At 71.7% G+C, this 56444-nt stretch carries 53 protein-coding genes and 1 riboswitch (1 of these 54 running past the window's edge); of the genes, 26 read left to right on the forward strand and 27 right to left on the reverse strand.

The window, feature by feature from the left end; translation table 11 throughout:
• Positions 1-2074, reverse strand: a 2074-nt coding sequence (locus ABZ193_RS04815; RefSeq protein ID WP_354708960.1) for a nitrate- and nitrite sensing domain-containing protein, incomplete at its 3' end; no start/stop codon positions are given.
• 674 nt (positions 2075-2748) lie between these two features.
• Here ABZ193_RS04815 and ABZ193_RS04820 point away from each other — a divergent pair.
• Positions 2749-4050 (forward strand): amidase family protein, encoded by a 1302-nt coding sequence (locus tag ABZ193_RS04820; protein WP_237336101.1) that lies wholly within the window; start codon positions 2749-2751, stop codon positions 4048-4050.
• Between the two features lie 209 nt (positions 4051-4259).
• Here ABZ193_RS04820 and ABZ193_RS04825 read toward each other — a convergent pair whose 3' ends face one another.
• Both ABZ193_RS04825 and ABZ193_RS04830 read right to left on the reverse strand, forming a co-directional pair.
• Entirely contained in the window at positions 4260-5804 is a 1545-nt protein-coding gene (locus tag ABZ193_RS04825) for a cell division protein DivIVA (RefSeq protein WP_354708961.1), read from the reverse strand.
• A gap of 59 nt (positions 5805-5863) precedes the next feature.
• Positions 5864-7858 carry an SDR family oxidoreductase gene (locus ABZ193_RS04830; protein ID WP_237336099.1) on the reverse strand — a complete coding sequence of 665 codons (1995 nt, stop codon included), beginning with the start codon at positions 7856-7858 and terminating at the stop codon, positions 5864-5866.
• A gap of 191 nt (positions 7859-8049) precedes the next feature.
• Between ABZ193_RS04830 and ABZ193_RS04835 the strand changes: the two genes are divergently transcribed.
• Positions 8050-8886: a Bax inhibitor-1/YccA family protein gene (locus ABZ193_RS04835; RefSeq protein WP_027936367.1), complete on the forward strand. Its 837-nt coding sequence runs from the start codon at positions 8050-8052 to the stop codon at positions 8884-8886.
• A 150-nt stretch (positions 8887-9036) separates the two neighbouring features.
• Positions 9037-9867 carry a hypothetical protein gene (locus tag ABZ193_RS04840; RefSeq protein ID WP_354708963.1) on the forward strand — a complete coding sequence of 277 codons (831 nt, stop codon included), beginning with the start codon at positions 9037-9039 and terminating at the stop codon, positions 9865-9867.
• Positions 9868-9924: 57 nt separating this feature from the next.
• On the opposite strand, the gene ABZ193_RS04845 is transcribed toward ABZ193_RS04840, so the two are convergent.
• A complete protein-coding gene (locus ABZ193_RS04845; RefSeq protein ID WP_020421497.1) occupies positions 9925-11145 on the reverse strand; it encodes an acetyl-CoA C-acetyltransferase in 1221 nt (406 codons plus the stop codon).
• Between the two features lie 109 nt (positions 11146-11254).
• Here ABZ193_RS04845 and ABZ193_RS04850 point away from each other — a divergent pair, with 109 nt between their 5' ends.
• The 5 genes from ABZ193_RS04850 to ABZ193_RS04870 all read left to right on the forward strand — a co-directional run bounded on the left by ABZ193_RS04850 (position 11255) and on the right by ABZ193_RS04870 (position 16320).
• Positions 11255-12625: a cystathionine beta-synthase gene (locus tag ABZ193_RS04850; RefSeq protein WP_020421496.1), complete on the forward strand. Its 1371-nt coding sequence runs from the start codon at positions 11255-11257 to the stop codon at positions 12623-12625.
• A gap of 127 nt (positions 12626-12752) precedes the next feature.
• Entirely contained in the window at positions 12753-14108 is a 1356-nt protein-coding gene (locus ABZ193_RS04855; protein WP_272882380.1) for a hypothetical protein, read from the forward strand.
• Between the two features lie 125 nt (positions 14109-14233).
• Positions 14234-14698, forward strand: coding sequence for a hypothetical protein (locus ABZ193_RS04860; RefSeq protein WP_237336097.1), 465 nt, complete (start codon positions 14234-14236; stop codon positions 14696-14698).
• Positions 14699-14700: 2 nt separating this feature from the next.
• Positions 14701-15153, forward strand: a complete 453-nt coding sequence (locus ABZ193_RS04865) for a hypothetical protein (protein ID WP_235716252.1) — start codon at positions 14701-14703, stop codon at positions 15151-15153.
• 9 nt (positions 15154-15162) lie between these two features.
• Positions 15163-16320 (forward strand): cystathionine gamma-synthase, encoded by a 1158-nt coding sequence (locus tag ABZ193_RS04870; RefSeq protein ID WP_020421492.1) that lies wholly within the window; start codon positions 15163-15165, stop codon positions 16318-16320.
• Positions 16321-16377: 57 nt separating this feature from the next.
• Here the strand turns inward: ABZ193_RS04870 and ABZ193_RS04875 are convergent, their stop codons facing one another.
• Positions 16378-16659 (reverse strand): hypothetical protein, encoded by a 282-nt coding sequence (locus ABZ193_RS04875; protein WP_020421491.1) that lies wholly within the window; start codon positions 16657-16659, stop codon positions 16378-16380.
• A 77-nt stretch (positions 16660-16736) separates the two neighbouring features.
• Here ABZ193_RS04875 and ilvA point away from each other — a divergent pair, with 77 nt between their 5' ends.
• Positions 16737-17942 carry a threonine ammonia-lyase gene (gene ilvA / locus ABZ193_RS04880; RefSeq protein WP_237336156.1) on the forward strand — a complete coding sequence of 402 codons (1206 nt, stop codon included), beginning with the start codon at positions 16737-16739 and terminating at the stop codon, positions 17940-17942.
• On the opposite strand, the gene hppD is transcribed toward ilvA, so the two are convergent.
• The gene (gene hppD, locus ABZ193_RS04885) at positions 17939-19102 is read right to left on the reverse strand and encodes a 4-hydroxyphenylpyruvate dioxygenase (protein WP_237336096.1); all 1164 of its coding nucleotides are present in this window, start codon (positions 19100-19102) and stop codon (positions 17939-17941) included. The two genes, ilvA and hppD, sit on opposite strands and share 4 nt — an antisense overlap.
• A 119-nt stretch (positions 19103-19221) precedes the next feature.
• On the opposite strand from hppD, the gene ABZ193_RS04890 reads away from it, so the two are divergent.
• Positions 19222-19695: an Lrp/AsnC family transcriptional regulator gene (locus ABZ193_RS04890; RefSeq protein ID WP_020421488.1), complete on the forward strand. Its 474-nt coding sequence runs from the start codon at positions 19222-19224 to the stop codon at positions 19693-19695.
• Here the strand turns inward: ABZ193_RS04890 and ABZ193_RS04895 are convergent.
• The 3 genes from ABZ193_RS04895 to ABZ193_RS04905 all read right to left on the reverse strand — a co-directional run bounded on the left by ABZ193_RS04895 (position 19674) and on the right by ABZ193_RS04905 (position 21716).
• On the reverse strand, positions 19674-20465 hold the full coding sequence (locus tag ABZ193_RS04895; RefSeq protein ID WP_237336095.1) for an MBL fold metallo-hydrolase: 792 nt from the start codon (positions 20463-20465) through the stop codon (positions 19674-19676). The genes ABZ193_RS04890 and ABZ193_RS04895 overlap by 22 nt on opposite strands.
• A 138-nt stretch (positions 20466-20603) precedes the next feature.
• Positions 20604-21101 (reverse strand): transcription elongation factor GreA, encoded by a 498-nt coding sequence (gene greA / locus ABZ193_RS04900; protein ID WP_027936366.1) that lies wholly within the window; start codon positions 21099-21101, stop codon positions 20604-20606.
• 189 nt (positions 21102-21290) lie between these two features.
• Positions 21291-21716 (reverse strand): DUF4307 domain-containing protein, encoded by a 426-nt coding sequence (locus ABZ193_RS04905; protein WP_027936365.1) that lies wholly within the window; start codon positions 21714-21716, stop codon positions 21291-21293.
• 103 nt (positions 21717-21819) lie between these two features.
• On the opposite strand from ABZ193_RS04905, the gene mca reads away from it, so the two are divergent.
• The 5 genes from mca to ABZ193_RS04930 are packed head-to-tail and all read left to right on the forward strand — an operon-like array spanning position 21820 to position 27676.
• On the forward strand, positions 21820-22731 hold the full coding sequence (mca, locus tag ABZ193_RS04910) for a mycothiol conjugate amidase Mca (RefSeq protein WP_017984807.1): 912 nt from the start codon (positions 21820-21822) through the stop codon (positions 22729-22731).
• Positions 22728-23048, forward strand: coding sequence for a hypothetical protein (locus ABZ193_RS04915; RefSeq protein ID WP_354708965.1), 321 nt, complete (start codon positions 22728-22730; stop codon positions 23046-23048). The genes mca and ABZ193_RS04915 overlap by 4 nt, the downstream gene beginning before the upstream one ends.
• A 37-nt stretch (positions 23049-23085) precedes the next feature.
• Positions 23086-25116 (forward strand): thioredoxin domain-containing protein, encoded by a 2031-nt coding sequence (locus tag ABZ193_RS04920; protein ID WP_354708966.1) that lies wholly within the window; start codon positions 23086-23088, stop codon positions 25114-25116.
• Between the two features lie 55 nt (positions 25117-25171).
• Positions 25172-25744 carry a hypothetical protein gene (locus ABZ193_RS04925; RefSeq protein WP_354708967.1) on the forward strand — a complete coding sequence of 191 codons (573 nt, stop codon included), beginning with the start codon at positions 25172-25174 and terminating at the stop codon, positions 25742-25744.
• A 42-nt stretch (positions 25745-25786) separates the two neighbouring features.
• On the forward strand, positions 25787-27676 hold the full coding sequence (locus ABZ193_RS04930) for an acyl-CoA dehydrogenase (RefSeq protein WP_354708968.1): 1890 nt from the start codon (positions 25787-25789) through the stop codon (positions 27674-27676).
• Positions 27677-27961: 285 nt separating this feature from the next.
• On the opposite strand, the gene ABZ193_RS04935 is transcribed toward ABZ193_RS04930, so the two are convergent.
• Positions 27962-28207 (reverse strand): hypothetical protein, encoded by a 246-nt coding sequence (locus ABZ193_RS04935; RefSeq protein ID WP_354708969.1) that lies wholly within the window; start codon positions 28205-28207, stop codon positions 27962-27964.
• An 85-nt stretch (positions 28208-28292) separates the two neighbouring features.
• Here ABZ193_RS04935 and ABZ193_RS04940 point away from each other — a divergent pair, with 85 nt between their 5' ends.
• Positions 28293-28871, forward strand: coding sequence for a TetR family transcriptional regulator C-terminal domain-containing protein (locus ABZ193_RS04940; RefSeq protein ID WP_354708970.1), 579 nt, complete (start codon positions 28293-28295; stop codon positions 28869-28871).
• A gap of 106 nt (positions 28872-28977) precedes the next feature.
• Here ABZ193_RS04940 and ABZ193_RS04945 read toward each other — a convergent pair whose 3' ends face one another.
• Positions 28978-29658, reverse strand: coding sequence for a TetR/AcrR family transcriptional regulator (locus ABZ193_RS04945; protein WP_237336092.1), 681 nt, complete (start codon positions 29656-29658; stop codon positions 28978-28980).
• A gap of 68 nt (positions 29659-29726) precedes the next feature.
• On the opposite strand from ABZ193_RS04945, the gene ABZ193_RS04950 reads away from it, so the two are divergent.
• Positions 29727-30839 carry an FAD-dependent monooxygenase gene (locus ABZ193_RS04950; protein ID WP_354708972.1) on the forward strand — a complete coding sequence of 371 codons (1113 nt, stop codon included), beginning with the start codon at positions 29727-29729 and terminating at the stop codon, positions 30837-30839.
• Between the two features lie 7 nt (positions 30840-30846).
• On the opposite strand, the gene ABZ193_RS04955 is transcribed toward ABZ193_RS04950, so the two are convergent.
• Positions 30847-31512, reverse strand: coding sequence for a hemolysin III family protein (locus ABZ193_RS04955; RefSeq protein WP_020421475.1), 666 nt, complete (start codon positions 31510-31512; stop codon positions 30847-30849).
• Positions 31513-31601: 89 nt separating this feature from the next.
• On the opposite strand from ABZ193_RS04955, the gene ABZ193_RS04960 reads away from it, so the two are divergent.
• Positions 31602-32378 carry an isoprenyl transferase gene (locus ABZ193_RS04960; protein WP_020421474.1) on the forward strand — a complete coding sequence of 259 codons (777 nt, stop codon included), beginning with the start codon at positions 31602-31604 and terminating at the stop codon, positions 32376-32378.
• A gap of 418 nt (positions 32379-32796) precedes the next feature.
• Positions 32797-34110, forward strand: coding sequence for a PhoH family protein (locus ABZ193_RS04965; protein ID WP_020421473.1), 1314 nt, complete (start codon positions 32797-32799; stop codon positions 34108-34110).
• Between the two features lie 39 nt (positions 34111-34149).
• On the opposite strand, the gene ABZ193_RS04970 is transcribed toward ABZ193_RS04965, so the two are convergent.
• Positions 34150-35589 carry a GuaB1 family IMP dehydrogenase-related protein gene (locus ABZ193_RS04970; RefSeq protein WP_237336090.1) on the reverse strand — a complete coding sequence of 480 codons (1440 nt, stop codon included), beginning with the start codon at positions 35587-35589 and terminating at the stop codon, positions 34150-34152.
• A gap of 30 nt (positions 35590-35619) precedes the next feature.
• Here ABZ193_RS04970 and ABZ193_RS04975 point away from each other — a divergent pair, with 30 nt between their 5' ends.
• The gene (locus ABZ193_RS04975; protein WP_237336089.1) at positions 35620-36069 is read left to right on the forward strand and encodes a DUF309 domain-containing protein; all 450 of its coding nucleotides are present in this window, start codon (positions 35620-35622) and stop codon (positions 36067-36069) included.
• 269 nt (positions 36070-36338) lie between these two features.
• Here the strand turns inward: ABZ193_RS04975 and ABZ193_RS04980 are convergent, their stop codons facing one another.
• The 3 genes from ABZ193_RS04980 to ABZ193_RS04990 form a co-directional block, all read right to left on the reverse strand.
• A complete protein-coding gene (locus tag ABZ193_RS04980) occupies positions 36339-37322 on the reverse strand; it encodes an ABC transporter substrate-binding protein (RefSeq protein WP_354708974.1) in 984 nt (327 codons plus the stop codon).
• Between the two features lie 20 nt (positions 37323-37342).
• Positions 37343-38362 carry an iron ABC transporter permease gene (locus tag ABZ193_RS04985; protein WP_354708975.1) on the reverse strand — a complete coding sequence of 340 codons (1020 nt, stop codon included), beginning with the start codon at positions 38360-38362 and terminating at the stop codon, positions 37343-37345.
• 549 nt (positions 38363-38911) lie between these two features.
• Positions 38912-39937 carry an iron ABC transporter permease gene (locus tag ABZ193_RS04990; RefSeq protein ID WP_020421468.1) on the reverse strand — a complete coding sequence of 342 codons (1026 nt, stop codon included), beginning with the start codon at positions 39935-39937 and terminating at the stop codon, positions 38912-38914.
• A 183-nt stretch (positions 39938-40120) separates the two neighbouring features.
• On the opposite strand from ABZ193_RS04990, the gene ABZ193_RS04995 reads away from it, so the two are divergent.
• Complete coding sequence (locus tag ABZ193_RS04995; protein WP_157358753.1) at positions 40121-41590, forward strand: CehA/McbA family metallohydrolase; 1470 nt, start codon at positions 40121-40123, stop codon at positions 41588-41590.
• Positions 41591-41901: 311 nt separating this feature from the next.
• Here ABZ193_RS04995 and ABZ193_RS05000 read toward each other — a convergent pair whose 3' ends face one another.
• Together ABZ193_RS05000 and ABZ193_RS05005 are read right to left on the reverse strand one after the other, a co-directional pair.
• Positions 41902-43413, reverse strand: a complete 1512-nt coding sequence (locus ABZ193_RS05000) for an ATP-dependent DNA ligase (RefSeq protein ID WP_020421466.1) — start codon at positions 43411-43413, stop codon at positions 41902-41904.
• A complete protein-coding gene (locus ABZ193_RS05005) occupies positions 43374-44300 on the reverse strand; it encodes a DMT family transporter (RefSeq protein WP_020421465.1) in 927 nt (308 codons plus the stop codon). The genes ABZ193_RS05000 and ABZ193_RS05005 overlap by 40 nt, the downstream gene beginning before the upstream one ends.
• Positions 44301-44371: 71 nt before the next feature.
• On the opposite strand from ABZ193_RS05005, the gene ABZ193_RS05010 reads away from it, so the two are divergent.
• Both ABZ193_RS05010 and ABZ193_RS05015 read left to right on the forward strand, forming a co-directional pair.
• A complete protein-coding gene (locus tag ABZ193_RS05010; protein ID WP_020421464.1) occupies positions 44372-44974 on the forward strand; it encodes a TetR/AcrR family transcriptional regulator in 603 nt (200 codons plus the stop codon).
• 46 nt (positions 44975-45020) lie between these two features.
• A riboswitch (cobalamin riboswitch) is annotated at positions 45021-45191 on the forward strand.
• 43 nt (positions 45192-45234) lie between these two features.
• Positions 45235-46287, forward strand: coding sequence for a HoxN/HupN/NixA family nickel/cobalt transporter (locus ABZ193_RS05015; protein WP_020421463.1), 1053 nt, complete (start codon positions 45235-45237; stop codon positions 46285-46287).
• Here the strand turns inward: ABZ193_RS05015 and ABZ193_RS05020 are convergent.
• Positions 46276-46830, reverse strand: coding sequence for a sigma-70 family RNA polymerase sigma factor (locus ABZ193_RS05020; protein ID WP_020421462.1), 555 nt, complete (start codon positions 46828-46830; stop codon positions 46276-46278). The genes ABZ193_RS05015 and ABZ193_RS05020 overlap by 12 nt on opposite strands.
• Before the next feature lie 170 nt (positions 46831-47000).
• Here ABZ193_RS05020 and ABZ193_RS05025 point away from each other — a divergent pair, with 170 nt between their 5' ends.
• Entirely contained in the window at positions 47001-47729 is a 729-nt protein-coding gene (locus ABZ193_RS05025; RefSeq protein WP_020421461.1) for a zf-HC2 domain-containing protein, read from the forward strand.
• Here ABZ193_RS05025 and ABZ193_RS05030 read toward each other — a convergent pair.
• Complete coding sequence (locus ABZ193_RS05030; RefSeq protein WP_020421460.1) at positions 47696-48568, reverse strand: helix-turn-helix transcriptional regulator; 873 nt, start codon at positions 48566-48568, stop codon at positions 47696-47698. The two genes, ABZ193_RS05025 and ABZ193_RS05030, sit on opposite strands and share 34 nt — an antisense overlap.
• A 123-nt stretch (positions 48569-48691) precedes the next feature.
• Here ABZ193_RS05030 and ABZ193_RS05035 point away from each other — a divergent pair, with 123 nt between their 5' ends.
• The gene (locus tag ABZ193_RS05035; RefSeq protein WP_020421459.1) at positions 48692-49711 is read left to right on the forward strand and encodes an aldo/keto reductase; all 1020 of its coding nucleotides are present in this window, start codon (positions 48692-48694) and stop codon (positions 49709-49711) included.
• A 43-nt stretch (positions 49712-49754) separates the two neighbouring features.
• On the opposite strand, the gene ABZ193_RS05040 is transcribed toward ABZ193_RS05035, so the two are convergent.
• Positions 49755-51152, reverse strand: coding sequence for a class II fumarate hydratase (locus tag ABZ193_RS05040; protein ID WP_020421458.1), 1398 nt, complete (start codon positions 51150-51152; stop codon positions 49755-49757).
• Positions 51153-51255: 103 nt separating this feature from the next.
• Here ABZ193_RS05040 and ABZ193_RS05045 point away from each other — a divergent pair, with 103 nt between their 5' ends.
• The gene (locus tag ABZ193_RS05045) at positions 51256-52230 is read left to right on the forward strand and encodes an NAD(P)/FAD-dependent oxidoreductase (RefSeq protein ID WP_039791853.1); all 975 of its coding nucleotides are present in this window, start codon (positions 51256-51258) and stop codon (positions 52228-52230) included.
• A 1-nt stretch (position 52231) separates the two neighbouring features.
• On the opposite strand, the gene ABZ193_RS05050 is transcribed toward ABZ193_RS05045, so the two are convergent.
• From ABZ193_RS05050 to ABZ193_RS05075, 6 genes are all read right to left on the reverse strand, one after another.
• A complete protein-coding gene (locus ABZ193_RS05050) occupies positions 52232-53101 on the reverse strand; it encodes a serine protease (RefSeq protein ID WP_354708976.1) in 870 nt (289 codons plus the stop codon).
• Positions 53098-54168, reverse strand: coding sequence for a class II fructose-bisphosphatase (gene glpX, locus ABZ193_RS05055; RefSeq protein WP_027934110.1), 1071 nt, complete (start codon positions 54166-54168; stop codon positions 53098-53100). The genes ABZ193_RS05050 and glpX overlap by 4 nt, the downstream gene beginning before the upstream one ends.
• Positions 54169-54253: 85 nt before the next feature.
• Positions 54254-54469 carry an exodeoxyribonuclease VII small subunit gene (locus ABZ193_RS05060; RefSeq protein WP_020421454.1) on the reverse strand — a complete coding sequence of 72 codons (216 nt, stop codon included), beginning with the start codon at positions 54467-54469 and terminating at the stop codon, positions 54254-54256.
• Positions 54466-54864, reverse strand: coding sequence for a hypothetical protein (locus tag ABZ193_RS05065; RefSeq protein WP_020421453.1), 399 nt, complete (start codon positions 54862-54864; stop codon positions 54466-54468). Before ABZ193_RS05065 ends, ABZ193_RS05060 begins: the two co-directional genes overlap by 4 nt.
• Positions 54865-54867: 3 nt before the next feature.
• Complete coding sequence (gene xseA / locus ABZ193_RS05070) at positions 54868-56106, reverse strand: exodeoxyribonuclease VII large subunit (protein ID WP_237336078.1); 1239 nt, start codon at positions 56104-56106, stop codon at positions 54868-54870.
• Positions 56103-56444, reverse strand: the 3' portion of a protein-coding gene (locus tag ABZ193_RS05075; RefSeq protein ID WP_020421451.1) for a lipid droplet-associated protein. 267 nt of this gene lie beyond the right edge of the window; 342 of the gene's 609 nt are visible here — the last part of the coding sequence; its start codon lies beyond the right edge, outside the window; the stop codon is at positions 56103-56105. Before ABZ193_RS05075 ends, xseA begins: the two co-directional genes overlap by 4 nt.

Here is a 56444-nt window from a genome sequence, read left to right on the forward strand (position 1 = left end):
GCGACGGCGCGGGCTGCTGCGGCGGGGCGGGCGGCGGTTCCGGCGGGGCGGCCGGAACGTTGGCGCGGAACAGATCCACCCGCGCCGGAGGCTCCTCGCGGTGCCCGTTGGTGCCGGCCGGCTCGGGTGCGGTGTCGGCCTCCTCCGGCCAGCGGTGCGACGGCACGCTCTGCGCCGGGACCAGCGCCTCCTCGGGCTGCTGCCCGTCCTCCGGCTGCGGCACCGGAGCCAGCAGCTCGGACCGCACGAGCACGATTGCCCGCGTGCCACCGTAGGCGGATTCGCGCAGGGTCACCGAAATCCCGTGCCGGGACGCCAGCCGCGCGACCACGAACAAGCCGAGGCGCGGTTCCGCGGACAGCGCCATGACGCTGAAGTCCGGCGGTTCCCGCAGCATCGCGTTCAGTTCCTCGGCCTGCTCCGGCTCGATGCCCAGACCCTGGTCCTCGATCTCGATGACCACGCCCTTGCCGACGACGTCGCCGAACACCTCGACCCGCGAGTTCGGCGGCGAGAACGAGGTGGCGTTGTCGAGCAGCTCGGCGAGCAGGTGCACGAGGTCGGCGACGACCGGGCCGGCGACCGCGACGTTCGGCAGCTTGCCGACGGTGACGCGCGCGTAGTCCTCGGTCTCGCCGGTGGCGCCGCGGATCAGGTCGGCCAGCGCGACGGGGTTGCGCCACTGCCGTCCCGGCCGCTCGCCGCCGAGGATGATCAGGTTCTCCGCGTTGCGGCGGGCGCGGGTGGACAGGTGGTCCAGGCGGAACAGCATGTCCAGCTGGTCCGGGTCCTCCTGCTTGCGCTCGGCCTCGTCGAGCGCCTTGAGCTGCCGGTGCACCAGCACCTGGCTGCGGTGCGCGATGTTGAGGAAGACCTTCTTGGTGCCCTCACGGGTCTTGGCCTCGTCGACCGCGGCCGCGATGGCGGTCTGCTGCGCCTTGTTGAACGCGTCGGCGACCTGGCCGATCTCGTCGTCGCCGTGGTCCAGCAGCGCGACCTCGGTGTCGAGGTCGACGGCCTCGCCGGTGCGGACCCGCTCGACCAGCTGCGGCAGCTGCGTCTCGGCGGCCTCCAGGGTCTCCTCGCGGAGCCGGCCGAGGCGCTGGATCAGGCGGTTGGACAGGCGCCAGGCGAAGAAGAACACCGCGAAGGAGACGATCAGCGCGGCGGCGCCGGCGATGATCGAGGTGACCAGCGTCCGGTCACCGCTTTCCAGGCCGACGTTCGTGGCGTTGGAGCTCTGCTCGATGTAGAGGCCCATCAGCGCGTTCCCGACCTGGGTCGCGGCGTCGCGCCACTGCGCCTCGGGCACCGGGAGCGAGTCCTGGTTGCCGCGGAGGAAAGCGTTTTCAACGATGCTCAGCGTGTCCCACGCCGGGCTCGCCAGCAGCGCCTCGTACTTGGCGCGCACCGACGGGATCATCTGCGGCGCGGCGACCTCCAGCTCGGCGTGGTAGGCGCCGACCTGGCTGATGTAGGTGCGGAACTCCTCCTCGGACAGACCGCGGCCGGCGATGCCGGCGGCCGCCAGCGCGTCACCGCGGGACATCGCGTCGGCCGCGGTGAACAGCGGCATCGCGGTGACGCGGAGGAACGCGGTCTGCGCGTCCGGCGCGCCCTCGGCGACGCCGTTCAGACCGGTGGCGAACTCGTCGATGATGCGGTTGTAGAAGGCGTAGGCCTCCAGCGGCGACGCCTGCCTGCTGTCGACGCGCTGGCGCAGCTCCGGCAGCTGGGCGAAGTTCGCGCTGGTCTTGGCGATGCTCTGGCGCACCGAGTCCGGCGCGTCGTCGACCATGTCCTGCAGCACGGTGGCCATCCGCGCGGCCGTGGTGTCCAGCTTCGCGCGGGCCTGGATCAGATCCGCGCCGGGCGCGCCGTTGCTCGCCAGCGTGCGCAGGGTCAGCACGCGCTCCGCGCGCACCGCGCCGAAGAAGAGGGCGCCGGGCTCGGCCGAGTCGTGGACCTTCGTCGCGAATTCGCGGGCGTTCACCGCCTGCACGACCAGGTAGCCCGCGAGCGCCACGCCGGCGAGCAGCAGGGCGACACTGGGCACGATCGCGATCGCGAGCACCCTCGACCGGATCGAAGCACGCCGCCTACGTGTTCCGAATACCTTTTTCAACGCTCTGAAGAGCCTTCCCGCAACTCGATGTGATGGCCTCGGCCCCCGGACCCGAGTTGACGCTGCGCACAGGAACCGCGGTGGGTTCTGCGACCGGGAGAGTGAACCAGCCCGGACAAGTATGAGTCAACTTCACGTTCCGTCCGCGCTCGCCGCCTCTCCGGTGAGGGGTCGGGGGCATTGTCAGCCGCGCGGATATTGTCGTCCCGCTATATGATCTCGTTACGTCCCGACCGACGGGCCGCGCAGATCCTTGGCGAGTCCGGGGAATGCCGAAGCGTTCCGCGGGTTCTATTCCGCTGGATGGTCTCGCCGGCTACTCCGGATGGTCGTAGCGGGCGCTGTCGCGCTTGTTCCTTCTGTGATCTCTCACACCTTTATCGATGAGGTACCGGGGTTCCGAACGCGATTCTAACTGTGGCGCAAGGGGTCCTGGCCACCTCGGCCGTCGCGGGTCCTTTTCGGAGGATGGCGCTGATCAGGTCGTCTCACGGTGGGTGCACGCGCCGATCACGTTTCGTGCGCCGGTAACCGTGACGAATCCGACATTACCCGGATCGCTGCGTGATCGGCCGCTCACGCGACCGGCAATTGGGTCGCGAATTGTTCTATAGGGTTTTCGCATGGTGACGGCGAAGGAGCTGGCCGACGCGGTGCGGGCCGGAACGGTGGACCCGGTGCGGGAGACCGAACGGGTGATCGCGGGCATCGAGGCCGCGGACCGGGTGGTGGGCGCGTTCCGCCGGGTGCGGGCGGACGAGGCGGTGGCGGAGGCCGGAGCGCTGCGCTCGCGCCCGGACCTGGCGGAGCTGCCGCTGGCCGGGGTGCCGGTCGCGGTCAAGGACGTCGCCGGGATCGCGGGCGAGACCGTGACGCGCGGGACCGCCACGGCCCGGCCGGCTGGTTCGGACCACTTGGTGGTGCGGCGGCTGCGGGAGGCCGGCGCGGTGGTCGTCGGGATCACGCGCGTGCCGGAGCTGTGCATCTGGCCGATGACCGACTCGCCCGAGGCCGTGACGCGCAACCCGTGGGCGCCGGAGTACACGGCGGGCGGTTCGTCGGGCGGCAGCGCGGCGGCGGTGGCGGCGGGACTGGTGCCGGTCGCGCACGGCACCGACGGGCTCGGCTCGATCCGGCTGCCCGCGGCGATGTGCGGGCTGGTGGGCATCAAGCCGGGGGCGGACGTGCTGGCCGAGGAGGGCTGGTTCGGGATGTCCGCGCATGGCAGCCTGGCGACGACGGTGGCGGACGCGGCGTTGCTGTTGTCGGTGCTGGCGGGCCGGCCGGAGTTCGCCGAGGTGCGCGAGCCGGGTCGGCTGCGGATCGCGGTGTCGACCGAGGTGCCGCTGACGCGCGCGCCGGTGCCGCGCCCGCTGACGGCGGCGGTCGAGCGGGTGGCGGACCTGCTGGCGGGGTCCGGGCATCGCGTGTCTCGCGCGCGGCCGCGGTACGGGGTGGAGCCGGTGGCCGGGATCCTGGAGCGGTGGTTCGCCGGCCCGGCCGAGCAGGCGTCCGAGGTGGACTTCGACGCGCTGCAGCCGCGGACGCAGCGGCACGTGCGGATCGGCCGCGCCGCGCGGCGGCTGGTGACACCTGGTACGGCCCGCCGCTGGACGGCGCGGGCGGCGGAGTTCTTCGCCGGGCAGGACGTGCTGATCACCCCGACGCTCGCGACGATGCCCCCGAAGGCGGCGGCCTGGCACGGGCGGTCGTGCCTGGCGAACGCGCTGCCGTCGGTGGCCCTGGCGGGCTTCACGGGCCTGTGGAACCTGTCCGGCTACCCGGCGATCTCCGTACCGGCGGGCCGCACGCCGAAGGGCCTGCCGATCGGGGTGCAGCTGGTGACCAGCCCCGGCGGCGAGGCGAGGCTGCTGGCGCTGGCCGCGCAGCTGGAGGAGCTGAACCCCTGGCCCCGGTTGCCCTAGCCGGGTGTTGACCGGGCGGGGCTGGGCGGCGCCCGTCGATCAACTGGAGTGGTGGGCGCGAGCCGATGACGGGACCGGCGGTCCGTGCAGCCGCCGCGCTGCCCGGGCAGCCGAGGTGCGGCGCCGCCTCCGGTGGGCTGCGCGGGGCGGCTTCCCACGGGGGCTGAGACCGCCTCCGGCGGCTTTACTTCGTAGTGGGCTGGGGTCGCCTACTTCTTAGTGGACTGCGGCCGCTTGGCGAGCGGCTTCGGCGGCTGCTGCCCTTCCGCCATGGCGGCCGGGCCGGCGAGAGCCGCGGGCGGCTTGCCCGTCACCGGGCGGGCACCGCCACCGGGCTTCGCCGCCGGTGCTGCCTTCGGCGGGTTGGGCTTGCCGCCTGCCGGAGCTTCACTGGCCGGGCCGCCCTGGCTGTTGGTGCCCGAACCGCCCTGACCGCCCGCGGCCGGTCCCGCTGCCGGGCGTCCGGCCGCTGCGCCGCCGGGACCCGGCTTCGCCGCGCTCGCGGCTGCGCCACCAGCGCTCGGTCCACCAGCACTGGACCCACCAGCAGTCGCGCCACCGGCACCGGGGCCACTGGCACCCGGCGTCGACGCGCCCGCGGCTGCGCCACCGGCACCCGGCCCACCGGCACTGGACCCACCTGCACCCGGCCCACCGGCACCCGGCCCACCGGCACTGGACCCACCAGCACCGGGCCCACCGGCACTCGCGCCACCGGCACCCGGCCCACCAGCACCCGGCCCACCAACCGGCTTCACCACCGCCGTCTGCACTGCCGCGGAGTTCACCGCCGGCTGCACCGTCGGCGGCTTCACCGCGGGCACCGTCTTCATGCCGTCGCCCGCATCATCCACCGGGCGGCTCATGTCCACCACGGACTCCTCCCGCAGCGGCTCCAGCGTCGACTGGCTGCGGGCCAGCACCTCGTCGGTCTTGCGGAGCCGCCCGGCGACCTCCGTGCTGATCCGCGTCAGGCGCTCCACCAGCTGCCGCGCCTCGCGTTCGCGCTTTTCCGCCCTCGCGGTCGCGTCCTCGACCATCGCGCGGGCCCTCGCGCTGGCCTCGTCGACCAGGCGCTTCGCCTCGGCGGTCGCCTCCGCGATGCGCCGCTCGGCCTGCTGCTTGCTCGCCGTCTGCTGGTCGGCGATGTGCTTCTCCAGCGCGGCCCGCTGCGACGCCATCGACTGCTCGAAGTCGTGCTGCACGGTGCGCCGCTTGCGCTCGGCCTCGATGTCCAGCTGCGTCCGCCGCCGTGTCGCCTCCGACGTCAGGCGCTCGACCTCCGCCTTCGTCGCCTCCAGCGCCCGCTTGTGCTCGGCCTGCAGGGCCTGCCCGTGCGTGTCCAGCTCCGCCAGCAGCTTCTGGTACCGCTCACGCAGCTTCCCGGACAGCTCGGTCGTCGCGCTCCAGTGCTCCTCCGCCGCGACCTGCGCGCGCGACGTGATCTCCTCGGCGCGCATCTCCGCCAGCTCAACGGTGCGCTGCATGCGCTCGTCGAGGTCCTCGACCCGCTCCGGCGGCCGCTTCAGCTCCTCGACCCGGTTGCGCAGCCGCGCGATCTCCCCGCGCGCGCCCTCCAGCTCGCGCGACAGGTTGGACACCTTGGCCATCGCGTTGTCGCGATCAGCCATCACCCGGCGCAGGTTCGCCTCGACGTGATCCAGGTACTGCAGCACCTGGCCGCGGTCGAAGCCGTGCCACACCTGGTTGTACTCACGCCGCAACGGGAGCAGGCTGTCGCGCTCAGAGACCATGCGAAAACCGTACCCGCGCACAGCGTGTTAACACGGTCAGGCCACGCCCGGTGTGTCACTCACCAGTGGAAACCCCTGGTCAGCTTGACGAGGGCGTTCGCCGCGCGGGACAGGTGCCGCTCGCCCTTCCCGATCCGCAGCTCACCGCTGCCGCCCGCGGCCGTCGAGTCGGGGAAGACGCGGTAACCCTCGTACGCGATGGCGTCGACCAGCCCCGGCAGCAGCGTGTACGCCGCTTGGATCAGGTACCCCTCCGGGGTGCCGATGTGCTTGGGCCGGTTCTTCAGCGCGCGCACCACCATGTCCGCGGCCTGGTCCGGCGACTTCGTCGGGAACGCGTCGTAGATCTTCGTCGGCCGGATCATCGGCGTGCGGACCAGTGGCATGTGGATGGTCGTGAACGTGATGCCGTCACCGTGGGTCTCGGTCGCCGCGATCTTGCTGAAGTAGTCCAGCGCCGCCTTCGACGCGACGTACGCGGAGAACCGCGGCGCGATGCCCTGCACGCCGATCGACGACACGTTGACCACGTGCCCGAACTTCCGCTCGGCCATGTGCGGCAGCACCGCGAGGATCAGCCGCACCGCGCCGAAGTAGTTGATCGCCATCGCGCGCTCGTAGTCGTGGAAGCGGTCGTAGGACAGCTTGATCGACCGGCGGATCGACCGGCCCGCGTTGTTGACCAGCATGTCGATGCGCCCGTGCTCGGCCAGCATCTGGTCGACGATCTTGCGCACGGCCTCCTCGTCGGTCAGGTCGGCCGGGTAGATCGAGGCGTAGCCGCCCGCGGCGACGATCTCGTCGCGCACCTCCGCCAGCTCCGGCTCCCGCCGCGCGACCAGCAGCGGCACCCCGCCCTCGGCCGCCACCTTCAACGCGGTCGCCCGTCCGATGCCCGACGACGCGCCGGTGATGATCACGCGGCGGCCGTCCAGCTCGCCTCGCGGCCCGTGCTTGCGGGCGCGGAACGGGTCGAGGTGCTCGCGCCAGTACCGCCACAGCGCGGGCGCGTAGTCCTCGATCCGGGGCACGTCGACGCCGCTGGCCGCGAGCTCCTTGCGGGTCGCGGCCGAGGAGAAGACCGATGGGAACGACAGCGTGTCCAGCAGCACGGCCGGGATGCCGAGGCGCTCCAGGAACGCGTCGCGCGTGATCGTCACACCCGGCACGTGCTCGCTCAGCCGGGCCAGTTTCAGCAGGCCCCGGGACAGCCGCCGGTCCAGCTCGACGTTGATCGTCGGCGCCCCGGCCGCGCGGGCGAAGGCGTTGTAGACGCAGATCACCGACTGCGGCTCCGGGCTGACCAGGTGGAACGCCCGCCCGTCCAGCCCCGGCTTGACCACCAGTTCCAGCAGCGCCCTGGCCACGTAGTCGACCGGGACGACGTTCGTGTCGCCCAGGTCCGGGCCGGCGAGCGGCAGGTTCGGCAGCGCGGCGAGCCTGCTGATCGCGGGGAAGAGGTAGTACGGGCCGTCGATCTTGTCCATCTCGCCGGTCTGCGAGTGACCCACCACGACCGCGGGCCGGTACACCCGCCACGGCACCTCGGACTGCTGCCGCACCAGGCGCTCGGCCTCGAACTTCGTCCGGTGGTACGGCGTGGGCAGGCGCTGGCCGGTGTCGAACATGTCCTCGGTGAACACGCCCTCGTGGTCGCCGGCCACGGCCACCGACGACACGTGGTGCAGGCAGCCGGCCTGGATGTCGGCGGCCAGTTCCAGCACGTTGCGGGTGCCCTCGACGTTGGCCTTGACGCTCGTCGCGTCGTCGGCGGTCAGGTCGTACAGCGCGGCCAGGTGGACCAGACCGTCGACCCGGCCCCGCAGCCCGGCGCGCACGTCCTCCGCGATGCCGAGGTCCTCGCGGCCGATGTCGCCGTCGACCAGCGTCACCTTCTCCGGGTGCGGCCAGCCGTTGACCAGGTCCGTCAGCCGCTCCCGCGACTTCTCGCGGACCAGCAGGAACACCTGGTCGACCTCCGCCCTGGCCAGCAGCAGCGGGGTGAAGTGGCGCCCGATCAGCCCGGTCGCCCCGGTCACCAGATACCCGGTCATGTGCCTGCCCTCCGCCGTCGTCGCCCGGCTGCATTGTCCGCCGCCGCGGCCGTCGTGACCACAGTCATAGTGCACGGGGTCCCCGGAACGATCAGCGGACGCGAGTAAAGTCGCCTTTACTTGAACGGGAACCGGCAGGGCGCTGCCGACGTTGAACCTGATGCAGGTGCCAGTAGATCCAGGAGGATCAGGTGCGTTCCACAAGCAACCCAGCGTTCCGCAACCTGCCCACCGGCAGCGCGGGATACGGCTCTTACGGGCCGAACGTAGGCTTCAACCAGCCCCAGGGCATGCCCGGTTACGGCATGCCGTCGGGGTACGGCGCGCAGCAGGCGCCGGCGACCGAACGTCCCATGACGGTCGACGACGTCGTCATCAAGACCGGGATGAGCCTCGGCGTCGCCCTGATCACCGGTGTCCTCGCCGCGATCTGGGCGCAGAGCCAGGCTGACGCCAACGCGCTCGGCCCGGTGCTCGGGCTGATGCTCGGCGGCATGATCGTCGGCCTGGTGCTGTCGCTGATCATGATCTTCCGGCAGAAGCCGAGCGGCCCGATGACGCTGCTGTACTCGGCGGCCGAGGGTGTGTTCCTCGGTGCGATCACCGGGCTCTTCGAGATGCTCTACCCCGGCATCGCCCTGCAGGCGATCCTGGGCACCGCGGGTGTGTTCATCGGCATGCTGGTCGTCTACAAGACCGGCGCGGTGAAGGTGACGCCGAAGCTGACCAAGTGGGTGATGGGCGCCCTGGCGGGTGTCGTGATCCTGATGCTGGCCAACCTCGTGCTCGGCCTCTTCGGCGTGAACATGGGCCTGCGGGACGGTGGCGCGCTCGCCATCATCTTCAGCCTCGTGGTCATCGGCGTCGCGGCGTTCTGCCTGCTGCTCGACTTCGACGCGGCCGACCAGATGATCCGGGCGGGCATGCCGGCCAAGTGGGCGTGGTTCGCCGCGTTCGGCCTGATGACCACCCTGGTCTGGCTCTACCTGGAGATCCTGCGCCTGCTGTCGTACCTGCAGAACGACTAGCGACTCGGTCTGACAACAGAAGGACACTCGGTTACCAACCGGGTGTCCTTTTGTTATGTGCTCACCCTTTCGGTGGCCCGGTGATCGTCTCCTTGACTACGCAGTGTTGGATACGAGGACTCCTGTCCAGTTCACACTTGTGAGGTTCGCGTGAGCGTCCCCCCACCGCCGGCTGCGCCTGGAGGGCAGCCGACGCCCTTCGGCAACCAGCCGCCCGCCGGTAACCAGGGCGCTCCCGGCGCGTTCGGCCAGCCGGGCCAGCCCGGGCAGCCGGGCCAGCCCGGGCAGCCGGGCCAGTCCGGTCAGTTCGGCCAGCCGGGTCAGCCGGGTCAGCCCGGCCAGTTCGGGCAGCCCGCGGGCGCCCCGCCCGCCTTCCCGCCGCCGGGGCAGCCCGGTCAGCCCGGCGCGTTCGGCCCCCCGCCGGGGCAGCCGTTCGGCCCGCCGCCCGGCCAGCCCGCCAAGAAGAGCAAGCTCACCTGGCTGCGGATCGTCCTGCCGATCGTCGTGGTGGTCGGCGTCGGCATCGTCGCGATCATCAACTTCGTCGGGTCCCCTGCCTCGGCCGCGGTCGGTGACTGCCTGCAGATCACCGAGTTCAAGACCAACGGCGACGAGCCGACGAAGAAGGACTGCGGCGACCAGAACGCGAACGTCAAGATCGCGGTCAAGCTGGACAACGCGTCCGACAGCTGCCCGACCGGCGACTACGACGAGTACAGCGTCAGCGGCCGCGGCGACTACAAGCTCTGCCTGATGATCAACGCGCACGACGGCGACTGCTTCGCCAACGTGACGTCCTCGACCGACGGCTACAAGCGGGTCCCCTGCACCGACCCGACGGCCGAGATCGAGTTCCTCAAGGTCGTCACCGGCCAGGCCGACGAGGCCGCCTGCGAGGGCCTGGAGATCGACGGCGCGGTCACCTACTCCGAGCCCGCCACCACCATGTGCGCGGTCGCGAAGAACGGCGCCAGCGCCTGATCCACGCACACGAAGAAGGGGCCCGGCACGCAGCCGGGCCCCTTTTCGCGTGCGGGGTCAGCTCAGCCGCTCGATGACCATCGCCATGCCCTGGCCGCCGCCGACGCACATCGTCTCCAGGCCCCACTGCTTGTCGTGGTGCTGCAGCGAGTTGATCAGCGTCGAGGTGATGCGGGCGCCGGTCATGCCGAACGGGTGGCCAACGGCGATCGCGCCGCCGTTGACGTTCAGCCGCTCGATGTCGATGCCGAGGTCCTTGTAGGACGGGATGACCTGCGCGGCGAACGCCTCGTTGATCTCCACCAGGTCGATGTCGCCGATGGACATCCCGGCGCGGGCCAGCGCGCGCTGCGACGCCTCGACCGGGCCGTAGCCCATGATCTCCGGCGACAGGCCGGACACGCCGGTCGACACGACCCGCGCCAGCGGCGTGATGCCCAGCTGCTTCGCCTTGGTGTCGGACATGATCACCAGCGCGGCGGCGCCGTCGTTGAGCGGGCAGCAGTTGCCCGCGGTGACCCGGCCGTCGGGGCGGAACACCGGCTTCAGGCCGGACACGCCCTCGATCGTCACACCGGCGCGCGGGCCGTCGTCCTTCGACACGACCGTGCCGTCGGGCAGGGTCACCGGCGTGATGTCCTTGGCCCAGAACCCGTCGGCGATGGCCTTCTCCGCCAGGTTCTGCGACCGCACGCCGAACTCGTCCATCTCCTCGCGGGAGACGTTCTTCAGGCGCGCGAGGTTCTCCGCGGTCTGGCCCATCGCGATGTAGACGTCGGGCAGCTGCCCGTTCTCGCGCGGGTCGACCCAGGTGTCGCTGCCCTCGGCCGCGGTCTTCGCGGTGCGGGCCTCGGCGTCGGCGAACAGCGGGTTGTGCGTGTCGGGCCAGGAGTCCGAGCTGCCCTTCGCGAACCGCGACACCGTCTCCACGCCGGCGGAGATGAACACGTCACCCTCGCCCGCCTTGATCGCGTGCAGCGCCATCCGGGTGGTCTGCAGGCTGGAGGAGCAGTAGCGGGTGATGGTGCACCCGGGCAGGTGGTCGTAACCGAGCTGGACCGCGACGGCGCGGCCCATGTTGAAGCCCGACTCGCCGCCGGGCAGGCCGCAGCCGAGCATGAGGTCGTCGATGTCCTTCGGGTCCAGCTGCGGCACCTTGTCCAGCGCGGCGCGGACCATCTGCGCGGCCAGGTCGTCCGGCCGCATGCTCACCAGCGAGCCCTTCCCGGCGCGGCCGATCGGCGAACGCGCCGCGGAGACGATGACGGCTTCAGGCATGGCTTGACACTCCTTCGGGTCGGACTAAGCGCGTGCTTACCCACATCCTGCACCCTGGGAGCGCGCGGTCAAACCCCTACGCGACCAGTACCACGTCTAGGGTGGGGCCGTGGACTACGTCGAGCACATCGTCGACCTCGTGGGCAACACCCCGCTGGTCAAGCTGAACTCCCTCACCGAGGGCCTGGCGCCGCTCGTGCTGGCGAAGGTGGAGTACTTCAACCCGGGCGGCAGCGTGAAGGACCGCATCGCGCTGCGCATGGTCGAAGCCGCCGAGGCCTCCGGCGAGCTCAAGCCCGGCGGCACCATCGTGGAGCCGACCTCCGGCAACACCGGCGTCGGCCTGGCGATGGTCGCCCAGCGCAAGGGCTACCAGTGCGTCTTCGTCTGCCCGGACAAGGTGAGCGAGGACAAGCGCAACGTGCTGAAGGCCTACGGCGCCCGCGTCGTGGTGTGCCCGACCGCCGTCCCGCCCGAGCACCCGGACTCCTACTACTCCGTCTCCGACCGGCTGGTGCGGGAGATCGAGGGCGCCTGGAAGCCCAACCAGTACGCCAACCAGCAGAACCCGGAGAGCCACTACCACTCGACCGGCCCCGAGATCTGGCAGCAGACCGACGGGAAGATCACCCACTTCGTCGCGGGTGTGGGCACCGGCGGCACGATCTCCGGCACCGGCCGCTACCTGAAGGAAGCCTCCCAGGGCCGCGTCAAGGTCGTCGGCGCCGACCCGGAGGGCTCGGTCTACTCCGGCGGCACCGGGCGCCCCTACCTGGTCGAAGGCGTCGGCGAGGACTTCTGGCCGGACACCTACGACCGCGGCATCGCCGACGAGATCATCGCCATCTCCGACGCCGAGTCCTTCGCCGTCACCCGCCGCCTCGCGCTCGAGGAGGGCCTGCTGGTCGGCGGTTCGTGCGGGATGGCCGTCGCGGCCGCGCTCAAGCTCGCCGAGCGGCTCGGCCCGGACGACGTCATCGTGGTGCTCCTGCCCGACGGCGGCCGCGGCTACCTGGGCAAGGTCTTCAACGACCAGTGGATGGCCGGCTACGGCTTCCTGCCCCCGGACTCCTCGGGCGCCACGGTCGGCGACGTCCTGCGCGCCAAGACCGGATCGCTGCCCGACCTGGTCCACACCCACCCGAACGAGACGGTCGCCGAGGCCGTCGCGATCCTGTCCGAGTTCGACGTCAGCCAGATGCCGGTGGTCAGCGCCGAGCCGCCGGTGATGGCCGCCGAGGTGGTCGGCGCCGTCAACGAGCGGGAGCTGCTGGAGGCCCTGTTCACCGGGAAGGCCCAGCTCGCCGACCGGCTGGACAAGCACATGTCGCCGCCGCTGCCGACCATCGGCGCCAGCGAGGGCGTCGGCGCGGCGATGAAGGCCCTGTCCAACGCGGACGGCGCGCTGGTGCTGGTCGACGGCAAGCCGGCCGGCGTGCTCACCAGGCACGACCTGCTGGGGTACCTCGCCGGACGGTGAACCAGACTTCATCGCGCGGAACCGTCGGGGCGTTACGAGCGTCTATGACCGGTATCCGATAGCGTGTGCCCACCCGGATCAACGTGAATACGCACTGTCAGTCCTCTCGAGGGGGTTCAAGACCCACATGAGCGCTCCGCAGCCGCCCAACCAGCCTTGGGGTGGCGGTCAGCCGCCTCAGGGCCCGCCGAGCGGTCCCCAACAGCAGCAAGACAACCCGTTCGGCTCCTCGGAGCCGACCCAGGTCGTGCAGCCCGGCCAGTCGCAGCAGCCGTCCGAGGGCGGCTCGTTCGGCGAGACCGCGGAGCCGACCCAGGTGGTCCAGCCGGGTGGGGACCCGAACGCCACGCAGAAGGTCAACCCGGGTGACCAGCCGGGCGCGGAGTCCACGCAGCTGGTGCCCCCGGGCTCCCAGCCGCCGGCCATCCCGTACTCGCCGCCGCCGAGCGCCGCGGACAACCCCAGTGCAGTGAACCCCCAGCAGGGCTTCGGGCAGCAGGGCTTCGGGCAGCAGCAGCAGCCCGGTTTCGGGCAGCAGCAGCCGGGCCCGTACGGCCAGCCGCCGCAGGGCTACGGCCCGCCGTCGGGTGGCTTCGGCCAGCCGCAGGGCTTCGGCGCGCCGGGTTACCCCCAGCAGGGCGGCGGCGCCGGTGCGGGCAACAACCAGCTCTTTGGCTACATCGCCGGCGGTGTCGCGGCGCTCCTGGGTCTGCTCTCGGCCATCTTCGTCCTGGTCGACTTCGGTGACGCGAGTGACTACTCGGACGCGTACGACTCGTTCAGCGAGCAGGCCGACCAGCTGGGCCTGCCCAGCCCGGGCCTGGTCTGGTTCTACCTGATCATGATCCTGGTCGGCGGCCTCGCGGCCCTGGCCGGTGGCGTGCTGATCGCGCTCGCCGGGCGCCTCAGCGCCTCGCTGAGGAAGATCGCGCCGATCGTCACCGCGGTCGGCGGGTTCCTCCTCCTGCTGTTCGCGATCCTGTTCATGACCGCGTTCCCGAGCGAGATGGACACGCCCGGCAAGGCGATCATGTACCTGATCTTCGGCATCGTGGTGCTGGCGATCGGTGCGCTCGGCCTGGTCCCGGCCACGAAGCAGTTCGTCGGCCTCGGCGATGGCGGCCAGCAGGGCGGCCCGGGCAGCTTCGGCGGTCCCGGCGGCTTCGGCGGCCCGCAGAGCGGTGGCTTCCCGCAGCCGGGTCAGCCGGGTCAGCCCGGTCAGTTCGGGCAGCCGCACGGCCAGCCCCAGTACGGTCAGCCCGGCGGGCCGAACCCGCAGAGCGGCGGCTTCCCGCAGCCCGGCCAGCCCGGTCAGTACGGCCAGCCGCAGCAGCAGCCCGGTTACGGCCAGCCTGGCCAGTACGGGCAGCAGCCCGGCTACGGCCAGCCCGGCCAGTTCGGCCAGCAGCCGGGTCAGTACGGCCAGCCGCCGCAGCAGCCCGGCCAGTACGGCCAGCCCGGTCAGCCGCCCCAGCAGTGGTGACCAGCTGATCTGACGACGATGCCCCCGGCACGCGCCGGGGGCATCGTCTTTTTCCCAGTTGATGTCCGCGCGCTGGGAACGCGGCTAGGGTGAGCGCCGGAACGGACCGATCCCCCGGGGGCCCTGTGACGAGTCGAAACGGCCACGAGCCGCGCCCCAGCGGGACCACCGCGATCCTCGCCGGCCTGCTCGGGCTGGCGCTGGCCGGCCTGCTGGCTTACCTGCCGCTGAAGTTCTTCGTCGACTACGGCTTCGCCGGCATGGACGGCAAGGTCCGCACCGTCCTCGTCGTCTACTCGGCGGCCGCGCTGGTCCTGCTCGCCGGCGCGCTGACCACGTTCTTCCGCGCGGTCGCCGGCGCGGTGTTGCTGCTGGTCGGCGGGCTGCTCGCGGTCGCAGCGGTGATCTGCGAACCGGTCCTGCTCTACCCCGGCTACTTCGGGGACTTCTTCGCCGCCATGTTCCGCTTCGCCCCCGCCGACGCGTTCGTGCGGGTCGGCGCGGTGGTCGGCGGCCCGCTCGTGTTCGTCCTCGCGGTGCTTCCGTGGACCTTCCGGTACCTGCGGCACCGCCCGGCTGGTAGTTGGTAGTGGTGACCTTTCCGTCCCAATCCGAAGCGGCCGCGGCGTCGCGCGGCGGCGGCGCCGGCATCACGGCGGCTGTCCTGGCCCTGCTCGGCGGCCTGTTCCACCTGGTCGGCGTCGCCGGTGGCGCGGTGCTGCTCGCCGGCGACGGCGACCTCGGGCGCAGCCTGCTGACGTTCGCCACCCACCTGGTGCTCGCCGCGGCGCTCATCACCGGCGGGGTCGGGCTGGTGCTGGCCAAGGAGTTCGGCCGCGTCGCCACGATCATCGGCGCGGCCGCGGCGCTCTTCGTGTACGTGCTGGTGCTGGTGCTCGGCGCGTTCGGGGTGTACTTCCTCGGCCTCCTCGACGGCGACGTGCCGCTCGGCTACGTCGGCGTGCTGTGCGTGCCCGCGATCGGCACGCTGGTGCTGGCGTGCCTGCCGCCCACCGGGCGATGGGTGACCCAGGGCTGGTCGTAGGCTGGGGAAATGACGCACGACCTTTCCCGCTCCGGCTTCGAGACGCGCGCCATCCACGCAGGTCAGGAGCCTGACCCGCGGACAGGTGCGGTCATCGTGCCCATCTACCAGACCTCCACCTACGCGCAGGACGGCGTCGGGGGCACCCGTGAGGGTGACTACGAGTACTCCCGCACCGCGAACCCGACGCGCACCGCGCTGGAGCAGGCCCTGGCCTCGCTCGAGGGCGCGCGGCACGGCTTGGCGTTCGCCTCCGGCATGGCCGCCACCGACGCGGTGCTGCGCACCGTCCTGCGGCCCGGCGACCACCTGGTCCTGGGCAACGACGCCTACGGCGGCACCTTCCGGCTCATCGACAAGGTGCTGAAGCTGTGGGGCGTCGAGTACGGCGTCGCGGACCTGTCGAACCCGGACGAAGTGCGTGCCGCGGTCCGCCCGGAGACGAAGCTGATCTGGTGCGAGACGCCGTCCAACCCGCTGCTCGGCATCGCCGACCTCGCGGTGCTGGCGGAAATCGCCCACGGCGCCGGTGCCCGCCTCGTCGTCGACAACACCTTCGCCACGCCGTACCTGCAGACGCCGCTGGCGCTCGGCGCCGACATCGTCGTGCACTCGACCACCAAGTACCTGGGCGGCCACTCGGACGTCGTCGGCGGCGCCGTGCTGACCGACGAGGACGAGCTGCGCGACCAGCTGTTCTTCCTGCGCAACTCGGCGGGCGCGGTGCCCGGCCCGTTCGACGCCTGGCTCACCCTGCGCGGCCTCAAGACGCTCGCCGTGCGCATGGACCGGCACTGCGACAACGCGGAGCAGATCGCCGAGATGCTGTCGGCGCACCCGAAGGTCGCCGAGGTGTACTACCCGGGCCTGCCCGGGCACGCCGGTCACGAGGTGGCGGCCAAGCAGATGCGCCGCTTCGGCGGCATGATCTCGTTCCGCCACGCCGACGGCAGGCAGGCCGCGCTGGACACCGCGGCGCGCACGGAGCTGTTCATCCTGGCCGAGTCGCTCGGCGGCATCGAATCGCTGATCGAGCACCCCGGCCAGATGACGCACGCGAGCGTGGCCGGCTCGATGCTCCAGGTGCCCGACGACCTGCTGCGGCTGTCCGTCGGCATCGAGGACGTCCGCGACCTGAGCGACGACCTGCGCGCGGCCCTGGGCTGAGAGGCGACGGCGGGGGAGCGTCGCGGCGCTTCCCCGCCCGTCAGCGCCAGAAGTCGGTCAGGGCCGGTAGTTGTTCAGCTCGGCCGTCTTGGCGTCACCGGCCGTGGTGCCGGTGCGGATGCCCTCCAGGTCGGAGCCGTTCACGCACCCGCCGACCAGCTCGACGTAGTTGTCGTGCCGGATGTACTGGGCCGGGTCGCCGCAGTTGGCCCGGTCGACCGTGTAGACCGCCGCGCCGGTGAGGGCCAGGGCGGACGTGACGCCCGCGACCAACGGCAGCAGGCCGGCCGCACGCGTGGCGCGGCGGACCCGTCCGCCCGTTTCACCCCGTGCTGGCATGGCTACTCCCGATTCGCCGTACTGACCGGCTCCCAGGGTACCGAAACCCGTGAGGTGCGAGTGGCATGATCCGGGATATGGATCTGGTGGACGTCGACCGCATCCGCGAGGCGCGGAAGCTGCTCGAGGGGATCATCCGCGTCACGCCGATGGAGCACGCGCGTGATCTGGAGCGGGCGCATGGTGGCGCGGTCCACCTGAAGTGCGAGAACCTGCAGCGCACCGGCTCGTTCAAGATCCGCGGCGCCTACACCCGCCTGCACGGCCTGAGCGCCGAGGAGCGGGCCCGCGGGGTCGTCGCGGCCAGCGCGGGCAACCACGCGCAGGGTGTCGCGCTCGCGGCGTCGCTGCTGGGCATCTCGTCGACCGTCTTCATGCCGACGCGCGCGCCGCTGCCCAAGCTGGCCGCCACCCGCGGCTACGGCGCGGACGTGCACCTGCACGGCGACGTGCTGGAGGAGACCCTGGCCGAGGCGGTCGCGTTCGCGGAGCGGACCGGCGCGGTGTTCATCCACCCCTTCGACCACGCGGACATCATCGCCGGGCAGGGCACCGTCGGGCTGGAGATCCTGGAGCAGGTGCCGGAGGTGGCCACGGTGCTGGTGCCGACCGGCGGTGGCGGGCTCGTCGCCGGGGTGGCCTGCGCGGTGAAGGCGTCGCGGCCGGACGTGCGGGTCGTGGCGGTGCAGGCCGAGGACGCGGCCGCGTTCCCGCCGTCGCTCGCCGCCGGTGGCCCGGTGCGCCTGCGGGAGATGCAGACGATGGCCGACGGGATCGCGGTCGGCCAGCCGGGGCCGGTGAGCTTCGCGCACGTGGCCGCGAAGGTCGACGACGTCCTCACGGTGTCGGAGGAGTCGCTGTCCCGCGCGGTGCTGCTGTGCCTGGAGCGCCGCAAGCTGGTCGTGGAACCGGCGGGCGCCGCGGCGGTGGCGGCGTTGCTGCAGTACCCCGGCGAGTTCGCGGCGCCGGTGGTGGCCGTGGTGTCCGGCGGCAACGTGGACCCGTTGCTGTTGCTGCAGATAATCCAGCACGGCATGACGGCGGGCGGGCGTTACCTGGCGCTGCGGCTGCGTGTGCCGGACCGGCCGGGGTCGCTGGTGTCGGTGCTGTCCCGGGTGCGGGACCTCGGCGCCAACGTCCTGGACGTCGAGCACTCGCGGATCTCCGGCGCGCTGGCCCTCGGCGAGGTCGAGATCGCGCTCAAGCTGGAAACCCGCGGGCCCGACCACTGCGAAGAGGTCCACGCCGAGCTCCAGCGCGCCGGGTTCACCGTCGTCGGCTAGAGGTTGCCGCGGCGCTCCTGCTCGCGCTCGATCGCCTCGAACAGGGCCTTGAAGTTGCCCTTGCCGAAGCCGAGCGAGCCGTGCCGTTCGATCAGCTCGTAGAACACGGTGGGCCGGTCGCCGACCGGCTTGGTGAAGATCTGCAGCAGGTAGCCGTCCTCGTCGCGGTCGACCAGGATCCGGTGCTCCTTCAGCGTCTCGATCGGCACCCGCACCTCGCCGATCCGCGCGCGCAGCTCCGGGTCGTCGTAGTAGGAGTCCGGGGTGTCCAGGAACTCCACGCCCGCGGCGCGCATCGCGGTCACCGTGCCGACGATGTCGTTCGTGGCCAGCGCGATGTGCTGGCACCCGGCGCCGCCGTAGAACTCCAGGTACTCGTCGATCTGCGACTTCTTCTTCGCCACCGCGGGCTCGTTGAGCGGGAACTTCACGCGGTGGTTGCCGTTGGCGACGACCTTGCTCATCAGCGCCGAGTACTCGGTGGCGATGTCGTCGCCGACGAACTCGGCCATGTTCGTGAAGCCCATGACGCGGTGGTACCAGTCCACCCAGTGGTCCATCTTGCCGAGCTCCACGTTGCCGACGCAGTGGTCGACGGCCTGGAACAGCCGCTTGCGCTGCGGCGTCTCCCGCGCCTGGAAGCCGGGCAGGTACGGGCCGGTGTAGCGGGAGCGGTCGACGAGGCTGTGCCGGGTCTCGCCGTAGGTCGCGATCGCGGCCCTGCGCACGGTGCCATGCTCGTCGGAGACGTCGTGCGGCTCCTCCAGGACCGTGGCGCCCTGGGCCCGCGCGTGCGCCACGCACTTGTCCACATCGGACACTTCGAGCGCGAGGTCGACCACGCCGTCGCCGTGGCGGCGGTGGTGGTCGAGCAGCGGCGAATCAGGCCGGACGCCGCCGGTGATGACGAAGCGCGCGGAACCCGACTTCAGCACGAACGCCTTGTGGTCCGGCTGCCCGGTCTCCGGCCCGGCGTAGGCGACGAGCCGCATGCCGAACGCGTGCTGGTAGTACCACGCGGTCTGGGTGGCGTTGCCGGAGATGAACACGACGGCATCGAGCGATTTCACGGGGAACGGGTCGGCGGTCTCATCGTGCTCGACCAAACCGACGAGCTGGCGCAACTGGTCGTAGTCGACATCGTCGAGAGCGTTCGTCATGTCTGGCAGAATGCGTAGTTCGTCGCATCCTGGGCAACAGTGGCGCATTTCCCTGGACACATTGACCAGTGTTCGCCGAGGATGATCTATCAAATCGGGCAATGTGACCAGGAGGATGCGTGGACGCGCTCGACGCCCGGCTGTTGCTGTTGCTCACCGACTCGCCGCGGCTGAACGTGCTGGACTGCGCGCGACGGCTCGGCGTCGCCAGGGGCACCGTGCAGGCGCGCCTGGACCGGCTCACCGAACAGGGCATCCTCGGCGGCTTCCCGCCGCAGCTGAACCTGGCGGCGATGGGGTACGGGCTGACCGCGTTCGCGGTGATCGAGATCGCGCAGGGTCAGCGCACCTCGGTGTCCGAGGCGCTGGACGCGATCGAGGAGGTCTGCGAGGTGCACGCCACCACCGGGCAGGGCGACCTGTTCGTCCGGATGGTGGCGCGCGACCACGACGACCTGCAGCGGGTCATCGACGCCGTGGTGAGCGTGCCGGGCGTGCGCCGCACGTCGACGTCGCTGGCCCTGTCCACGCCCGTGCCGCCGCGCGTCCGTCCGCTGCTGGAACGGCTCGCCTACGAAACGAACTCCAAGTAGCGCTTGGCCGAGCGCTGCACGACGTCGTAGCCGTCCTGCCGCACCACCGCGTCCCACCACGCGCCGTAGATCGCGTCGAAGCGGTAGCCGGCGAGGATCTCCGCGGCGCGCCGCACGACCGCAGGCCGTTCCGGGATCAGGTTCGGGTAGCTGTACATGAACCCGACGTGCCTGCGGTCCGGGATCACCTGCACGATGTCGCCGGACAGCAGCGCGCCCCGGCCCTCCTCGCCGCCGGACCAGTGCAGGACCGTGCCGCCGGTGAAGTGCACACCCAGGTTGACCAGTGTGACGCCGTCGCCGACCTGCTTGGTCTGGCCGCTCCACAGCTCGATGCGCTCGTCCGGGCGGCCGATCCACTCGCGGTCGCCCTCGTGCAGGTAGACCGGCACGTCGAAGGTGCGGGCCCACTCGACGCAGGTCGTGTAGTAGTGCGGGTGGCTGATCGCGATGCCGGTGATGCCGCCGCGGCTGGTGATGTGCTCGGCGATCGTGTCGTCCAGGTAGGCGGTGAGGTCCCAGAGGAAGTTGCCGCTCGCGGTCTCCACGAAGAGGGCGCGCTGGCCGATGCCGAACTTCGGGGTGCAGGCGATGCCGGTGAGGCCGGTGCCCTCTTGCCTGATGACCGGCTCGTGCTCGGCTTTCAGGGTGGCGAAGTCGGTCCACCGCTGGCCCGATGGGGGGACGTACTGGCGTTCGTCCTCGCAGATGGGGCAGTCCGCGCGGGGGGAGGCGTACTGCATGCCGCAGGTCACGCAGATGGGGTTCATGTGGTGTGACGCTACGCGGTTTTCCGGGCGCCGGGCTTTGCTTTTGCTTCGCTACGCCCGCGCGGGACCGCACACAGCGAAGCGGCTGCTCCGGGCGATGCTCCCGCCCGGAGCAGCCGCTCCGAAAAAGTGTGGGTCTCAGCCGGAGTAGGGCACGGCCTTGACCAGCGTCACCTTCTGCGTGCTCCCGTTGGGCAGCTCGTACTCGCGCGACTCGCCTTCCTTCGCGCCCAGCAGGGCCTTGCCCAGGGGCGACTCGGGGGAGTACACGTCGAGTTCGCCCTCGGCGCCCTCTTCGCGCGTGGCGAGCAGGAACTTCTCGTCCTCGTCGTCACCTTCGTAACGCACGGTGAGGACCTTGCCCGGCTCGGCGACCCCGTCGTTCTTCGGGGCCTCGCCGACCTTCGCCGACCGCAGGAGTTCCTGCAGGTGGCGGATGCGGGCCTCCTGCTGGCCCTGCTCCTCGCGGGCAGCGTGGTAACCGCCGTTCTCGCGGAGGTCGCCTTCTTCGCGGCTGGCGTTGATCTTCGCAGCGATGACCGGACGATTCTCGATCAGCTCGTCGAGCTCGTGCTTGAGCCTGTCGTAGGCTTCCTGGGTCAGCCAGGTCACCTGGGTGTCGCTCACGGCCACCATCTCCTCGTCGTGCCTGCCGGACATGGGTGTTCATGCCGGCAGCCGCACTCGACCGAGTGCGGCTGGATAAAGGAAAAACACGGCCCGTTCGGGCCGTGCCGGTAGATCAGGGTACCACGGCAGGGCAGGTCAGCGCCGGTGTCTTTCTCAGAAACCGGGCATTCGTCGCGTCATTCACCCCGTTGGCCGCTAACTCCTTGACAGATACTCCGGGATGTCGTAGGAGCAGCCGTACACGTCCGCGGTGACCGGGCGGTCGATGCTCCGCACGACCACGTCGACCCGGCTGTCGTTCGCCGGGATGTAGACCTCCCGCCGCCCGCTCTCGGCGCCGCTGATGTCCCGCGTCCGCACGATGCACACGCCCGGCCGGTCCGGCTCGTCCCGCGTCACGTTCAGCGAGATCGTCATCGCGTTGCCGGGCAGCTCCGCGAACGTGACGCGTTCCGCACTGATGGGCGCGGCGCCCAGGTTCACGTACCCGATCCACGCGACGGCGCAGCTCACGACCAGCGCGATCCCGGTGAAGACCCACACGCGCCAGCGGCGGCTCGGCCTGCGGGGCCGCCCGTATCGGCCGTCCGGCAGCGACGGCGGGGCGCTGGCGGTGCTCAAGTGCCGGGCCTCCGATCGAAGTTGTCGTACCCCCGGGGACAATGGAGGCAACCGCAGTATCTCTCCGGGGCGGAATAGGGATTCAGAAGGGGTCGTTGGACGCATGGTGGGTTCTGACGAGCTGATGTCCGGAACGGGATCGCGCCTGCGTCTCATGGCGGTGCACGCACATCCCGACGACGAGTCGAGCAAGGGTGCGGCCACCATGGCGCGCTACGTCGCCGAGGGTGCCGAGGTCATGGTCGTGACCTGCACCGGAGGCGAGGCCGGGAGCATCCTCAACCCGGCCATGGACCGGCCCGAGGTGCTGGCCAACATGTCCGCCATCCGCCGCGAGGAGATGGCCAAGGCCGCCAAGATCCTCGGCGTCCAGCACCGCTGGCTGGGCTTCGTGGACTCCGGCCTGCCGGAGGGCGACCCGCTGCCCCCGCTGCCGGAGGGCTGCTTCGCGCTCACCCCGCTCGAGGAGCCGGTGCGCGAGCTGGTCAAGGTCATGCGCGAGTTCCGCCCGCACGTCGTGCTGACCTACGACGAGAACGGCGGCTACCCGCACCCGGACCACATCCGCACCCACGAGGTCTCCATGGCGGCCTTCGACGCCGCCGCCGAGCCGGACAAGTTCCCCGAGGCCGGCGAGCCGTGGCAGGCGCTCAAGCTGTACTACATGCACGGCTTCTCCCGCGCCCGCATGCAGGCCTTCCACGACGCGCTCGTCGAGGCCGGCCTGGAGTCGCCGTACGCGGAGTGGCTCGGCAAGTGGGACCCGGACCGCGCGGACGTCATGGAGCGCGTCACCACGCGCATCGAGTGCGCCGACTACTTCGAGGTCCGCGACGAGGCGCTGAAGGCGCACGCCACCCAGATCGACCCGAACAGCCGGTGGTTCTTCGTGCCGCTGGACATGCAGCGCCGGGTGTGGCCGACGGAGGAGTACGAGCTGGTCCGCTCGCTCGTGGACAGCACGCTGCCCGAGGACGACCTGTTCGCGGGCGTCCGTGAGAAGGTGAACACATGAGTCTCTTGTTGCCGGTGACGGCGCCGGTCGCCACGACCGCCCTCGTCCTCGCGCAGCAGCCGGGCAACGGCGACAACGGCGGCCAGGGCGAGGACTTCGGCAAGTCCTCGCCGCTGGGGTTCCTGATCCTCCTGCTGTTCCTCATCGCCGTCGCCCTGCTGGTGCGCTCGATGACCAAGCACCTCAAGCGCGTGCCTGCCACCTTCGACCCGGAGGAGAAGGCCGAGGCCGACGCCGCCGAGGCCGACGAGAAGGACGAGGCCGGGAAGCCCGCGCCCGAGCCGGTCAAGCAGCCGGAGAAGAGCGAGAGCAGCTAGCGCGGCGGCGCTCCAGGGGCCGTGACACCCTGGGGGCATGGCCAACCGACTCGCCGCCGCGACGAGCCCCTACCTGCTGCAGCACGCCGAAAACCCGGTCGACTGGTGGCCGTGGAGCGCCGAGGCGCTCGCCGAGGCCAAGCGCCGGGACGTGCCGATCCTGCTCTCGATCGGCTACGCCGCGTGCCACTGGTGCCACGTCATGGCCCACGAGTCCTTCGAGGACGCCGAGACGGCGCGCCTGATGAACGAGCACTTCGTCAACATCAAGGTCGACCGCGAGGAGCGTCCCGACATCGACGCGGTCTACATGACCGCGACCCAGGCGATGACCGGCCAGGGCGGCTGGCCGATGACCTGCTTCCTCACCCCCGACGGCGAGCCGTTCCACTGCGGCACCTACTACCCGCCCGAGCCGCGGCCGGGCATGCCGTCGTTCCAGCACCTCCTCGTCGCCGTCGCCCAGGCCTGGCAGGAACGCCGCGACGAACTGCGCGAGGGCGCGGGCAAGATCGTCGAGCACCTCGCCGGGCAACTCGGGCCGCTGCCGCCCGCCCCGGTCGACGCGGGCGTGCTCGACGCCGCCCTGCTGAAGCTGACCGGGGAGGCCGACCGCGCACGCGGCGGTTTCGGTGGCGCGCCGAAGTTCCCGCCGTCGATGGTGCTGGAGTTCCTGCTGCGCCACCACGAACGCACCGGCTCCGCCGAGGCGCTGTCCCTTGTGGAATCGTGCGCCGAGGCGATGGCCCGCGGCGGCATCCACGACCAGCTCGCCGGCGGCTTCGCCCGCTACTCCGTCGACGCGTCCTGGGTCGTGCCGCACTTCGAAAAGATGTTGTACGACAACGCTTTGCTGCTGCGGGTGTACGCGCACCTGGCCCGCCGCACCGGCTCCGCCCTGGCCGCCGGCGTCGCACGCATGACCGGCGAGTTCCTGCTCGCCCGCCTCCGCACGGAACAGGGCGGGTTCGCCGCGTCGCTCGACGCGGACACCCTCGGCGAGGAAGGCCTGACCTACGTCTGGACGCCCGCGCAGCTGCGTGAGGTGCTCGGCGACGACGACGGCGCGTGGGCGGCGGAACTGTTCAGCGTCACCGAATCCGGCACGTTCGAGCACGGCACCTCGGTGCTGCAGCTGCTCCGCGACCCGGACGACCGGGAGCGCTTCGAGCGGGTCCGCTCCGCGCTGCTGGCCGCCCGCGGCGAGCGGCCCCAGCCGGGCCGGGACGACAAGGTGATCGCGGCCTGGAACGGCCTCGCCATCACCGCGCTGTGCGAGGCGGGCGTGGCGCTCGACGAGCCGCACTGGGTGACCGCGGCGCAGGAGGCCGCGTCCGCGGTCCTCGGCATCCACCTCCGCGACAACCGCCTGCGGCGCAGCTCGCGCGACGGCACGGCCGGTGACGCGGCGGGCGTGCTGGAGGACTACGGCTGCCTGGCCGAGGGACTGCTGGCCCTGCACCAGGCGACCGGCGACCCGCGCTGGCTCACCGAAGCGGTGAACCTGCTCGACACCGCGCTCGCGAACTTCGCCGTCGCGGACACCCCGGGCGCGTACCACGACACGGCGGACGACGCCGAGGTCCTCGTGCACCGGCCGTCGGACCCGACTGACAACGCCAGCCCCTCCGGCGCATCCGCGCTGACGAACGCGCTGGTCACGGCCTCGGTGCTGGTCGGGCCGGACCGGTCCGCGCGGTACCGGGCAGCCGCCGAGGAGGCCGTGCACCGGACGGGCCAGCTGATCGCCAAGGCCCCGCGCTTCGCCGGGCACTGGCTCACCGCGGCCGAGGCGCTGCTGGCCGGGCCCGTCCAGGTCGCCATCGCCGGCCCGGACTCGACCGAGCGGGACCTGCTGCGCGCGGTGGCCGCCCGTCGTGCGCACGGCGGCGCGGTCGTGCTGGCCGGGGAGCCCGACGCGGAGGGGGTGCCGCTGCTCGCGGACCGGCCGCTGGTGGCCGGTCAGGCCGCGGCCTACGTGTGCCGCGGTTACGTCTGCGACCGGCCCGTGACCAGCCCTGATGACCTGGTCTCAGCTTTGTCCGCCCGCAGTGAACAGGGGATCTGACGCGCTGGTTCCGGCGTAGCGTGTGTTGCAACGTAATCATGTAATCGCGGAGGCGATGGACATGCGCACACACGCACAGTGGGGACGAGGCTGGAAGGGCCGCGGCCAGGCCGAAGTGCCGCCGGCGGACGACGCGGCGGGCTGGTTCGCCGGGCGGCTCCCCGACGGCTGGTTCACCGGAACCCCGGACATCACGGTGGACCGCGAGGAGATCCTGATCGTCGGCGAACTGCCGGCGCTCACCGACGAGTTCGCCGACGACGCCGCCCGCGCCGCCGCCGAGTCGGGGCGCATCAGCCGGTTCCGCGAGGAGACCCGCGAGCACCGCATCGAGATCGCGCGCCAGGCCGAGCACCGGTACCAGCGCAAGGTGTCCTGGGGCGCGCGCCTCGGCGGCACCGAAGAGTTGTTCACCACACAGTCGGTGCCGGTGATGACGCGCCTGCGCCAGCCCGAGCGGCTGGTGCTCGACACGCTCGTCGACGCCGGGGTCGCGCGGTCCCGGTCGGACGCCCTGGCCTGGGCAGTCCGGCTCGTCGGGCAGCACGCCGAGGAGTGGCTCGGCGAGCTGCGCGAGGCCATGTCGAAGGTCGACGAACTGCGCCGGGAGGGGCCGGATCTGGGCTGAGCTCGCCATGCGGGACCGCGGAAGTTACGCCAGAGTAGGAACATGAACCCCGATGCGTTGACCGCGGTACTGGATGGACAGTGGGCCCAGCTGCGCCGGGAGATTCGCGCGCAGTACGCCGGGTACGACCTCGACGAGCCCTACGACCTGAGCACCGAGGAGTACCGGGCCTGGGTGCTGGAGCGCCTGCGGGAACTGGCCAAGAGCGGCTGGCACCGGCTCGGATTCTCCCGCGAGTACGGCGGCGGGGGAGACATCGGCGGCTCGGTGGTGTCGTTCGAGATGCTCGGCTACGGCGACCTGTCGCTGATGGTGAAGTCCGGTGTGCAGTGGGGCCTGTTCGGCGGCGCGATCCAGCTGCTCGGCACGGCGCCGCACCACGAGCGGTACCTGGCCCGCATCATGGACCTGGACCTGCTCGGCTGCTTCGCCATGACCGAAACCGGGCACGGCTCGGACGTGCAGCACCTGCGCACCACGGCCACCTACGACCCGGCCACGCGCGAGTTCGTCATCGACACCCCCGACGAGCAGGCGCGCAAGGACTACATCGGCAACGCGGCGCGGCACGGCCAGATGGCGGTGGTGTTCGCGCAGCTCGTCACCGGTGGGGAAAGCCGTGGCGTGCACGCCTTCGTGGTGCCGATCCGGGACGAGACGGGCGCGCCGATGCCGGGCGTGGAGATCGGTGACGACGGCCGTAAGGCGGGCCTCAACGGCGTCGACAACGGGCGCCTGACGTTCCACTCCGTGCGCGTGCCGCGGGACGCGCTGCTCAACCGGTACGGCGACGTCACCGAGGACGGCACCTACACGAGCCCGATCGAGAGCGACAACCGCCGGTTCTTCACCATGCTGGGCACGTTGATCCGCGGCCGGATCAGCGTGGCGGGCGGCGCGATCCACGCGACCGAGCGGGCGCTGGCGATCGCGACCCGGTACGCGGAGAAGCGCCGCCAGTTCGGCCGTCCCGGCGCGGACGGCGAGACAGTGCTGTTGGATTACCGGGCGCACCAACGGAAACTGCTGCCGGCGATCGCGCGCACCTACGCGCTGCACTTCGCGCACGAGGAGCTGACCCGGGCGCTGCACGACATCCAGGGCACCGCGGACGCCGAAGAACGGGCGCAACGCGAGCTGGAATCGCGTGCCGCGGGCATCAAGGCGATCGCGACCTGGCACGCGACCCGCAGCATCCAGACGGCGCGGGAAGCGTGTGGTGGCGCGGGATACCTGTCGGAGAACCTGCTGCCCGCGCTGAAGGCCGACACCGACGTGTTCACCACGTTCGAGGGCGACAACACGGTGCTGCTGCAGCTGGTCGCGAAGGGCCTGCTGACCAGCTACCGCGACCACTTCGCCGACCTGAGCCCGCTGGCGACCGCCCGGTTCGTGGCCGAGCAGTTCGTCGGCGCGGTGATCGAGCGGACCGCGGCGCGCAAGGTGATCGAGCGGCTGGTGGACGCCGCGCCCGGCCGGGACGACGACGATGTGCTGTTCGACCGCGGCTGGCAGGTGAAGCTGTTCGAGGACCGCGAGCAGCACGTGCTGGAGGGCTGTGCGCGGCGGCTGCGCCGGGCCGCGGAGGCGGACCCGTTCGAGGTCTTCAACGACGCGCAGGACCACGTGCTGCGTGCGGCGAAGGTGCACGTCGAACGGATCGTGCTGGAGGCGTTCGTCGCCGCCATCGACCGGTGCGCGGACCAGGACGCGCGCGCCCTGCTGGAGCGGGTGTGCGACCTGTACGTGCTGTCGAACGTCGAAGAGGACCGCGCGTGGTTCCTCGAACACGGCCGGCTGACGTCGGCGCGGGCGAAGGCGGTGGTCGCCGCGGTGAACGACCTGTGCGCCGAGCTCCGCCCCCACGCGCGACTGCTCGTGGACGGCTTCGCGGTGCCGGAACCGTTCCTGCGCCCCGCGATGCTGCGTTAAGCGCGCGTGCTGCCGTTTTGTTGTTCGGCACGAGCTCCCGGCCGGAGTGGGACCTCGGCGAGGTGCGCCGGGAGATGGCGGTGATTCGGTCGCCACCACCGGTTTGCCGTGCGCGAAGTGCGACCGCAGGTCCTGGCGCAACGTGTTCGCGTTACCTCGACCTGGCCTCCTACGGCGTGGTGAAGCTGACCGATGCCGGCCCGCGGCCGAAGGCCGTGTTCCACGGGCCTACAGCGCCGGCCAGACGACGATGCAGCGCGAAATCGCCGTCTCGCCGGCGCCGCGTCAGGCACGCTTCTTCTCCTTAGCGGTGCCGAGCGCCAGGATCGCGACGACCATCGCCATCACCACGGCGCTCGGCACCACGTACCGCCACGCGCCGGCCAGGTCCAGCCCGCCGAAAAGCCAACCGAACACCCCACCCTGCCGTGCGCCGAGAATCGCCTGGACCAGCGGGACCGCGCCGAGCTGGATGCCGGTCACCAGGCAGACCAGTTGCGCGGCGTCGTATCCCGGCGTCTTCGTCGCCATGAGCACCCCCACAGTGTTTTCGCAATGCGTCTGCATTGTAAGAACGAGCCGGACGGCAATGCAAGTGCATTGCTAAACTCGGCGCGTGCCCAGGCAAGTCGATCACGACCAGCGCCGCGCCGAACTGGCCGAAGCCCTGTGGCGGCTGGCAAGCACGCGCGGCATCGAGGCGGTGAGCCTGCGCGAGGTGGCCGCCGAGGCGGGGGTCTCGATGGGCCGGGTGCAGCACTACTTCGCGTCCAAGGACGACATGCTCGCGTTCGCGCTGGAGCTGGCGAACGAGCGCGCGGGGGCGCGGATCCGGGCGCGCCTGGCCGGGGATCCCGGCCCGGAGCGGATCCTGCGCGAGGTGCTGACCGAGATGCTCGGCCTGAACGCGGAGAGCAGGCAGTTCCTCCTGCTCGGCATCGCCTTCCTCAACCGCGCGATCACCAGCGAGGCCATCGCGACCCGGATGTCCGACGGCGACGCCGAGCTGCGCGGCTTCCTGGCGAGCCTGGTCGCCGCGGCAGTCGGTGAGCGGCGCGGCGTCGACCCGGACCGGGAGGCACGCATCCTGATCCAGCTGGCGGCCGGACTGGGCGTCGAGGTGGCACTGGGACAGACCTCCCCGGATGAGGCGGTCGCCACGGTGGACTACTACCTCCGGCGACTGCTCGGCTGACGAATGTCAAGCCCGGACCCGGATGTTCGTGCTCGCGGCCGCGATCGTGCTCGCGTTCCCGATCAGCGGGAAGCTCGCGGTCGGCGCGATGGAGCGCCTGACGCGGTCAGCGGGCGAGGTGGGCGCCGATGCCGTCGAGCAGGAAGTCCAGCCCCCTGCGGAACGTGGCGTCCGCGTCCGGCCTGCTGCCGTCGCGGACGAAGGCGGCCAGCGCGGGGTATCGGCCCGTCGCGAAGGCCCGTTCCAGGTACGGCCAGGACGCCGCCTGCCACTGCGTCTTGTCCATCCCGCTGGCCCGCTCGGCGCGCCGCTCGGCGATCTCCCGCCGCACGGCGCCGATGACGTACGAGTCGACGGCCGCGACCACCGGCAGGACGGCGTCCGCGTCGACGCCGCGCAGCCCGGCGACCACCGCCTCCAGCCTGGCCAGCGCGTTCGGCCCGAGCTGGGGTCGTCCGCCGAGCAGGTCGGCGAGCCATTCGTGCCGGTGGACGGCCTGCCGCGTGGCTTCGGCGAGTGACCGCAGCACTTCCCGCCAGCCCTCGCCGGAGGGCCGGATCTCCGCCTGCGCCGCGTCGACCATCAGGTCGAGCAGCTCCTCCTTGGTTTCGAGGTAGCCGTACAACCGCATCGGGCCGACGCCCAGCTCGGCGGCCACCTTGCGCAGCGACACGGCATCCAGGCCGTCCGCGTCGGCCAGGCGGATCGCCGCCTCGACGATCCGCTCCCGGCTCAGCGGCGCGGGCGCCGGACGGCTCGGCGGCTCGGGCCTCTCCCACACCAGCATGCGTTGACGATACATCGCATCCTGCAATACGGTGTATCGTAGAAATACACTGTATCGAAGGAGTGCTCGTGAACATCGCCATCGTCGGTGCCGGCCTCGGCGGGCTGGCCCTCGCCCGCGTGCTGCACGTGCACGGCATCGAGTCGGTCGTCTACGAACGCGACTCGTCGCGGCACGCGCGCGGCCAGGGCGGCATGCTCGACATCCACTCCGGGCAGCAGGCGCTGCGCGAGGCCGGGCTGTTCGACGGGTTCCAGGGGATCGCCCGGGGCGCGGGCCAGGACATGCGGCTCCTGGAACCCGACGGCACCCTGCTGCTGCAGGAGGACACGCCCGACGACGCCCCGCTCGACCGGCCCGAGGTGGACCGCGCCGACCTGCGTGACCTGCTCCTCGACTCCCTCCCCGAGCACACCGTGCGCTGGGGGCACGCCTTCCAGTCCGCGGCCGACGGCGTGCTGCGCTTCGCCGACGGCCGCACCGAGGGGTACGACCTGCTGGTCGGCGCCGACGGCGCGGAATCCCGGGTGCGCCCGCTGCTCACCGATGCCCGGCCGGTGCACACCGGCCAGAACACCATCGAACTCGGTATTCCGGACATCGACCGCACCCACCCGGACCTCGCGGCGATGGTCGGGCGCGGCAACTACTGGGTGCTCGGCGACCGCCGGTCCCTGTCCGCGCAGCGCAACGGCGACGGCCGCGTCCGCGTCTACCTCAGCTTCCACACCGGCGCGGACTGGCTGGCGACCAGCGGCATCCCGTTCGACGACCCCGCCGCGGCCAGGGCGCGCCTGCTCGACCTGTTCGCCGACTGGCACCCGCGGATCACCGCGCTGATCGCGGCCTGCGACGACACCATCGTGCCGCGCGCGATCACCACGCTGCCGGTCGGCGTGACCTGGCCCGCGAAACCGGGCGTCACGCTGCTCGGCGACGCCGCGCACCTGATGCCGCCGGTGGGGCAGGGCGCCAACATGGCGCTGCTCGACGGTGCCCGGCTCGGCCAGGCGCTGGCCGCGCACCCGGGCGACCTCGCCGCGGCGGTCGAGGAGTACGAGCGTGAGATGTTCGAACGCACCAGCGCGGCCGCCCGGCACTCCGCCCGCATCCAGGAAATGCTGGCGGCGCCGGACGCGGCCCGGCGCATGCTCGCCTTCTTCCAGCCGTCGGGCCGCTGACCGCCGCTCAGGCGTAGATCGCCAGCCAGACGGCGATGTAGTGCGAGATCGCCGCCAGCACGGTGCACGCGTGGAAGAACTCGTGGTAGCCGAAGGTGTTGGGCCAGTAGTTCGGCCACTTCACCGCGTAGAACACCGCGCCTACGGTGTAGAACAGGCCGCCGACCAGCAGCAACACGAGCGCGGCCACCCCGGCGTGCGTGGCCAGCTCGGGCAGCACGAAGATCGCCACCCAGCCGAGCGCCACGTAGATCGGCACGCCGAGCCAGCGCGGCGCGCCCGGCCACAGCATCTTCAGCGCCACCCCGGCCAGCGCGCCGCCCCAGACCACGCCCAGCACGACGTACCCGGTCGGCTTCGACATCGCCAGCAGCGTGAACGGGGTGTACGTGCCCGCGATGAACAGGAAGATCATCGAGTGGTCCGCGCGCTTCATCCACTGGTAGGCACGCGGGCTCCACAACCGGCGGTGGTACAGCGCGCTGACGCCGAACACGCCGAGCACGGTCACCCCGTACACCGACGTGGCCAGCGCGGCCAGACCGGACACCGTCGCGCCCGCGAACGCGACCAGCGTCGCCACACAGGCGAGCGCGCTGAAGAACGTCCAGAAGTGGATATGGCCGCGGAGCCGGGGGCGGGTGTCGACGAAGGGTTCGGTCTCTACGGTCACACCAACAAGGTTACGGCGACGTAGGTTCCGCGCCAGTCAACCGTGGCCCGGCCCACGTCGCTTTCGGACCCTGCGTACATTGGTTGGACGTGAGTCTTCGCTCCTTCGGGTCCAAGCTTGTCTACGGCATCTACAGCCGCCGTCTGATCCAGCAGGCCGCGGGCAAGCACCCGCGGCACATCGCGATCATGCTGGACGGCAATCGCAGGTGGGCACGGGAAGCCGGCTTCACCGACGTCGCCGACGGGCACCGCGCGGGAGCGCGCAAGATCGCCGACTTCCTCACCTGGTGCCGCGAGGCCGACGTCGAGGTCGTGACGATGTGGCTGCTGTCCACGGACAACCTCAGCCGCGCCACCGAGGAGCTCGAACCGCTCCTGGAGATCATCGCCGACGTCGTCGACGAGCTGGCCCACCCCGGCAACCCGTGGCGCATCCGGGTGGTCGGCGCGCTGGAGCTGCTGCCCGAGCCGATCGCCAAGCGCCTGCAGTCGGCCGCGGCGAGCACCGAGAAGCGCACCGGCATGGAGGTCAACGTCGCCGTCGGCTACGGCGGGCGGCAGGAGATCGCGGACGCGGTCAAGAAGCTGCTGCTCCAGCACGCCGACGAGGGCACGTCCATCCGCGAGCTGGCGAAGATCCTCGACGTCGACCACATCTCCGAGCACCTCTACACCTCGGGCCAGCCCGACCCCGACCTCATCATCCGCACCTCCGGTGAGCAGCGGCTGTCCGGTTTCCTGCTGTGGCAGTCGGCGCACTCCGAATTCTGGTTCACGGAGGCCTACTGGCCCGCGTTCCGCAGGGTCGATTTCCTCCGCGCGCTCCGTGACTACGCGTGGCGGCACCGCCGTTTCGGTACTTGACAACACGTTCCGTGCCGATCCGTTGATTTCTCCTCTACCGACGGTGAGATGACAACCTGGTGAATCACCTGCCTGGCTGCCTGCACGAAACGGCGAACGCAGGTAACTTCCGAAGTGATGGCTCGTGACCTTGCGGACCATCACGGGAGGCCCTGGTAGTGGCGGTTGTAGAGCAGACGGCGCGTGAGCCGTTCGCGATACCCACGAGGGGGCCGGCGCCCGGCCCTCGTGGCCCTGCGCGCTGACGCGGAAGCGTCAGCGAAGAGCGGACCAGCCAGGGTGGTGCCCGGCCCAGCGAGTGTGGGCGTGGTGCCACGTCCACGAGGGAGATGCCGTCGTGACTACGCAGCGTTCGCCCCGTAAGGCCTCCGGCCGCTCACCGAATTCCGCGGAGGGCCCCGCAGAACCCCCGAGTTCCGTGCCAGGGCAGCACACCTATGTCCTGGACACCTCGGTTCTGCTGGCCGACCCGTGGGCCATCACGAGATTCGCCGAGCACGCCGTGGTCCTGCCGTTGGTCGTGATCAGTGAACTGGAGGCGAAACGGCATCACCCCGAACTGGGCTGGTTCGCGCGGGAATCCCTGCGTCAGCTCGACGACCTGCGGCTCAAGCACGGCCGGCTGGACGCCCCGATCCCGATCGGCGACTCCGGCGGCACCCTGCACGTCGAGCTGAACCACTCGGACCCGACGGTCCTGCCGCCCGGGTTCCGCACGGACTCCAACGACCACCGGATCCTGGCCTGCGCGCTGAACCTCAAGGTCGAGCGCGAGGCGGTCACCCTGGTCACGAAGGACATCCCGCTGCGCGTCAAGGCCGGCGCCGTCGGCCTGCCCGCCGACGAGTACCGCGCGCTGGAGGTCGCGCCGTCCGGCTGGACCGGGATGGTCGACGTGGAGGTCCCGCAGGAGGCGGTCGACGCGTTGTTCCGCGACGGTGTCGTGGACCTGGCCGAGTACGGCCTGCCCGAGGTGGGCGAGTCGCCGTGCCACACCGGTCTGCGGCTGGTCGCCGGTTCGGGCAGCTCCAGCGCGCTGGGCCGGTTGACGCCGGCCAAGAAGGTCAAGCTGGTCCGCGGGGACAAGGAGGCGTTCGGCCTGCACGGCCGCTCGGCCGAGCAGCGGATCGCGCTGGACCTGCTGCTCGACCCGGACATCGGCATCGTGTCGCTCGGCGGCCGCGCCGGCACCGGCAAGTCCGCGCTCGCGCTGTGCGCCGGTCTGGAGTCCGTGATGGAACGCCGCGAGCACCGCAAGGTGGTCGTGTTCCGGCCGGTGTACGCCGTCGGCGGCCAGGACCTCGGCTACCTGCCGGGGTCGGAGTCGGAGAAGATGCAGCCGTGGGCGCAGGCGGTGTTCGACACCCTCGGCGCCTTGGTCAGCCAGGACGTGCTGGACGAGGTGTTCGACCGCGGCATGCTGGAGGTCCTGCCGCTGACGCACATCCGCGGCCGGTCCCTGCACGACTCGTTCGTGATCGTGGACGAGGCGCAGTCGCTGGAGCGCAACGTGCTGCTCACCGTGCTGTCGCGGCTGGGCACCGCGTCCCGCGTGGTGCTCACGCACGACGTCGCGCAGCGGGACAACCTGCGCGTCGGGCGGCACGACGGCGTGTCGGCGGTGATCGAGAAGCTGAAGGGCCACCCGCTCTTCGCGCACGTCACCCTGACCCGCTCGGAGCGGTCGCCGATCGCCGCGCTGGTCACGGAGATGCTGGAGGACCACGGGTAAGCGTGGGCGGGGCCGCCTCGGGTGAGGCGGCCCCGTTCCTCACCAGCCGGCGGGCAGCGGCCGCCCTTCGGCGAAGCCGGCGGCCGACTGGATGCCCAGCACCGCGCGGCGGTGGAAGTCCTCGATGTCCCGCGCGCCCGCGTAGGTGAACGCGGACCGGACGCCCGAGCAGATCTCGTCGATCAGGTCCTCGACGCCGGGGCGCTGCGGGTCGAGCAGCATCCGCGACGACGAGATGCCCTCCTCGAACAGGGCCTTGCGGGCGCGCTCGAACACGTTGTCGGTGCGCGTGCGGGCGCCGACGGCCCGCTTCGACGCCATGCCGAACGACTCCTTGTAGGGACGGCCGTGCTCGTCGTAGCGCAGGTCGCCGGGGGATTCGTGGGTGCCGGCGAACCAGGAACCGACCATCGCCGCCGACGCGCCGGCGGCGAGGGCCAGCGCGATGTCACGGGGGTGGCGGACGCCGCCGTCGGCCCACACGTGCTTGCCCACCTCGCGGGCGGCCTTCGCGCACTCCAGCACCGCGGAGAACTGCGGCCGGCCGACGCCGGTCATCATCCGCGTGGTGCACATCGCGCCGGGGCCGACGCCGACCTTGACCACGTCCGCGCCCGCGTCGATGAGGTCGCGGGTGCCCTCCGCGGTGACCACGTTGCCCGCCACGACCGGCACCGCGGGCGAGACCGAGCGGACGGCCTTCAGCGCGGCGATCATCTTCTCCTGGTGGCCGTGCGCGGTGTCGACCACGAGCGTGTCGATGCCCGCGGCCAGCAGCGACTCGGCCTTGGCGGCGACGTCGCCGTTGATGCCCACGGCTGCGGCGACCCGCAGGCTGCCCTGGGCGTCCACGGCCGGGGTGTAGATGTCGGCGCGCAGCGCCGCGGTCTGGGTGAGGATCCCGGCGAGCTTGCCGTCGGCGTCCACACCCAGCGCGATCTGGGCGCCCGCGGCGTGCAGGCGCTCGAAGACCTCACGGGAGGGGGTGTCGAGCGGGCAGGTCACGGGCGGCTCGTAGGCCACTTCGGCGACGCGCGCGAAGCGGTCGACGCCCGTGCAGGCGGCCTCGTCGACGATGCCCTGCGGGCGGCCGTCCTCGTCGACCACGACGACGGCGCCGTGCGCGCGCTTGCCGATCAGGTTGAGGGCGTCCGCGACCGCGTCACCGCCGGTGAGGACCAGCGGGGTGTCCCAGGTGGTGTGGCGGCTCTTGATCCAGCCGACGATGTCGGCGACCGCGGCCGGGTCGACGTCCTGCGGCAGGACCACGAGCCCGCCGCGCCGCGCGACGGTCTCGGCCATCCGCCGCCCCGCGACGGCGGTCATGTTGGCGACGACGATCGGGATCGTGGCGCCGGTGCCGTCGACGGTGGACAGGTCGACGTCGAAGCGCGATTCCACGGCCGAGCGGTTGGGCACGAGGAAGACGTCGTCGTAAGTGAGGTCGTGAGCGGGCCCGTGGCCATCGAGAAAACGCACGAGTCCCCAGACTACGGCACAATCGGCGCCATGGCCGATCGGGACCGCGACGCCGAGGGCAAGCCGCGAAACGCCCGCCCGCGCGACGGGCTGGGGCGGCCGCTGCCGTACGGGACGCCGGGGGTGGAGCGCCAGCCGGAGGGCATCGCGCGCACGCCGGCGGAGACGGTGGAGGAGGCCCAGCGCCTGTTGGACGCCGGCAGACCGTTCCACGCGCACGAGGTGTTCGAGGACGCGTGGAAGTCCTCCGACGGCCCGGACCGCGGGTTGTGGAAGGGACTGGCGCAGCTGGCGGTCGGACTGACGCACGCCGCACGCGGCAACGCGAAGGGCGCGGTGTCACTGCTGAGACGCGGCGCCACGGCGATCGAGCCCTACGCGGCGGAGTCCCCGCACGGGATCGAGGTCGTCGGGCTGGTGGCGTGGGCCAGGGAAGGCGCGGAGGCGCCGGAGAACCTCCGCACCCCGCGGCTGAGCTGACGCGCCGCGGCGAACCCGCCGCCCCCGGCGAACACGGGGTCACCGGCCGCCAACACGGCGTCACCGGCGGCCAAGGCGCCACCGTGCCCGCGCGACATGCCGCCCCGGCCAGCACAGCGCCACCGGCGGCCAAGGCACCACCGTGCCCGCCCGACATGCCGCCCCGGCGGCCAGCACAGCGCCACCGGCGGCGGACGCCGCGCGCGCCGTGTTCGCCGCTCCTGGCGCCGTGTTTGCCGTCCCGGTTGCCGTGTCGGCCGACCGCCGGGTCAGACGACCTTGCGGGACGCCTCCAGGTTCGCGGCGAGGTTGTTCAACGTGCGGGCCTGCGCCACGTAGTCCATCGAGGAGAACTCCCACGGGAACACCTGCCCGGCGGCGGCCGCCGGCGTGCGGGCGAACGTGGCCTGCTGCATGAGCGTGTCCTTGTCCATCGCGCGCAGCGAGTACAGCACCACGTCGGCCGGGTACTTGCCGATGTTCTCCCAGCTGACCTGCTCCCAGTAGTACTTCGAGCCGCCCGGGTCGGGGTAGGTCAGGCCGAGCTCGGTGTAGCTGCGCAGCGCCGGATCGTCGGCTGCCTTGCAGATGTAGACGCCGTCGCCGGGGTAGGCGGCGACCGCCATCACGGTGAGGCCCTTGCCGGCGGCGTTCTTGAACCGGGTGCGGGCGGTCTCGTAGGCCTGCTTGGCGTCCGCGGCCGGCTCGGTGCCCAGCGCCTTGACCAGCTCCACGGTCCGGTCGACGACGTTGGTGGCGGAGCCGGCCATCTTCAGCGCGACGATCGGCGCGATCTCGGCGACGGCCTGCTGCTGGGTGACGTCCTTGAACCCGTACAGCGGCTGGGTCGGGTCGATCTTGCCCGTGCTGTCCACGGGGTAGGCGTGGGTGAGGATCAGGTCCGGCTTGGCGGCGGCGAGTGCCTCGATGTCGATCTCGCCGTAGGTGCGGCCCACCTCCTTGACCTGGCTGAGGTCGCGGCCGGTGAAGTTCACGTCGTCGGCGAGGCCGGTGTAGCCGAACGAGGCGACCGGCGTGATGCCGTAGTTCCACAGGGACGCGATGGCGTCGTTGAGGCCGGCGATGCGCGTCGGGCGGGCGTCGAGGTCGACCTTGGTGCCCAGGTCGTCGGTGAAGGACCAGGCACCGCCGCTCGCGGCCGAGTCCGATCCGCTCGAACCGCACGCGGCGAGCAGTCCGGTCGCGGCCACGGCCAGGCTGCCGGTGAGGAAGGTCCGGCGGGTCGCTGTCATGGGGTCACCTTTCTTCGGGGTCAACGTCGTCGGAGGAGGAGCCAGATGAGGTACGGGGCGCCGATGGCGGCCGTGATCAGGCCGACCGGGACCTCCCAGCTGAACGCGGTGCGGCCGAGCAGGTCGGAGGCCTGGACGAGCAGGGCGCCGCCGAGCGCGGACGCGACCAGCGGTGGGCGGGACCCGCCGGTGAGGCGCAGCATGATCTGCGGGGTGACCAGCGCGACGAAGCCGATCGGCCCGGCGGCGGCGACCGCGGCCGCGGTGAGCCCGACGGCCACGCCGATCGTGCCCAGCCGGGACGCCTGGATGCGCACGCCCAGCCCGGCGGCCGCGTCGTCGCCGAGCTGGGTGACGGCGAGGGTGCGGGGCAGCGTGAGCGCGGCCGGGATGAGCAGCGCGGCGAGGATGAGCAGGGGGATCGCCTGGTCCCAGCTGACGGCGCTGATCGAACCGACAAGCCACACCGTGGCCTGCGCGGCGCTGTTGATGCTGGCGAGGATGAGGAGCCAGCTGGTGAGCGCCGTGAGGACGGCGCCGCAGCCGATGCCGACCAGCACCAGCCGGAAGCCGTCGACGCCGTGGCGCCAGGAGAAGCCGTAGACGGCCGCGGCGGCGACGAGACCCCCGACGAGCGCGGCCACGGGCACGCCGATGGTGGTGATCCCGCTGGCGAGGCTGTAGACGCCGCCCCCGAAGACGATCACCGCGACCGCGGCCGCGGAGGCGCCCCCGGTGACGCCGAGGATGTCCGGGGTGGCGAGCGGGTTGCGGGAGATGGTCTGGGTGAGGGCCCCGGCCATGGCGAGGCACGCGCCGGCCAGGCACCCGGTGACCGCCCGCGGGACGCGCAGGTCGAACAGGATGTGCCGGTCGATGCGGTGCCCGCCGCCGGTGAGCAGCTCGGGCAGCCGGCCGAGCGGGATGGGGTACTCGCCGATGGTCACGCCCACCGCGCTGACCAGTAGGAGAGCCACGAGCACGACGAGGCAGACGGTGGCCGCGCGGGTGTTCCACCGCACGCCGAGGGTGGTGGTCATGCGTGCCCGCCTCCACGGGTGGCCAGGGCGGCGAGTGGTGCGCCGGTAACGCCAGGACGGTGCTGAACGACCTGGACCGGCGCGCCCATGCCGCCGCGAGCCGCGGCTGCCTGGGCAGCGGAACCGCGGAGGCGGGTGGCGAGCCTGGACGACGCAGCTTGACGGCTGGTGAGCACCGGCCGGCCTTGGCGGGCGATCAGTACAGACGCGCCGCTGCCGAGGATGGGCGGCCTGATGTCGGCTGGGGGTTGCGCCGCGGCCGTGTTCGGGTCGTCGGTGGGTGGGGTGGCGCTGGCTGGGGGTTGCGCCGCGGCCGCGTTCGGATGCCGACGGGTGGGGCGGCGCTGGCTGGGTGTCGGGCCGCTCGGGCGGGTTGGGTGTATGCCATCAGAGCTTCGCCAGCCAGGTGCCGCGGGCGATCAGGAAGAATGGGCCCCTGCCGAGGATGGTCGGCATGATGTCGCCGCCCGGCGGCTAAGCCCCTGTCATGTGCGGATGGGGTGGCACTGGCTGTGTGCCGGGCCGCGCGGATGGGTTGGGTGTGTGGCATCAGAGCTTCACCAGCCGGGTGCGGCGGGCGATCAGCACGAATGCGCCGCCGCCGAGGATGGCCAGCGTGATGCCGGCCGGGATTTCCGCTGGGGCGGCTATCAGGCGGCCCGCGACGTCCGCGAGCAGCAGCAGCACCGCGCCGGCCAGGGCGGCACACGGGAGCAGCCACCGGTGGTCCGGGCCGGTCACGGTGCGCACCACGTGCGGGACGATCAGGCCGAGCGCGGCGATCGGCCCGGCGGCAGCAGTCGCGGCGCCGGCCAGCAGCGTCACCGCCGCCAGGCCGACCAGGCGGCTCGCCGCGACCGACTGGCCCAGTCCGCGCGCGGTGTCCTCGCCCAGCGAGACCGCGTTCAGCGCCCGCGTGTTCAGCATCGCCAGCACCAGCCCGGCCACCACGAACGGCAGGATCCCGAGGCTGATGCTCGCGTCGCGGCCGCTGATCGAGCCCACCACCCAGCGGCGGTAGACGTCCAGCGTCGGGTTGTCGCTCAAGATCACCAACGACGTGAAGGTCGACAGCAACGCCATCACGGCCGCCCCGGCCAGCGCCATCGGCACCGGGCTCAGCTGCCGCCCGCTCGACCCGATCGCGAACACCGCGGCCGTCGCGATCAGCGCCCCCGCGAAACCGAACCACACCTGGCCGCCTGGATCGACCACCCTGAGGAACTGCGCGGCCAGCGCCACCGCGAGCGCGGCACCGGCGTTGATGCCGAGCAGACCGGGATCGGCCAGCGGGTTGCGGGTGTGCCCCTGCATGAGGACCCCGGCGGCGCCGAGCGCGACACCGACGAGCACCCCCAGCGCGGTGCGTGGCAGGCGCACGTCACGCACGATCGTCGCCGCCTCGCTGCCGTCGTCGTGCAGCAGCACCTGGACGGCGGTGCCGATGCCGAGGTGGTTGCTGCCCAGGACCAGGCTCAACGCGACGGCGACGACCAACGCCACCAGCAGGGACACCAGGAGCAACAGCCGGCGCGGCGTCGTCCTGGTCACCGAGGGTGACATGATCGCGTTCACGCTGTGCAACTTAGCTTAGCCGAACCTAAGCACGGAAGTGTGACGTTCGTTCAGGTTCTGGACACGCGGTGTACGGGCAGCCGGCTCACGAAGGTCATCCGCCGCTGATGACATGGCCGCATGTGCATGGGTTGCGGAGTTTCCCGACGCGGTTTCCTACAGGCGGCGTCGGTGGCCGGCGCGGTGACGCTCGCACCGGTGGCGTTCGCCGAGGCCGCCGAGGGCCAGGCCGAGACCAAGGTGCTGACCGGCCGGTTCGAGCCGGGCACCGCGGACTTCGTCTACCTGCCGGTGGAGGTACCGGCCGGGGTGAGCCAGCTGTCGGTGGTCTACACCTATGACAAGACGACGGTGCCCAGCGGGACGCCCGGCAACTCGTGTGACATCGGCATCTTCGACAACCGCGGCACCGCTCTCGGCGGCGACGGCTTCCGCGGCTGGTCCGGCGGCTTCCGCGACCGCTTCTCGATCAGCCGCACCGAGGCCACGCCCGGCTACCTGCCCGGTGACGTCACGCCCGGCACCTGGCACATCGTCCTCGGCCCGTACACGATCGCGCCGCAGGGGCTGAACTACCGCGTCGAGGTGACGCTCACCCACGGACCGGCCGGCGCGCCGTACCGCCCGAACTACCCGTCCGAGCGCACCCGCACGCGCGGTCGCCAGTGGTACCGCGGCGACTGCCACCTGCACACCGTGCACTCGGACGGCAAGCGCCTGCCTGCCGAGGTGGCCGCCGGCGCGCGGGAAGCCGGGCTGGACTTCATCACCTCGACCGACCACAACACGTCGTCCTCGCACGGGGTGTGGGGCGAGTTCGCCGGCGACGACCTGCTGATCATGCTCGGCGAGGAGGTCACCACCCGCAACGGCCACTGGCTCGCGCTCGGCTTGCGGCCCGGCCAGTTCGTCGACTGGCGGTACCGGTCCCGCGACGGCGAACTGCCCGAGTACCAGCGTGCGGTGCACCGCTCCGGCGGCCTCTGCGTCGCCGCGCACCCGTACTGCCCGTGGGTCGGGTGCAACTTCAAGTTCGGCTACACCGGCTTCGACGCGGTCGAGGTGTGGAACGGCCCGTGGACGTGGGACGACGACGCCGCCGTGTCCGAATGGGACAACACCCTGGTGGAATCCGTGCGCGGCAAGGGAAGCTGGCTGCCCGCGATGGGCAACAGCGACGCGCACAACCCCGGCCAGACGATCGGCCTGCCGCAGACCGTCGTTCTCGCCGATGCGCTCACCAGGGACGCGATCCTCGACGGGATCAAGGCCGGGCGCAGCTGGATCGCCGAGTCGGCCGCGGTCGACCTGTCACTCGCCGCGACCGGACCGCGCGGCCAGGCCGCCGGGATCGGCGACCGTCTCGCCGTGGCGGCCGGGGACAAGGTCGCCGTGCGGCTGGACGTGTCGGGCGTGCCGAACGGGACCGTGCGGCTGATCACCGACGAGGGTCAGGTGTTCCAGCAGAGCCTTCCCGCTTCGGGTACCGGCAGCGTGACGTGGCTGACCACGCCCGCGGTGTCGGCTTATGTGCGTGCTGAGGTGCGTCACCCCCTTGCTGATGGTTCGGCGGGCGCTCCCGCGTTGTCGGCTGGTCTCAACTTCGGCGCCATGGCGGCGATGACGAACCCGATCTTCCTCGGCCGGGTGTGATGGTGGGGTTGGGCTGTCGGCGAGTTGGGGCGTGTGGGCGGTTCGAGGGCAGGGTGGTGGTGTTCCGGTTCGGGTGTTGGGCAGGGAGTGTGGGGTAGCGCGGTGTTCTGGTTGTTGGTGAGGCTGCCCGGTGTTTTGGGTAGCCGGAGGGTGGGCTCGGTGTTTCTTGGCCGGGTGTGATGGTGGGTTGGGCTGTCGGCGAGTTGATGCGTGTCGCCGGGTGGTGGCCATCCGGCCTTGGCACTGGCAGGAAGTGTTGCCGTATCAAGGTTTTCGGCTCTTGGCGAGGCAGCCCAGCGTCTCTTCGAGCATCACCCCCGGAGCGTCGCGCGGACGGCGTCGATGGTGTCCGCCTCGGCTGGGTCCTTGTCAGGGCGGTAGCGCACCACGCGGGCGAAACGCAGTGCGACACCGCCCGGGTAGCGCGTGCTGACCTGGGCGCCGTCCAGTTCGATCTCGACCACCAGCTCCGGCCGGACGTGCACGGTCCACTTGTCCCTGTGGGTCTCGATCTCCTGGAACGTCCTGGTCTGCCATGCCAGGAGCTCGTCGGTGAGGCCCTTGAACGTCTTGCCCACCATGATCGGCGGGCCGCCGTCCGGGTCGCGTGCGCCGAGGTGCAGGTTCGACAGGTACCCGGTGCGGCGGCCGTGGCCCCACTCCGCGGCGAGGACGACGAGGTCGAGCGTGTGCACCGGCTTCACCTTCAGCCACGCCCGGCCCCGCCGCCCCGCCGCGTACGGCGAGTCGAGCGCTTTCACCATCACGCCCTCGTGCCCGGCGTCGAGGGCGGCCGCGAGGATCGCGTCCGGATCGGACGGTTGCGTCCGCCCCGGGATGAGGTGCTCGCCGGCCACCCGGTGCAGCGCCTCGTTGCGCTCCCGCAACGGCTTGTCGAGCAGGTCCGTGCCGTCCAGGTGCAGGCAGTCGAAGAAGTACGGCTGCAGCAGCAACGCGCGCACCTGCTCCTCGCGCGTGCTGCCGAACCGGCTCATCGTCTCCTGGAACGGCCGTGGCCTGCCGTCGTCGGTCAGCGCGAGCGTCTCCCCGTCGAGCACCACCGACCGGCACGGCAGGGCGCGCACCAGGGACACCAGCTCGCCCACGTGCTGGGTGATCTCGCGCAGCGTTCTCGTGTAGACGTGCACCTCGTCGCCGTCGCGGTGCACCTGTATCCGCGCTCCGTCCATTTTGTACTCGATGATGGCGGACGGGTGCTCGCGCACCGCCTCGTCGAGCGATTCGGCCGGGGACGCCAGCATCGGCCGCAGCGGACGCCCCAGCTCCAGCCCGAAGCCGCCGAGCGCGGCCTCGCCACCGGTGACCGCGGCCGCGGCGGTGACCGGCAGCTGCCCGGACAGCATGAACGCGCGCCGCACCGCTTCGGCGGGCACGTCCGCCGCCGCCGCGATCGCGTCGAGCATCACGCCCTCAAGCGCCCCCTGCCGCAGCTCACCCGTGAGCAGGCGGAAGAGGAACTGCTGTTCGGCTTCGGTGGCGCGGGAGAACAACTCCGTCAGCAGGCCGGCCCGGCGCCTGGCCGACCCGCTGCCCGAAGCGGCTCCCACTTCGCCGAGGACCTCGTCGACCCCGGCCACGGTCAGGTTCGGTTCGTCAGCCGGGCGCGCGCCCAGCTCGGCCAGCGTGCGCCACCCCGTGCCGATCCGGCCCTGGGTGGGCCGTCCGGTCAGGAAGGCGACCACGGCGGGCAGCTCCCGCTCGTCCGCGCGGTTGAGCAGGTCCGCCAGCGTCGCGATCTTCGCCTTGCGCGAGCGGGTGGCCGCTAGCGAGGCGGAGGCTGTGACGACGTCGGCGAGCAACATGCGGACATCATCTCCCGCCCCACCGACAATTTCCGGGGACGCAGGACCAGCGCGACCGCGCCGAGGCAGACGACCAGCCCGAGCAGGCCACGCAGCGTGATCGTGTCGTCGAACATGAGCCAGGCGAGGATCATCGTGGTAGGCGGTGTGAGGTACAGCAGGCCGGACACGGTCGTCACCGAGCTACGACGCAGGACCAGCCAGTAGCAGCCATATCCCCCGAACGTGGAAAACACGACGACCCACCCGACCGCGACCCAGAAGTCCGGAGCCGCCGGCGCGACCAGCTGCCCGGTGGCCGCCGCGATGCCGGTGAACAGCACCGCGCTGGTCACGCACTGCACCACCAGCCCGTCCCAGAGCGGCACGGCCGAGGCCGTCTTGCGTTCGATGAGCGTGGCCGCGACCAGTGCGAGCATCGCCAGGAACGGCAGCGCGTAGGCCAGCGGCGGGGTGCCGGGGCGGCCGGACAGGTTGTCGCCGACCACCAGCGCCACCCCGGCCAGCCCGCCGACCAGCCCGGCCCACCGCAGCGCGCCCGCGCGTTCGCCCAGCACGAACTGGCTCAGCACCACCGCGACGATCGGCTGCAGCGCCGCGATCAGCGCGGACGTCCCGGCGGCCACGCCGAGGTCGGCCGCCGCGTAGACGCAGTACAGGTACGCGCCCTGGGAGAGCACACCGAGACCGGCCTGGATCGCGGCGTCGCGCGGCCGCATCGAGCGCCGCCGGACCACCCACCACACGCCGAGCAGCAGCCCCGCGGCCAGGAACCGCCAGGCCAGGAGGGACACCGCGCCGCCGGACCTGGCGCCCAGCGTCGCGCCGACGAACCCGGAGCTCCAGAACAGGACGAAACCGCTTCCGGCGACGACGTTCCCCCGCATGCACCCTCCCGCGCAGGTATACCGGTCTGTATAGTCCACGGTAGCTATACCGGTCGGTGTACTGTCAAGTCGTGGAGACGGACAAGCCGCTGACCCCGGCCGCCGAACGGATCCTCACGGTCGCCGGGAAACTGTTCTACGACAACGGGATCCACGCGGTCGGTGTGGACACGATCGCCGCCGAGGCCGGGGTCACCAAGAAGACCCTGTACGACCGGTTCGGCTCCAAGGCCGACCTGGTCGCGCTCTACCTGCGCCGCCGGGACGAGCGGTGGCGGGAGCGGGTGCGCTCCTTCGCCGGCTCCCGGACGACTCCGGCCCAGAAGCTGCTCAGGGTGTTCGACGCGCTCGCAGACTGGCTTGACACCGAGAACACGCGCGGCTGCGCGTTCGTCAACGCGCACGCCGAACTGCCGTCGGCCGACCACCCCGGCCGGCAGGTGATCGCGGCGTCGAAGCAGTGGTTGCTGGGCTACCTGCGGGATCTGGCCGTGGACGCGGGCGCGCGGAACCCGGCACGGCTGGCGGAGGCGCTGCTCGTCCTGGTCGAGGGCGCGACGGTCGCGGCGTCGCTGGAGGTCGCGCCGACGGCGGTCGCCACGGCCAAACGCGTCGCGAAGTCGCTGGTGGACGAAGCGACGGCGGCGCAGCACAACTCGGCGTCCCGGCGGTAGGGCGCCGGTCACCGGGATGGCTCTTGCCCCGCCGCGAGGCCGAAACGTACCGTGAGCGGGCCGTGGTGCTCGGGAAGTCCGGTGTGAAACCGGCGCGGCCCTCGCCACTGTGAACGGGAAGTCCCGGCCCGGGACAGCCACTGGACGCGAGTCCGGGAAGGCGGGCCGCGGATGTCGATCCGAAGCCAGGAGACCGGCCACGGCACGTTGGACCATCCACGAGGTGCTGGAAGGCGGTCTCCATGGGGACTTCACCCACCATGTCCTGGCGCAGGCAGGACACCTACCGCACGGGTCTGTTGCTGCTGGCGATCGTCGTGTTGCACGCGGTCGCGTTCGGGATTCTCGCGTTGCTCGTGGTGCCCGGGCACTACGCCGTCGGCGCGCAGGTGTTCGGCTTCGGGCTGGGACTCACGGCGTACACGCTCGGCATGCGGCACGCGTTCGACGCCGACCACATCGCCGCGATCGACAACACCACCCGCAAGCTGATGGCCGAGGGGCAGCGCCCGGTCTCGGTCGGGTTCTGGTTCGCGCTCGGGCACTCCACCGTGGTCGTCGTGCTGGCGGTGCTCGTCGCGATCGGCGCGAAGGGCATCCTGAGCTGGACCGAGGACGGCTCCTCCGCGCACAAGGTGCTCGGCGTGATCTCCACCGGAGCGTCCGGCGGGTTCCTGTACCTGATCGGCATCCTGAACCTGGTCGCGTTGATCGGCATCTGGAAGGTGTGGCGCGAGCTGCGCCGCGGCCGCTTCGACGAGGCCGAGCTGGAGGCGCGGCTCGACTCGCGCGGGTTCGTCAACCGCTTCCTCGGCAGGCTCACCCGCTCGATCCGCCGCCCGGGCCAGATGTACCTGGTCGGGCTGCTGTTCGGCGTCGGATTCGACACCGCGACCGAGGTGCTGCTCCTGGCACTGGCCGGGTCCGGCGCGGCGGCGGGCCTGCCCTGGTACGCGATCCTGTGCCTGCCGCTGCTGTTCGCCGCCGGCATGAGCCTGTTCGACACGCTCGACGGCACGTTCATGAACTTCGCCTACGACTGGGCGTTCGCCAACCCGGTCCGCAAGATCTACTACAACCTCACGATCACCGGCCTGTCCGTCGCGGTGGCGCTGGTCATCGGCACGATCGAGCTGGTCGGTGTGGCCAGGGACGACCTGGGCTGGTCGGGCGCGCTGATCGACTGGATCGCGGACATCGACCTCGACAGCGTCGGCTACATCGTCGTCGGGTTGTTCGTGGTGGTGTGGGCGGCCGCGATCGCGTACTGGCGGCTCGCCAGGGTCGAGCACCGGTGGAGCTCAGCCGAGTGAGGCCGCCCGCCCGTTCGAGCTGAGCGCGGCGGTCAGGTCCTCGCGGGCCCGGAACACGCGGGACCGGATGGTGCCGACCGCGCAGTCGCACACCTCCGCCGCGTCGGCGTAGGACAACCCGATCACCTGCGTGAGCACGAACGCCTCGCGGCGCTCCGGCTCCAGCTCGGCGATCAGCTTGCGCAGCACGACGAGCCGGCCGTGGTCCGGCGTCTGGGCGCCGCTCTGCTCCGCGGTGGCCACCCAGTCGTCGACCTGGCTGGTCTGCGGGCGGCGGCGGGTGCCGCGCAGGTGGTCGGCGGCGACGCGCTTGGCGATCGACAGCAGCCACATCCGGGCGGGCGACCGGCCTGCGAACGACGGCAGGGCGGCGAAGGCGCGCAGGTAGGTCTCCTGCACCAGGTCCTCGGCGACGCCGGGGTTGGACAGGTAGGTCAGCAGGCGGTGCAGCTGCCGTTGGGTGGCGGACACGAAGCGCTCGGCGGCCACCCGATCGCCGCGCGCCGCCAGGAAGGCGTCCCGGGTGATCTCGTCGTCGTCCACGTTCGCGTTCCTCCCAGTGCGGCCTGACGGTGCGGGCCCTGACCGATGACCTTATGGCCTCCGCGGCATCCGGCGTCAAGGAAACATCACAGGTCTGTGAAATCCCAACCGGTCCCAGAATCCGGAGCGGTGAGGGGAACCATCCAGTGCGCGCGGACGACAATGCAAATATGGACTGTGCAACCGCGCGCGAGGCGATCTCCGCCAATCTCGACGGCGAGGACCCCGGGGTGGATCCGGTGGCGCTCGACGAGCACGTCTCGCGCTGCGCGGCCTGTCTGACCTGGCAGGACGAGGCGGCGGCGGTGACGCGCCTGGTGCGCCTCGAGCCGGCCGCCGCGTCGCCGGACGTGTCGGCGCGAGTGCTCGCCCACGCGCCCGCGACCGCCCGGCCGGTGCGGCTCGACTGGCCGCGGCTGGCGCTGGTCCTCACCGCGATCGCCCAGTTGTCCATCGTGGTGTCGCTGTTGTTCGTGCCCCAGCGGATGGCCGACGGGATGGCCGTTCAGCCGGGATCGCACCTCGAACACGAGGCCGCGGCGTTCAACTTCGCCATCGCGATCGCCCTGCTGTGGGCGGCCGCGAAGCCGCGGCAGGCACGCAGCCAGCTGCCGGTCCTGCTCAGCTTCGCCGCGGTGCTCGTCGGGTTGTCCGTGCTGGACCTGGTCGCCGGCCGGGTCGGCTGGGAACGGCTGGCCAGCCACCTGCCGCTGCTGTTCGGCCTGTTCTGCGCGGTGCTGGTGGCGCGCCGCGACGGCCGGCGGCCGTGGCCGGGCAACCGGGCCGGTGCCGAACCGGCGAGCCGCACCAGCACCGGCGAGACCGGCCGGGACCTCGCCGAGCCGTCGGCGCAGTCCCGGAAGTATCAGCCGCCCGCCGCGCGGCGCAACGTGGCCTGATCGATGTCGTCGGTGGCGATCCAGCTGGCCAACAGGCCCAGCGCGCGCTCGGACTCCGAGCCTGGTTCGGCGGTGTAGGTGACGATCGCCTGGTCCGGTTCGTCCGGCAGGCGCAGCGTTTCGTACCGCAGGTGCAGCTCGCCGACCAGCGGGTTGTGGATCCGCTTGTGGCCGTGTGCCTTCTCCCGCACGTGGTGCCCGGCCCACAGGTGGCGGAACAGGTCGCTGCCCAGTGACAGCTCGCCGATCAGCTGGGCCAGGCGCGGATCGCCGGGGCACCGGCCGGCCTCGGCACGCAGGTTCGCCACCAGCTCCTCGCAGACCTGGTCGAACTCGGGGTGCAGGGCGCGTGCCTCGTCCTCGCCGAGGAAGAACAGCTTCGGCAGGTTGCGCTCCTGCGGCGGCAGCGAGCCGAAGTCGAACGCGATCGCGCCGCCCATCGGGTTCCACGCCAGCACGTCGAGGTAGCGGCCGAAGACGAAGGCAGGCACCGACATGGCGTCGAGCAGTTGCTGCACCGCCGGCCGCACCTGCTGCACGGGGCACCGCCCGGCTCGCTTGAGCCGCGGCGACGCGAGGTTGTGCAGGTAGGCGCACTCGTCCGGGGTGAGGCGCAACGCCCTGGCGAGTGAATCGAGCACCTCGTCCGACACGTTCCGCGCGCGGCCCTGCTCCAGGCGGGTCAGGTAGTCGACGCTGATCCCGGCCAGCTGCGCCAGTTCCTCGCGGCGCAGCCCGGCGACCCGTCGCCGCGTCACCCCCTGCGGCAGTCCCACGTCGCGCGGGTCCAGCGCAGCGCGGCGGGCCTTGAGGAACGCTCCGAAATCAGCTCCGTCCACGCCTCCAGTATCCGGATCCGCGCACCCGTTGCCTGGTACTGCCAGACCCAGGTCGAGCGTTGCCTGGTCCCCCTCCTCGTCCGCGGCGAACTTGGACACCACACACCAGAGGAGGAACTCGAAATGCGACGACGGATTCTCGGCGGCACCGGTATCGAGGTCAGCGAGTACACGCTGGGCGCGATGATGTTCGGCGCGTGGGGCAACCGCGACCACGACGAGTCGGTCCGCATGATCCACACGGCGCTCGACGCGGGCATCAACTTCGTCGACACCGCCGACATGTACTCCGACGGCGAGAGCGAGGTGATCGTCGGCAAGGCGCTCAAGGGGCGCCGCGACGACGTCGTCCTCGCGACCAAGGGGCACTTCTACGGCCTGAACAGGCCCGGCAGCAGCTCCCGCCGCTGGCTGACCCGGGCGCTGGACGACAGCCTGCGCCGGCTCGGCGTCGACCACGTCGACCTCTACCAGGTGCACCGCCCCGACCCCAACACCGACATCGACGAGACCCTGTCGGCGCTCTCGGACTTCGTGCGGGCGGGCAAGGTGCGCGCGATCGGGTCGTCGGTCTTCCCGCCCGAGCAGATCGTCGAGGCGCAGTGGGTCGCGGAGCGGCGCGGGCACGTGCGGTTCCGCACCGAGCAGCCGCCGTACTCGATCCTCAACCGGGGCATCGAGGCGCACGTCCTGCCGACCGCGCAGCGCTACGGCATGGGGGTGCTGACCTGGGGACCGCTGTCCGCGGGCTGGCTGTCCGGTCGGTACTCCACACCGTCCGATGTGGACTTGCAGGCCGGCCGGGTCGCGTTGCAGAACCACAAGTTCGACCCGGCCCTGCCCGGGAACGCGGCGAAGCTGGCGGCCACCAACGAGCTGAAGAAGGTCGCCGCCGACCTGGGCCGCCCGCTCACGCACCTGGCGCTCGCGTTCGTGCGGTCGCACCCGGCGGTCACCTCGGCGATCATCGGCCCGCGCACGCCGGAGCAGCTCGCCGACCTGCTGGCAGGCGCGGACCTCGTGCTCGACGACGACGTGCTGGACCGGATCGACGAGATCGTCCCGCCGGGCGTCGACCTCAACCCCGTCGACCCGGACTACACGCCGCCCGCGCTCACGGACAAGTCGCTGCGCCGGCGCTGATCCCTGGTGGAGGCCACCCGCGGCGGGGGTGGCCTCCACCCGATCACTTGCCGCCGCGCGCCATCCGGAGCACGTCGAGGGCCTCGTCGAGCTGGGCCTCGGTGAGCTTGCCCTGCTCGATGTAGCCGCGCTCGACGACCACCTCGCGGATCGTCTTCAGCTCCTTGAGCGCCTGCTTCGCGACCGCGGCCGCCTCTTCGTAGCCGATGTACTTGTTCAGCGGCGTCACGATCGACGGCGAGCCCTCGGCGTAGGCCTTGGTGCGCTCCTCGTTGACGGTGATCCCGGCGATCACCTTGTCGGCCAGCAGGCGGGACACCGCGGCCAGCAGGCGCGCCGACTCCAGCACGTTGCGCGCGATCACCGGCAGGTTCACGTTGAGCTGGAAGTTGCCCTGCGAACCGGCGTAGGCCACCGCCGCGTCGTTGCCGATCACCTGCGCGACCACCTGCAGCGTCGCCTCCGGGATCACCGGGTTGACCTTGCCCGGCATGATCGACGAACCCGGCTGCAGGTCCGGCAGCTGCAGCTCGGCCAGGCCGGTGCGCGGACCGGAGCCGAGCCACCGCAGGTCGTTGGCGATCTTGGCCAGTGACACGGCGACCGTGCGCAGGTGCCCGGAGGTCTCGACCACGCTGTCCTGGCTGGCCTGCGCCTCGAAGTGGTTGCGTGCCTCGGTCAGCGGCAGGCCGGTCACCTTCGCCAGCTCCTCCGCCACCGCGGCGCCGAAGCCCTCCGGCGCGTTCAGGCCGGACCCGACCGCGGTGCCGCCGATGGGCAGCTCGCCCAGCCTGCCCAGGCCGGACTCCAGTCGCTCGATGCCGAACCGGACCTGCGCCGCCCACGCCCCGGCCTCCTGGCCCAGCGTGATCGGCACGGCGTCCATCAGGTGGGTGCGGCCGGACTTGACGATGTCCTGCCACTCCGCGGCGCGGCCCTCGATGGTCTCGGCGAGGTGCTGCAACGCCGGGATCACGTCGGTCAGCACCGCTTCGGTGGCGGCGATGTGGATCGTCGTCGGGAACGTGTCGTTCGACGACTGCGAGGCGTTGACGTGGTCGTTCGGGTGCACGTCGCTGCCCAGCGCGCGGCTCGCCAGGGTCGCGATGACCTCGTTGGCGTTCATGTTCGACGAGGTCCCGGACCCGGTCTGGAACACGTCGATGGGGAAGTGCGCGTCGTGCCTGCCCTCGGCCACCTCGTCGGCCGCCGCCGCGATCGCGTTCGCCAGGTCGCCCTCCAGCACGCCGAACCGGGCGTTGACCCGCGCCGCCGCGGCTTTCAGCAGGCCGAGCGCGCGGATCTGGGCGCGCTCGAGGCCCCGGCCGGAGATCGGGAAGTTCTCGACGGCGCGCTGGGTCTGCGCCCGGTACAGCGCGTCGACGGGCACCTTCACCTCGCCCATCGTGTCGTGTTCGATCCGGTATTCAGGTTCAGCCATAACCCGAGTCTGGCCCTTCCGCCGGGCGCTCGCTCCGTGTGTTTGCGCACCCGGAATGGTTAGATCGGTGGTGACTTGGATCACGGCGGAAGGGCGGCGGCCCATGGCTCTGTCAGTGGACGTCCTGATCGTCGGCGCGGGCCCGACCGGCCTGTTCGCCGCGTACTACGCCGGGTTCCGCGGGTTGTCGACGGCGGTCGTCGACTCGCTGCCGGAAGCCGGCGGGCAGGTCACCGCGATGTACCCGGAGAAGCTGATCTACGACGTCGGCGGGTTCCCCGCCGTGCGCGGCCGCGACCTGGTCAAGGGGCTGGTCGAACAGGCCGCGCCGTGGAACCCGGCCTACCTGCTCGGGCGCAAGGCCGAGGAGCTGCGCCGCGGTGACGACGGTCTGGACGTGGTGCTGGACGGCGGAGAGGTCGTGCACGCGAGGGCCGTGCTGATCACCGCGGGCATCGGCGAGTTCACGCCGCGGCCGTTACCTGCCGGGGACGGCTGGCTCGGCCGGGGGATGGTCCACTTCGTGCCCTCGCTGGACGCGCACGCGGGGCAGGACGTCGTGGTCGTCGGCGGCGGCGACTCGGCGTTCGACTGGGTGCTGGCGCTGCACCCGCTCGCGTCGAGCGTCACGCTGGTGCACCGCCGCGCCAGGTTCCGGGCCGCGGAGTCGATCGTCAACCAGGCCCGTGAACTGGGGGTGCGGATCATCACCGACGCCGAGGTCACCGCCCTGCGCGAGGGGCCGGACGGCGCGCTCGCCGAGGTCGAGGTGCAGGTCAAGGGCGAGGAGCCGGTGGTGCTGCCCGCGCAGGCGGTGGTGGCCGCGCTCGGGTTCACCGCCGACCTCGGGCCCATCGAGAACTGGGGGCTGGACATCCACCAGCGCGCCATCCGGGTCGACTCGACCATGGCGACCGGCGTGGAACGGGTCTTCGCGGCGGGTGACGTGGCCGCTTATCCGGGCAAGGTCAAGCTGATCGCCACCGGGTTCGGCGAGGCCGCGACCGCGATCAACAACATCGCCGTCACCCTCGACCCGGACGCGCACCTGTTCCCGGGGCACTCCAGCAACCTGTGAGTCAGGCGGGCGGCGGTGGTGTGGAGGTCGTCGTCGGGCTGGGGGAGGGGGACGGCGTGGGAGTCGGGGTTGGCGTGGGGCTGGGCGCCGGGGTCGGCGTTGGGCTGGGCGCGGGAGGCGGTGGCGCGGTCTGCTCGGTGATCCACTGCGTGTACGCCAGCGCCGAGGTGTAGATCGACGGCGCGGTCGTGCAGGCCGGATCGTTGTTGCCGGAACGGCTGGTCAGGCCCAGCAGCAGCCACCGGTCACCGGCCCGGACCAGCTCCGGGCCACCCGAATCGCCGTAGCAGGCGCCGGCCGTGCCACCGGGCGAATCGGTGCACAGCTCGGTCGCCGGATCGATGGCCGCGCAGCGGGCCGCGTCGACCAGCGTCGTGTCCAGCTGCTGGAGGTCGATCGGCGCGGCGCCGCAACCCGGAGTCGGGCAGAGCTGGCCCCAGCCCAGCAGCCGCACCGACGTGCCCACCGCGGCCGACGTGCCGAGCCCGACCGGCGCGGCCTGCACCGGGGCGGCCAGGTGGACCAGGGCGATGTCCCCGCCCGGCCCGCTCGGGTTGTAGTTCGGGTGGGTGATGACCCGGTCCGGCTTCGCGACCTCACCGCCCTGCGTGCGGTCGTTGCTGCCGATCCGTGCGGTGAAGGTGCCCGCGGGCTGGTCGTGGACGCAGTGCGCCGCGGTCAGCAGCCACTGCGGCGAGATCAGGGACGCACCGCAGAAGTGTCTCCCCGCGGTCGTCTGCAGCGACGCGACGAAGGAGTAGGTCTGGTCGGCGGACACGCCGCCGACCAGGTCCGGCCGGGCCGCCGCCGACTGCACCACCCCGGTGACGGCGAGCAGGCAGGCGGCGGCGATCAGCAGGAGGCGTTTCACGGCAGCGGTGGCACCACATCGTCGTCGGGGGCATCGGTCAGGACACCGTCGAAGTCGACGGAGGAGTACGCGCGGAGCTTGGTCAGGCGGTGGTAGCCGTCGATCAGCCGCACCGTGCCGGACTTGGAGCGCATCACGATCGACTGGGTCGTCGCGCCGCCGGAGCGGTAGTGCACGCCGCGCAGCAGGTCGCCGTCGGTGACGCCGGTCGCGCAGAAGAACACGTTGTCGCCGCGCACCAGGTCGTCGGTGGTGAGCACGCGGTCCAGGTCGTGCCCGGCGCCGATCGCCTTCTCGCGCTCGGCGTCGTCCTTCGGCCACAACCGGCCCTGCAGCTCGCCGCCGAGGCACTTCATCGCGCAGGCGGTGATGATGCCCTCCGGCGTGCCGCCGATGCCGAACAGCATGTCGACACCGGTGGTCGGGCGGGCCGCGGCGATCGCGCCCGCCACGTCACCGTCGGAGATGAACCGGATCCGGGCGCCCGCCTCGCGGACCTCCTTGACCAGCTGCTCGTGCCGCGGGCGGTCCAGGATGCACACCGTCACGTCGGAGACCTCGGTGTGCTTGGCCTTCGCGACCCGGCGGATGTTCTCCGCGACCGGCGCGGACAGGTCCACCACGCCCGCGGCCTCGGGGCCGACGGCCAGCTTCTCCATGTAGAAGACCGCCGACGGGTCGAACATCGCGCCCCGCTCGGCGACCGCGAGCACCGCCAGCGCGTTCGGCATGCCCTTGGACATCAGGGTCGTGCCGTCGATCGGGTCCACGGCGACGTCGCAGGCCGGGCCGTCCCCGTTGCCCACCTCTTCGCCGTTGTAGAGCATCGGGGCTTCGTCCTTCTCGCCCTCGCCGATGACGACCACACCGCGCATCGACACGGTCGAAATGAGCTGGCGCATCGCGTCGACGGCCGCGCCGTCGCCCGCGTTCTTGTCGCCCTTGCCGACCCAGCGGCCCGCCGCCATGGCGGCTGCCTCGGTGACGCGCACCAGTTCCATCGCGAGGTTGCGATCCGGCGCTTCTTTGCGTCTGGTCGAGCTCGGGGACTGGGTGCCGCTGGTCATTGCTGCCCTCCAGGGTCGTGCTGGCGCGGGTAACGATTCTCTCAGACTCGCGCGGGCTCGCAGGGCAGCGTCGTGATGGCGAATGTCACCCTTCGTCGCTGGTTTCGTCCTCGACGGACTTGAGCGCGTCCTCGATCCGCTCGCGCGCGCCTTCCAGGTGACGCTCGCACAGCTTGGCGAGGTGCTCGCCCTTCTCCCACAGCGCCAGCGACTGCTCCAGGGACAAACCGCCCGCCTCCAGCTCGCGGACGACCTCGATCAGCTGGTCGCGGGCCTGTTCATAGCCGAGTTCTTCGGTCACCGGGTTGTGCTCCTCGCGGGTCGACGAGCGCACACTACCGCGCTCGCCATCGCGTGGTCGTAACCGGCGAAGGCCGTGGCGAACTCCTGGCCGTCACCCTCGGTGATCGCCAGTTCGATCGACCCCTGCGCCTGCGCGACCCGCCTGCGGTGCGGCGCGCCCTCGTTGAACCACCACTTCACGCCCACGAAGGCCGAGGTCGCTTCCGACAGCTGACGCAGGCGCGCGTCCAGGTCCCAGCGGCCCGGCACGGCGCACCCGGCCAGCAGCGACGCCCAGCAGGCGCCTGCCGCGGCCTCGGCGGCGCCCGCCCGGTCGAGAACGGCCTGCGCCCCGGCCCGGGCCGCGGCGTCCGTGGTGAGCGGGAGGAACGTCGCCCGAGCGGAACGCAGCACTTCCTACTCCCCTGGTTCGGTGGATTTCGCGACCGCGTGCACCGCTCCGTCGACGACGCGCACGCGCAGCGGAGTTCCGTCCGCTACTTCAGAGATGTGCCGGAGCACCTGGAGGTTGCCTGCGTCGTCCCGGTATTGCACGACCGCGTACCCGCGTTCGAGGGTCGCGGCCGGTCCGAGCGCGGTCAGCTTGCCGCGCGCGCCGGAGATGGCGGCCTGCTCGTGCGAGACCAGGTTGAGCACCGCGCGGCGGCCGCGTTCCCGGTGCAGCTCGACCTCGTCGGCGCGCCGGTTGATCGGGCCGAGCGGATCGGCCAGCACGGGGCGGCTGCGCAGCTGGTCGAGCAGGCGGCACTGGGTGTCCACCCAGCCGTGCAGCGCGCGGCGGGCCCGGTCGCGCATCTGCCGGACCCGCTCGGTCTCCTCCTTGACGTCCGGCACGACGCGCTTGCCCGCGTCGGTCGGGGTCGAGCAGCGCACGTCGGCGACGTGGTCGAGCAGCGGCGTGTCCGGTTCGTGGCCGATCGCGCTGACCACCGGGGTCCGCGCGGCGGCGACCGCTCGGCACAGGGTTTCGTCGGAGAACGGCAGCAGGTCCTCGACGCTGCCGCCACCCCGCGCGATGACGATGACCTCGACGGACGGGTCGGCGTCGAGCATCTTCAGCGCCTTGACGATCTGCGGCACCGCCTGCACGCCCTGCACGGCGGTGTTGACCACCTGGAACGGCGCGGCCGGCCACCGGGCGTGCGCGTTGACCAGCACGTCCCGTTCGGCGGCCGACGCGCGGCCGGTGATCAGGCCGATGCCCTTGGGCAGGAACGGGAGGCGGCGCTTGCGTTCCTTGGCGAACAGGCCCTCGGCGGCGAGGAGGCGGCGCAGCCGTTCGATGCGGGCGAGCAGCTCACCGATGCCGACCGCGCGGATCTCGGTCGCGCGCAGCGAGATCGTGCCGCGGCCCAGGTAGAACGTCGGTTTGGCGTAGACGACGACGCTGGCGCCGTCCCGCAGCGGCGGTTCGATGCCGCGCAGCAGGCCGGTCGGGCAGGTGACGGTCATGGAGACGTCGGCGGCCGGGTCGCGCAGGGTGAGGAACGCGGTCTGGGTGCCGGGGCGGGCGTTGATCTGGGTGACCTGGCCCTCGACCCAGACCGAGCCGAGCCGGTTGATCCACTCGGCGATCTTGCGCGCGACGGTGCGGACCGGCCACGGGTTCTCCGCGGAGGTGGGTTCGGCGCTCACTCCGCCTCGGTGTCCCCGGTGGCGTTGGCGCGCTGCACGTTGGTGATGCGGCGGGCCAGCATGCCGACGAACTGCGCGCGGTTCTCGTGGGCGCGCTCGTACTCCAGCAGCTCTTCGAGCTCTTCGAGGGAGAAGCGGCGCAGGCGGGCGCGCAGCTGCGGCAGGGTGAGCTCGTCGTAGTTGGACAGGCCGAGCGGACCTTCGCCGGTGCCGGCCGGGCTGTCGAACTCGCCCTCGACGTGCTCCTCGCCCAGCGCGCGTTCCTCCTGTTCCCAGGGGCTGTCGCCGACGTCGGCGAGCACCGCGTCCGGGCGGTGGCCGTTGCGGTCGGCGCGCGG

Origin of the sequence: Amycolatopsis sp. NPDC006125, from assembly GCF_040614195.1 — a bacterium.
GTDB classification, from domain to species: Bacteria; Actinomycetota; Actinomycetes; order Mycobacteriales; family Pseudonocardiaceae; genus Amycolatopsis_E; species Amycolatopsis_E tucumanensis.

Coding starts and splice junctions, on each gene's coding strand:
- ABZ193_RS04820 (WP_237336101.1), top strand. CDS start 2,749: ATGGTGACGGCGAAGGAGCTGGCCGACGCGGTGCGGGCCGGAACGGTG.
- ABZ193_RS04825 (WP_354708961.1), bottom strand. CDS start 5,804: ATGGTCTCTGAGCGCGACAGCCTGCTCCCGTTGCGGCGTGAGTACAAC.
- ABZ193_RS04830 (WP_237336099.1), bottom strand. CDS start 7,858: ATGACCGGGTATCTGGTGACCGGGGCGACCGGGCTGATCGGGCGCCAC.
- ABZ193_RS04845 (WP_020421497.1), bottom strand. CDS start 11,145: ATGCCTGAAGCCGTCATCGTCTCCGCGGCGCGTTCGCCGATCGGCCGC.
- ABZ193_RS04855 (WP_272882380.1), top strand. CDS start 12,753: ATGAGCGCTCCGCAGCCGCCCAACCAGCCTTGGGGTGGCGGTCAGCCG.
- ABZ193_RS04870 (WP_020421492.1), top strand. CDS start 15,163: ATGACGCACGACCTTTCCCGCTCCGGCTTCGAGACGCGCGCCATCCAC.
- ABZ193_RS04875 (WP_020421491.1), bottom strand. CDS start 16,659: ATGCCAGCACGGGGTGAAACGGGCGGACGGGTCCGCCGCGCCACGCGT.
- ilvA (WP_237336156.1), top strand. CDS start 16,737: ATGGATCTGGTGGACGTCGACCGCATCCGCGAGGCGCGGAAGCTGCTC.
- hppD (WP_237336096.1), bottom strand. CDS start 19,102: ATGACGAACGCTCTCGACGATGTCGACTACGACCAGTTGCGCCAGCTC.
- ABZ193_RS04895 (WP_237336095.1), bottom strand. CDS start 20,465: ATGAACCCCATCTGCGTGACCTGCGGCATGCAGTACGCCTCCCCCCGC.
- greA (WP_027936366.1), bottom strand. CDS start 21,101: ATGGTGGCCGTGAGCGACACCCAGGTGACCTGGCTGACCCAGGAAGCC.
- mca (WP_017984807.1), top strand. CDS start 21,820: ATGGTGGGTTCTGACGAGCTGATGTCCGGAACGGGATCGCGCCTGCGT.
- ABZ193_RS04915 (WP_354708965.1), top strand. CDS start 22,728: ATGAGTCTCTTGTTGCCGGTGACGGCGCCGGTCGCCACGACCGCCCTC.
- ABZ193_RS04920 (WP_354708966.1), top strand. CDS start 23,086: ATGGCCAACCGACTCGCCGCCGCGACGAGCCCCTACCTGCTGCAGCAC.
- ABZ193_RS04925 (WP_354708967.1), top strand. CDS start 25,172: ATGGACATGCGCACACACGCACAGTGGGGACGAGGCTGGAAGGGCCGC.
- ABZ193_RS04930 (WP_354708968.1), top strand. CDS start 25,787: ATGAACCCCGATGCGTTGACCGCGGTACTGGATGGACAGTGGGCCCAG.
- ABZ193_RS04935 (WP_354708969.1), bottom strand. CDS start 28,207: ATGGCGACGAAGACGCCGGGATACGACGCCGCGCAACTGGTCTGCCTG.
- ABZ193_RS04945 (WP_237336092.1), bottom strand. CDS start 29,658: ATGCTGGTGTGGGAGAGGCCCGAGCCGCCGAGCCGTCCGGCGCCCGCG.
- ABZ193_RS04975 (WP_237336089.1), top strand. CDS start 35,620: ATGGCCGATCGGGACCGCGACGCCGAGGGCAAGCCGCGAAACGCCCGC.
- ABZ193_RS04980 (WP_354708974.1), bottom strand. CDS start 37,322: ATGACAGCGACCCGCCGGACCTTCCTCACCGGCAGCCTGGCCGTGGCC.
- ABZ193_RS04985 (WP_354708975.1), bottom strand. CDS start 38,362: ATGACCACCACCCTCGGCGTGCGGTGGAACACCCGCGCGGCCACCGTC.
- ABZ193_RS05000 (WP_020421466.1), bottom strand. CDS start 43,413: ATGTTGCTCGCCGACGTCGTCACAGCCTCCGCCTCGCTAGCGGCCACC.
- ABZ193_RS05005 (WP_020421465.1), bottom strand. CDS start 44,300: ATGCGGGGGAACGTCGTCGCCGGAAGCGGTTTCGTCCTGTTCTGGAGC.
- ABZ193_RS05015 (WP_020421463.1), top strand. CDS start 45,235: ATGTCCTGGCGCAGGCAGGACACCTACCGCACGGGTCTGTTGCTGCTG.
- ABZ193_RS05025 (WP_020421461.1), top strand. CDS start 47,001: ATGGACTGTGCAACCGCGCGCGAGGCGATCTCCGCCAATCTCGACGGC.
- ABZ193_RS05035 (WP_020421459.1), top strand. CDS start 48,692: ATGCGACGACGGATTCTCGGCGGCACCGGTATCGAGGTCAGCGAGTAC.
- ABZ193_RS05040 (WP_020421458.1), bottom strand. CDS start 51,152: ATGGCTGAACCTGAATACCGGATCGAACACGACACGATGGGCGAGGTG.
- ABZ193_RS05045 (WP_039791853.1), top strand. CDS start 51,256: ATGGCTCTGTCAGTGGACGTCCTGATCGTCGGCGCGGGCCCGACCGGC.
- glpX (WP_027934110.1), bottom strand. CDS start 54,168: ATGACCAGCGGCACCCAGTCCCCGAGCTCGACCAGACGCAAAGAAGCG.